This is a genomic window from Pseudoalteromonas prydzensis, from assembly GCF_001661495.1.
Classification (GTDB): Bacteria; Pseudomonadota; Gammaproteobacteria; order Enterobacterales; family Alteromonadaceae; genus Pseudoalteromonas; species Pseudoalteromonas prydzensis.
In genome coordinates this window covers 461,372-519,042 of sequence record NZ_BDDT01000002.1, presented here as the reverse complement: position 1 = coordinate 519,042, position 57,671 = coordinate 461,372, and the positions used below count along the sequence as shown (strand labels likewise).

The window sequence follows — 57,671 nt, the reverse complement described above, 5'->3', positions numbered from 1 at the left end:
TTTTCTTTTTTTAATTATTTAAGAAACAGAAATGTACACATAATAGAGTCAAATGTAATCAAAATTTTTTAATATTGCTTTAAAATTGACTCATCGTAATCATCAGCATTTAGCGTAACATTAAATTGCGCCGCCACACTATCAAGCTCCGCTTGTTTAACTGCTAATTCATCCATGGTGATGGTGTTATCGTCTAGCTGCCACAATAATCGCGAACCTGCATAACTGTAATGAATAGCCAGTAATGCTTGTGGGTCGCCCTCGCGCCCTGCGGCTTTTAGCTTAGCCATTTTCCGGGTGATTTTATTAAGCGCTTGTTTAAGCTCCCACACATACACCACCTCTGTCATGTAATCATGCGTGCGGTATTTATTCAGCGCCCAGCCGATGCTGATACTAGTGACTATTACCCCCAACAAATTCCAATGAAAATGGCTGCCACTTTCATCAGGGAACAGCGCAATTAAGGTTTGCGAAATAGCTAAACTGCCCGCTGCTAATGCTAAACCACAGCCGATAATAACGCGGTTTAAATGCTTACGATAACGAGCTTTATCAATTTGAATAAGTTGCATAACTGCCTAATAAAATAAAAACCAAAATTCACAGCCGCCATTGTAACCAATGCCCATAAGCAAACACGAAACTTTTTAAAAATATTTCACCCCTTTTTAATTTACCGCACGTTTTAGTGATAAATACACCATAAATGACAGAGGATTTGCTTATGCAAACAATAGATTTACCACCCACTAATCATACTTTAAAAACATCAACAGCCATTGTTGGCGGTGCCGTTATGACTTTTGCTGCATTTGCATTTATGCAGTATTTAATTAATGGCGAGCAGCGCGCGCCAAGCTTCAATGGTGACAACATCGTTGTAGAGATATTCCAAGCACCTGAAGACTCGAAAGTGCAACAAAAGCAAACGCTGCCGCCGCCACCTAAAATGCAAACGCCACCCAAAGTGCCACCGCGTACCCCGCCAAGCACTGATACCAATATAGTCACAACCGCAGTAACGCCTGATATAAGCATTGATAAAATAGGTAGCGATATACAAACTAATTTACAGCGGCCTACGGGGGATGCGACCCCAATTGTTCGCATTAATCCTAAATATCCACCGATTGCCGCACGAGATGGTATTGAAGGCTGGGTACAATTAAGCTTTAATGTATCTCAAACTGGCGAAGTAATTGATGCCCAAGTTACTGACGCAGAACCAAAACGCATATTTGACCGTGAAGCACTACGGGCAATAAAACGCTGGAAATACCGCCCAAAAGTGATTGATGGCGTAGCACAAATACAAACGGGGCAAAGTGTACAACTTGATTTTAAGTTAGACCAAACGCAATAAGGGTGCCTATGCTTACAAGCTTAAAGTCATGGTTTATTAGTCAGCCATGTGACGATCACTTAGCTGACTACGCAAAAAGTGGCGACAACCGCCACTTAACTAAACTCGTCGCCTTATTTGGTAACGATCTGTATCATTACTTAGTTACGCAAAGTAATGAACAGCTCGCCTTTGATATCAGCCAGCAAACCTGGTTAAAAGTAATTGAAAAACGCCATTATTACCAAAGCCAAGACAACCCAAAAGCCTGGCTGTTTCGCCTAGCGCGCAATGCCCTAATTGATGAGTTTCGTAAACAACAGCGTTTTGTAGAATTAGAAGACGATACTGCAATTGCAGCACCTAATACACAACAAGACTTTGATTACGACGCCTTTAACCACGCCCTAATGCAGCTAAGCTTTGTACAACGCGAAGCCCTCAGCTTACAGCAAGAAGGCTTTTCGCTTGAAGACATACAGCAGATCACGCAAAGCAATCATGAAACCGTAAAAACGCGGCTACGTTATGCAAAACAAAACTTAAAAACACTATTAGGAGCCCACAATGAACAAGCATAACGAACAGTTTGAGCAGCAACTTAACCAGCACTTTAGCGAACGCAAAAAACGCCACACACTTTCGCCTGAGCAACAGGCAATGTTAACTAAAATGCCAAGTGAAAAGCCTATAAAAAAACCAACCCGCTTTTTATTACCCCTACAAATGACCGGCCTCGCCTGCGCTTTAGTGGTACTGGGCTTTACCGTGTTTAACACAACAAATAACACCGCAGAGCAGCACGACACACTGAACAACACCTTTGCCGCACAGCAAAACAATTACCACTTTATTGAAGTTCACCAAGTAGATAATGCGGGCAGTTATACAAGTGAAATCACTAGCCAAAAACAACAACTGGATGACAAACTCGCCGCCGACCTGCGCCTACATCAACAGCGCTACATTGAATACGGCCAATTAGTTAAAGTGGATAACGACTGGTACATCGCCAGCTGCCACAGCGAAGTGCTCATTCAAATAAAAGACTCGCTATTGAATAACTTAAAAACCAAACACGCCGTAGAGAGCGATATTGTAAAAGGCGACATGCTCGCCATGGCCCACAACAGCCAAGGCCAGATTATCGCACTTAAACATGCGGGAGATGGGGTTAAGATGTGTAGGGGGTGATTTTTACCACAGAGAACACAGAGGCGCTGCGCGCTTCACAGAGAAGAGCCTGATGCTCGAGAAGTTTCGCAGCGCAAAAAGGTAAAAGCATGGATGCTGACAAGAATTTCAGCGTCAAGGATGAATTACTTGCAACTGAGTTAATTTAGAAAACAGATCGCTCCTTGGTTAACGCCAGTAATCTGGCAAAAAACTTGAATAAGGTTGCTAATGTAGGTCGCTGATTTATCAAGACAAAAACTGAAATAAAAACTTTCAGCCAAGGTAATCTAGTGTTGTTTTTTATTAAAATAGCCAGGTAGGTTTATCGGTAATGCGCAAAAACTATAAGCAGCGGTAGCTTTAAATAAAGGGGGAGGAATAGCAACAAAGTAAAAATAGCGATAAATACGCAGGTTCAACTGAGCTAAGTTAGCACTAAACGATGACAGACGTAAAGCCAAGGGCTTAATCAATCATTAATGTTGCTTAATTAAACCGCCCTAATTCATATGGCATTCTTAAGCCAAGCCATGGTGCATATTCACACCAATCGACATCATTATTGAATGCATAGCCATATTTAAATTAGGCTTAAAAAATAAGAATATTTGGTATTTTGAATAAAAAACCAAAAAACACAGCTGCCCAATTAACCGGAGCTTTCTAATGGGTGAACCCATTAGCTTCTGAATTTTATTCACTTTTTATTCATAAATGTAATTGAGTTTGTAGAGAGCTTATGTGATATTGATAAAACTACTCTAAAAAATAATATGATGGCTAATCAATTTTGCTTACTTCAAATTTAAAAGGTAGCAACTCGTTAATCATTAACTTAACGTTTTAATTATACAGGGAGTGTAAAACTATGAGTGAAATAATAAGTAATATTCTTAAGCGAAATATGACTATTGAGCTCCATGACTCTAACGAAGCTGAGACCCGAAAAAAAGTTATTGATCGTATAATTGAAGATATCCTCGAGTGGGATGATCTCGATATAGCCTATGAAGAGAGGGTTTCCGAAGATGGGCAAACTACATATGCTGATTATATAATTAGAACTGCTGACACATCGATCCTAATAGAAGCAAAAAGGGTTGGTATTACCTTTCAATCTATTCCAAAGCAGAAAAAAGTTAAGTTAAGCGGGAGTATTATGGAGGGGAAAACTGGGGAGGCAATAAAACAAGCTAGAAATTATTGCAGGAAAAAATCGATTCCTTTTGCAGTAGTTACGAATGGAAATCAATGGATATTATTTCCGGCAGTTAGAACCGACCAAGTCACATTTTCATCTTCATCCGCGATAGTATTTGACTCACTAGAAAGAATTTTAGGAGAAGAACTCGAGTACTTTAAAAGTCTCTTATCAAGAGATGGCGTAATTGACGGGAACCTTGCCATAGAATTATTAGGAAGAAACACTGATCAATTTGAAGAAAGAAGATTAAATAAATTTTTTAGGGGATCTGGCATCAGAACTGCAAACCCTATTTATCCACTGATTGAAAATGAAGTTGTAAGCGCTTTCTCAGACTCAATTATAAACTCAGATAAAGCACTGCTTGAAAAGTGCTATGTAAAAAATGCTGACAGACAGAAATTCGACAATAGAATTCAAATGCATTTGCAAAAACGAGAACCCCTATTCTCATCACAACCCAAAAGACCGATGCGAAAAAGAGAATCATCTTCCTTGTCTGACTCTCTAATATCAGCATCTTCAAATGCGAGACCATTAGCCATACTCATTTTGGGGACTGTTGGCACTGGTAAAACTACCTTCTTACAATATACAAGAAGAGTTGCTTCTTCTGTTTATTTTGAAAAAACAAAAAGTAAACCTTACCCACATTGGATAGATATTGACTTTAGAAACTTTTCAAAGAACGAAAACCCGATAAGTTTTATTTATAACGCTTTGTTTGAATATATAAAAAACGATAGTTTTTTTAAAGATTATAATAGATCTATCAAACATGCTTATAGTCAAGAGATTGAGTCTTTAAAGGCTGGTCCAATGTTTTTAATTTCCAATGATGAAAGTGATTTTAAAAAGAAAATAACGGAATTAATAATGGAGGATTACAATAATATTGAGCCATATGTAGATAAACTAATTACTTACGCAGCGAAAAACAGCCCTATATTTTTAGTAATTGATAATATAGATCAATTTGAGGATGATGATACACAATCTGAGATTTTTGCTGATGCTATTGCTATTGCTGGTAGATTAAATATCAACCTGATCATAGCAATGAGAGAGTCCACTTATGTAGAACATAGAAATTCGCCAACATTTGATGCTTTCGATTTTGATCCAATTCATATTGAACCTCCTGAAATTCCATCAGTTTTATCACGTCGTTTTTTTCTAACTGGTCAAATGCTATCAAATAAAAAAGGTAATTTTACCGCACTCAATGGGGCAGACTTCAAAGTTGATGATCTTTCAATATTTATAGACATTGTTAAAAGTTCGGTATTAGGAACGGAAATTGGCGAGCGAATTGATGTCCTATCAAATCATGATGTCAGACTTGCACTAAGGATGACTCGCGAGTTTTTAGCAAGGGGATATACTGATCCTGCTAAAGCATTACAAACATTTAGAACGACTCAAAGGTACACCCTACCAAAACAAGAAGCTTTTCGTTCAATACTATTAGGCAATCAATCAGTTTACAGCGAAGAATATTCTGTTATTGGCAATCCGCTAGATTCAAGGCTTGGCCGCTCTAACGGCGAGCTACTTAGGTTTTTTGTTTTAAGTGCATTAGTGAAACAAAGTAGTAGCAATGGCTCTGGCTCTATAGAAGGTCCAGTAATTAGGGATAACTTAAAAGCTATTGGCTTTTCTGAAGCTGATACAATGGATGTATTAACAGATCTATGTGAGAAAAGATTCATTCATACAAAGTCGCATGGCAAAGCGGACATTAATAGTAGTTATTTTGCTAGTAGATTAGGGGGACACATAATTAGGAACTTAATATCTGATTTTACATTTATAGAAAATATATTAATGGACACTTTCATAGCAGATAAATCAGTTTGGGATAAATTGAAAGAAATATCACAATTAATAGTAGATGAAAGAGATATTGTAGCTCGGATAAAACTTAGAGCAAAAAGATGCGAAATTTTTTATATTTTTATTCAAGACCAATTTAGACCTTTAATAGATGAAGCTTCTAAAAGAGGACTTGAACCTATTTGGTTAAGTAATCCATTAGAGGAAATGCAGCCAGAATTAAAAAGAAATACCCTAAAAGCTGTAGCATCTGCAAAAAGAAACTATGGTAAAAAATAATTAAAAATCAATAATATTACACCTTAAAAGACAATCAAAACTAGATAATAAGATCTTAACTTTTCTCCGATCTCACGTTTAACACCCTTCCCCCGTCGTCACGCTCTGAAAATAAGTAATTGATGAGTAATATCGCGCATGGATGCTCGGGGGGCGCTGGGAGAGTCCAGAGAGGGGTCAGCGGCAGCCCCTCTTTGGCTGCCGTCGCCAGTGCGACAAAACCTTGAATAAAGTTTTTTGTCTCTTAAAATACGCGGAATTAAGCATTGCATCCTGCCAAGCTAAAACACAAATCTCACGTTTAGTACCCTTCCCCCGTCATCACGCCCTGAAAATATGTAATTGATGAGTAATATCGCGCATGGATGCGCGATGAGGCGAAGCTAGGCCATGGGTGAAAAGCGCAGCTTTGAACGAGAGGCCATGGATGGCCGAACTGGGGAGCGTACAAGGATGTGTAAGTTGGCCTATCTTCGCCGTTTACGTTCACATCAATTACGGTTTGAAGGATTAAGCGTGATGCTCGGGGCGCCGTGGGTGACGAGTGACCGAAACGAAGTTTCGCAGCGCGAGGAAGTGGAAGCATGGATGCTGACAGGAACCCAGCTTCAGGGATGAATTACTTGCAGCAGAATCAATTTGAAAACCGATCGCCCCTTGATTGCTGCCAGCAATCTGGCAAAGAACCTTGAATAAGGTTTTTAATGTAGGTCGCGGATTTATCCCGACAAGAGCTAGCAAGTTAGCAGAAAACCATCAGCCAAGGTGATGCAACTTTTTGGGTTAAAGCCCAACAATCACACGCGCCAGCAAGCTCAGCGCCTACGGTGGTTAACCCTAACATTGGTGTTAAATCATTCGAGGCTGAAGCCAGCTCCTACTTCCAATATTTAACCTCTGTGTAGCGCAGCGCCTCTGTGTTCTCAGTGGTGAAAATTCACTTTTTTCGCCCTAAAGGGCGACCTACAATATAAAGTGGCTAGGTACTAGGATTGTTCCGTAATTCGTCGCCCGCCGCACGAAGCCATCGTTTTTCATTCTTGGCAAAGCAATCAGCTACAACATCCGCGCGACAACCCCGTCATTTACCTTATATTTCACGTAGGTAGTCGCACTTTAATGAAAGTTAATAACAATTTAACCTTGAACACGCTACTCTATTTACATCGTGTTTAAAAAATTGGAGTCACCATGAAAAAGTCCTTTTGTAGCAGCTTAATCATCAGTCTTATTAGTTTAACCAGCTTACAAGCCTGTGCGCAGCAAACTGAGCAAGAAATCCCTGTCGCTAAAAGCGCTGATAAGTATCAGCTTGAATTAATCGCCAAAGGTATCCAAATTCCTTGGGGAATGGCGTGGCTTAACGAGCAAGATTTATTAGTGACTGACCGCGCTGGCGAACTTAGACTTATTCGTGATGGCAAACTGCTAGAGCAAACTATTAAAGGTGTGCCTAAAGTGCATGCTGAGGGTCAAGGCGGCTTATTAGACATTGAGCTTGATCCTAATTTTAAAGACAATGGCTGGATCTACTTTTCTTACTCAGGCTATGAAGGTGATGAAGAGGGTTATAATACCTCAATCATGCGTGCTAAGTTAAAAGACATGACGCTAACCGATACACAGTTGTTGTTTGATGGTGCGCCAAACACTACAACCACCAAACATTACGGCTCACGGATTGAGTTTGATAAAGACGGTTACTTATATTTTTCGATTGGTGATCGCGGCGCGCGTGATGTTCACCCACAAAGCTTAGAATATGACGCTGGTAAAATTCACCGTATTAATAGCGATGGCTCAATCCCTGAATCAAACCCATTTGTAAACCAGTCAAATGCACGTAAGAGCATTTACTCTTACGGCCATAGAAACCCGCAAGGCATGGCTATGCACCCAGAAACGGGCATCATTTGGAGTCATGAACACGGTCCTCGCGGTGGTGATGAAATCAATATTATTAAAGCGGGCGCTAACTACGGCTGGCCAGAAGTAACTCATGGCATCAATTACATTGGTACCAAAATTACCGATGAAACAAGCCGCGAAGGTATGCAACAACCCGATTGGGTATGGGTGCCGTCTATCGCCCCTTCTGGGATGGAGTTTGTTACAAGCAGCAAATACCCGCAGTGGCAAGGTCATGTGCTTGTTGGCGCTATGAAGTTTGCACACTTAGTATTGGTTGAACTTGATGGTAATAAAGTAACGGGTCACAGCAAGCTATTTGAAGGTGCTGGCCGCGTGCGCAGTATTGCCACCCACCCTAATGGCGACTTATACCTAGGCATTGATGGTATGGGAATTTACCGCATCGTGCCTAATAGTAAAATCTAACGATTAATACACGCAATGTGATGAAGCCCTCTAATTGAGGGCTTTTTGCATTTTAAGGTGATTTGGGCGTATTACTGCGGCCCGGTACCGCCATCAACTTGACTTCCTAAGCTACTGGCATTGTCTAAACTGTATGGGTATAACTGGATATCATTAAAGATATTTGCACCGCTATCGCGATACTGATCGGTTGCTGACACACCTGTATACACATTACCTGAGGCACTAAAGTAACCTGAGCCTTGGTTCCAATGTGGTTTTGCACTGTTTTCAAAGTAGTTATTTTCTACCAGTACTTCAGCACCATTACCTGCACTAATTGCGAAGTAAGTAATGTTTTTCCAATAGTTATTAAACATATGCACGCGTGAATTATAACCATCTATTTTAGGGTTACGACCTGCTGCAGTGTCCCAAAAATTGTGATGTGCTGTCACTTGTGAGTTTTGGAATAAATGCGTATACCAATGTTGGTTAGCGCACACTTGTGGGTTATAGCCATAAAAACGGTTCCAGCTTAAGGTGACATTTTGACTGTTACCAATATCAATATAGCCATCACTGATTTTATTAAATGCCATGTGATCAATCCAAATATGGCTACTGTCATCAACAGAAATAGCATCACCAGCTTCAACTAACGCGGGGTTAATGTCTTCAAGTAAAATATTACGAATGATGATATTGCGATCATTGCTGATCACTAAGCTCGCGCCGATAATTTTTGAGTTTGGCCCTAACCCCTCAAGGGTTTTATTTGAGCGAACACGAAGGCGAGAATCATTACGTGTAACGTTAACCGTGTTGTTTGAGCTGCTGCCTAATTCACTACAACTTTGGTTGCCAACCGGTAAGCGATACCAGGTTTTACCGTAATCGCCCCATGTACCACAATCAAGCGGGCACGCTGCAACAGTACGATTGGCCGTATGGCAGTTAATCGTTGTATTGTTAGGCACTTGAATTACTGCCGTTGATGTTGAATTTAATGCGGCTGTTAACGCACTACAGCTAGTGACAACTGTTGGCGATACATTACCGCCACCGGTGGTGGTTGCAAGGCCATCACTGCCTGGTTGTGCTGCAAAACCAATTAAACCAGATGCTGTTTGACCACCACCACTGCTGCTACCACAACTACCTGAAACAGGGTTGATATACCAGCGCTGTGAACTGCCACCCACATCATCATTTTGATAAACATTCGCGCCGTTTTGCGAACCAGCCACAGTTAATGACTTTTGCGTAAGTTTATTTACAATGTTAAAACCACCTGATGAAGACGCCTTCAACTGCCAACGTTGATTGTCACCTTGCCAGTCGTCATACACTACAATGTTTGCGCCGTTAGACTGCGACGAGTTGAGTACATCAAGTACTTGGTTATTATGCTGTGCACGAATTGTCCAATAACCATCACTACCTTTAGTGAAAGCAAACTTCTGGTTTGTACCACCCCAATATTGATAGCTAATTACATCCGGTGCGCCACTAGTATCAGACGTATTTACATCTAATGCCAAGCCAGAGCCACGGTTAATTACAGAGTAAACCCCGCCTGAGCTGGGCATAGTTGTACAGTTTTCTGCCAATGTAGCAAAGCTACAGGTAGATAACAGCAGTAACAATAGACTCTTGTGCCGTTGTATTAATGTTGTCATAACGCTCATTCTTTTGCTCCAATTTATGCCATTCCTTGAATGGTGTTGTGTAAAATGCAAATCCTGCACTTAGGTACAAACAGTTAATAATTATCGTTTGTGAACTCATATTAGGATCATTTATACTACAAATAAAGTTAATTGTTAAATTAAAGTAAACCGGAGTGATTTCGATGTGAGCTTTTTTATAGCTTAAGAACTAAATTAGTATTGATATTCGCTAATTTCAGGGTGAATTAATATATCAGCGACTTATATCGCTTTTATATTGTGTAATAGTATGACAAAAAAAATAGCGCAGTACGACTACACTAAAAACAAATCACAAAGTCGCTTTTTTACAATTCTTTTTATTTATTCGTCACTAAACTAGGTAGCAGTTATTTATCTATTAGGAACGATTATGCAAAGAGCAAATTACTATAAAGTTGAGCCTGAGTTAATGGCGTACTTAATTAATCAAGAGTCGCTGATCAAACAAAAGGTCGAAGCTAGCTTTGGACTGACCATTTGGGAACTGCTAAAACTAAGAGCGTCTCAATTAAATCAATGTGCGTATTGTTTGGCAATGCATAGCAAACAAGCGCTGGAATATGGTGAGAGCATAAACCGTATTATTGCCCTCAATGCTTGGCAAGATACTCCTTTATATAACGACAAAGAGCGCGCTGCATTAGCGCTTTGCGAGAAGTTGACCTTGTCACAACACATTGATGATGATTTTTACCTGACTTTGGCAAAATTATTTGATCAACAAAGTTTAGTGACTCTTACCGTAGCTATTAATGCTATAAATAGTTGGAATCGTATAGTCAAAATGTTTAAACCTACAGTCGAGTTCAATGCTATTTTACAAATAACCCCAGCCAAATATAAAAAGTTAATTCAGCAATAAAAAAGCCTGCTAATTTGCAGGCTTTCTCGCTAACTTTTCTCTCGCTAACTCTCTACAAAACAATAATGCTCGTAACTAGGTAAGCTACGAAGGTTAAGCCACCTGCGAATAATGCATACGGCATTTGCGTTTTAACGTGAGTGAGTAAGTCACAGCCTGAGGCAATGGCTGATACTGCACTGGTATCTGATATTGGCGAGCAATGATCGCCAAATACGCCGCCACCTAAGATAGCTGCAATCACTAATGATGGTGGTAAACCCAGCGCTTGTATAAGCGGCACACCAATTGGGATTAGTATTGCAAATGTGCCCCATGAGGTGCCTGTGGTGAATGAGATCACCGCGCCGGTTACAAACAACACTGGTACGACTAAGTAAATAGGTAAGTAATCACCCACTAAGCCTGCCACAAATACACCTGTGCCTAAGTCTTTTAAGCTGGCACCAAGCGTTAATGAAAGTAATACAATCGCCACTAATGGTAAAAGCTCACCCATGCCTTTAAAGCCGATATCGACCAATTTATGGTGAGTAAATTCACGTGAGGTTACCATTAAAAAGTAGGCGACAACACAGGCTAAAATAGTGGCGTACAATACTGATTTAGAGCCACTGCCGCTGGCGATATCACCATCGCCCGACCAATACATAAAGCCAACCATGCTACCAATTAAAGTAAGTAACGGAACCAGCATATAACGCGCTTTAGTGCCTTTTACTTCTTCTTGTAACTCGGTTTTTTGATGCTCTAACTGCTCTTCGGCTTTTTTAAGCGGGCCGTGGACTTTATCAAATGAGATGGTATAAAACACAATCAGTAAAGTGATGATGGCGTAGAAGTTGTAACCGATACTGCCCCATAACACCGACACTGCCGATTCAGACATTTCATAGTTACCTAATAAGCCAAGTACGTACGCGCCCCAACCGTTAAGTAAAATTAAGATACATACTGGCGCACTGGTACTATCGATAATATAAGCTAAGCGTGCTCGGCTCATTTTAAACTTATCGAATAAACCACGGGATAAAATCCCCGCAGTCAATACACTTAAGTTAGATTCAATAAATACCGCAATGCCAGAGAACATGGTTAAGTAGCCCACTTGGCGTTTACTTTTTGCTACGCCTTTGTTCATCAACATATTAACAGTCGCTGCAACACCGCCAGATTCACGAATGTAGGCAAGCAATGCACCAATCAAGATACTAAAAATAAGGATACGGCTATTTCCCGGAGAGCTTGCAACACTCACTACGCGTTCAATGGTATTTATAAACGTATTAAACAGCGTGTTGCCATCACCTTGCAGTGCTAACAAAAACTCAGAAGAAGCAACCGCGACAAGTAGCGCCATAATTACTTCTTTACGCCAAAATACGATAAGAATCGCTATCAACGGCGGTAAAATTGAATACCAAGACATACAATAACCTTTTTAGTAGCGACTGCGCCGCTGTTATAATTATTTTACCTTCAATACGAAGGTTAGAACAAACCCGTTAGCTTAATCAGTTCAGTAATAAACACAACTTAAATCGATCAGCGCCCCTCTGAGCACTGCCTTTTCAGATCAATGCTTATTTAGTATTGCTTCATAAATCAGAGAAACAATTGAGCCATATTTACCAGTCTCGAATTTTTTACCTACAAACTCATAGTGCTTTTCACTGCCTTCTATAGGTGTGTGGCGCGTATTGGTTAGTAAAACAATGGCTAAATCATAGGCGGGATCAATCACTGTGACGGTGCCAGTCCAACCAGTATGACCATATGCTTGCGGGCTGGCATAAGGACCAAAATGCCATTGTAAGGCACCGTGACCGGCACGACGCCACCCTAAGCCATAGCTTTCATCACTTGCTTGTGGTGCAATAAATTGTTCAAGCACTTGGGGTGTAAATAGTTGCTTATCGCCATAACCACCGCGATTTAATAACAATTGTGCCAGCACACTTAAGTCTTGCCCGGTACTAAATAGCCCAGCATGCCCTGCCACCCCACCTAAAGCATAAAACGCTTTTTCGTCGTGTACTTGGCCTTGTAAAACATCAGTGCGTACGTTATCAAAATTAATTCGTCCACCGCGGGTGTTACCTTGCAGCTCTGTGGCGGCAATTTGATTTTTAGTAAAGCCTTTTTGCAACGGATTATACAGTGTATGGGTTAAACCCAGTGGCTGGTAAATTTGCCCTTCAACGTAACTATCTAATGATTGCCCAGCTAATCGCTCAACTAATACTCCGAGCAGCATGTAGTCAATATCTGAATATAAATGTTTAACGTTACGGCCAGCAACAAACGGTACGCCTGTCAGTAGTAGGTTTTTAGTACGTAGACTATTTTGTGAGAAGAAACGCTCGCCAAATTTATTATCTTTGCGATGAAAATCCACCACCGCTGGATAGCCCGCGCTGTGGGTCAATAAATCTTTCACTAATCGCTGCTCACGCCCTGCCCCTCTAAATTCAGGTAAGTAATAAAATAGTGGTTTTTCCACATCAACTTTACCTTCACTGGCTAATTTCATTAGCGCTAAGTTAGTGGCAAACATTTTTGAATTAGAGGCAATATCAAATAGTGTATCGCTTTTCATCTGCTGCGGATGCGCTAATAATGAGCCATCTGCGTGGTATTTTTTTGCATCACCATAGTGACTTAATTTGAGCAATTGACCGTCTTTTATTACCGCCAGTACGGCACCAGGGAAACCTTCAGCGATTTCTTGGTTAATTAGCTTATCAACCTGTTTAAATGTATTCGAGGCAACTGACTTAGTGGCTAAAGTAGGATACGGGAAACGAATCGTTAAGCTTGCCCCTTGCGGTTGCACATTTTCTACTTTAAAAGTATTTGTGCCATTGTGGGTGCGTTTAGATAAACTATATTCGTACCGTTTATTAGCAATAAGTGGTTGAGCAATATTTATTTTTTCACCATTAATGAAGATATCTGCGCTGCTTGCCGTGCTATTTTCAATAATAATTTCGCCTCGGCCTTTGTAAGCTTTAAACGTACCGCGATCATTCACTAAGGTCCGAGAGCTTGGATTTGGGTTAGGTAGTTCAAGCACAACCTGCGCGTTCGCCAACGGTTTTACCTTTGCCTCAGGTGCAGTTTGCTGTTGTTGGTATTGCTGCATTAACTTTGCGGCTTTTTTAGGAAAGTACTTTTCCATCAAAGCAAACAATACCGCCGCACTGCGCGCATCTGCATTTCCGCTTACATGCCAAGGTAAAAAGTGCATTTGGAAAGCACTCAACGTATCAAGCGTTTGTGGGTCAAGTTGATTAGTCGCTTGCACATCATAACCATAGCCACGTAACGCTTTTTGTATTAAACCAACTGACGGTTTTACTAAGCTAAACTGCTGCCAGTATTTATCAACGGTGTCACTGTCATACCACGCGCCAATACCAGCTTGATATAATTGATACCATGGAAAGCGCGGGCCTGGATCGTTTTTACGCGACGGCGCTATATCTGAGTGGCCAACAACTTGTGTAGGACCAATATCAGGATTCCGCTCTAAAATGCCTTTACTTAGCTCTATCAGTAACGCTATTTGTTTAGCGTCATAATCAGGGAAAATACACAATTTGCTGCTGTCATTTTCCATGTGCACATCGGGTTTTACTTCAGGGTAATGGCATGTTGGTACATTGACTATTTCAATACCAATTGATTGATCGTTTAAATCTTCTCGGCCTTGCCAGTAGCTTCGTCCTGCATGCCACGCTCTGTCGTGTTCATCAACCAGCTGTATGACTTTTAATTGCTCTTCTGGATAGCTGGCATCATTCGATTCAGGTAATAAGTAATGAGCGCTCAAGCCCCCCTTTTCAACCAGCACTCGCATTGATTTTTCATAATCAATAGCGGTGTAATGCATCACTAAGAATTTAACACGGTGACTATAATTTTCAGATTGGGTAAATTCATATGGGGTCGAAGCACAACTAACTAATAGTACTGTTGTTGCAGCTAAACTAAGTTTTTTAAGCCAAGATAAAAGTGTCATAACCTTCTCATTACAGATTGCTTAGCGTAAACACCAACAAGAGGATCACTAAAGTGATAAGTGCATTACATTAAGCAGATAAATATAGTCGTAGTGTTGCCATTTTAGTATGCGCAACAAAATGTAGTTTAAACATTATCATAGTGAAATGGTTTGTAAATAATTTATTTACGATAAAGGAAAGCAAAAGGATATTTTATATCTAACTGGCACATAGCTAATTCACTACCCTAAGACAAATCTATTACTTAGTGGCATTGATTGTTGTAAATTTAGTTAATTAAAATTATATTATTCCAATTATTCTTGAAGAATATTCCAAAACATAATATCGTTCATTACGAATAATTTATTTGTTTTGTACGCATAGGCATAAGAGTATAGCAAAGACAGTTACACTGAACCCAAATTGAGTACAAATTTATTTCGATTAATGCTATAAATACGCCAAATATAAAAATAAGCGAGTAGTATGTCTACATTTGTAAAAATTAAAGCCTTACGTCAGTCTCTATCGAGCAGCGAAGCCAAACTAGCCGATTTCACCTTGAACTCAGCTAACGCTATTCGTAACCTCTCATCAGTAGAACTGGCTAAAGTGGTGGGTGTAAGCCAGTCGAGTGTTGTGAAATTTTCGCAAAAGCTGGGTTATAAAGGTTTTCCTGCTTTTAAGCTGGCTGTTATTGATGCGCTCAATGATGAAACGTCAGAACCAAAGCTACACGGAAAAATTACGTTAAACGATTCTTTAGAGCAAATTGCTGAAAAACTACTCAGTAGTAAGCTGGCCGTGCTGACTGAAACAAAAAATCTCAATGAAGCAGCGGCAATCGAGCAAGCCGTCAGTTTGCTAAAGTCAGCCAAGCGAATTTTGATTTGTGGTTTAGGGGGCTCAGCTCTTGTAGCTAAAGACTTCTCTTATAAACTGCAAAAACTAGGCATGCCTGCGATTGCTGAACCCGATGGTCATGCGCAACTAGCGTATGTATCTACCTTTGCCAAAGGCGATTTAGTCATTGCGATCAGTGAGTCAGGTGTCACCAGAGAAATTGCTGAAGTAGTAAAACAAGCTAAAAAGAACGACAGTTATGTGATCTCTGTTACTAAATTTGGTAGTAGCCCTGTTGCTGATCAAGCCAATGTAAGGCTGTATTCTGTGGCAGAAGAAGAGTCAGTAAGGTTATCATCAATTCTTGCCCGTACCGCGCAAGATTTTGTAATTGACATTCTATTTATCGCCCTAACGCAGTCAAGCCGCCAAGGTCGTAAGTTATTAGAACATTCAAATGATGTGGTTGGAGAGTTCAGAAACCACTAAACGTAAACAACCAAACAGGTATAACTCATCCCTGTTTGGTTTTTCTCTGTAAATATTCCCCCGCTTTCTTTATTATACAAACCAGTCACGCCAAAAATATAAATTATTTTAACAATAAAGATTTCAATGTAATTTATTAGTCCCTATAAAAACACCTACTTTGATTTAAATTCAAACTATTAAAAATACTGTACTCATATATTCCAAAAACCATAAAAAGATAAATTATAACTTTAAAACAACAACTTAAATTAATTCTATTGCACCAAAACGTGATGTATTGAAAATAATAGCGAGCTAAAAGAACATCACCCCAACTGTTTTTATATATTTTATTTCTATAGCAACCAATTGTTAGAAAAAAATATTCTTGACCATTCTCTGCAACAGCTGTTTAATATATTGGCAACAAGTTTATGACTCTAGAGTGGATAATTAGTCCGGAGCGATAGACAAATTATAATAAAAGGACGGGGAAACAATGAAAAAACATGCACCAACCTTCAATATTAGCTCTTTAGCGCAGGCCACACATCGTGCTTTGAGAGTTCCTAAAACTGCAATAACCACAGCGCTTATAGCTGCCTCACTAGCCAGTGCACCCGCATTCGCAAATTTAAACGGGAGTATTAAGGGTAAAGTTGCCACCGAGCAGGCAAATCAATCTCTGGCTGGTATTACTATTACAGCTAGCAGTAACGTAATGCCGAAAGCCCGTACCGTGGTTACTCGCGAAGATGGTAGTTATGATTTACCACAACTAAAGCCTGGCACTTACGAGCTTACTTTCACTGATAATAATGGCGTTACACAAACCATGACAGTGGATGTTTTATTAGAGCAAACATCGAATGTAAATGTCACGCTGAGCGGCAAAAAAGATAATGTTGAAGTGATCACGGTGACAGGTAGTAAACTGTTTCGCCAAGGTAACTCTTCACTAAGTAACTCGCTTGGTAAAAAAGCCATTGAAGGTGTGCCTGTTGGTCAAGATTACCGTGACCTATTAAAGCTAGTACCCGGTGTCGAGCTTTCTCAAAACGCCACACTTGGCCCATCAGCGGGTGGTTCAGGGGTTGATAACTCCTATGGTTTTGATGGTGTGGATGTATCTTTACCGATGTTTGGTAACTTAGCCTCAGAGCCATCAACACACGATGTTGAGTTTGTTACTATGGACCGTGGTGGTGCTAAAGCCGTTGGCTTCAATCGCTCTGGTGGTTTATCGATCAACACAGTGTCAAAGTCAGGTACTGACGAATTCCATGGCAATGTTGAGTACAAAGCACAACCGAAAACATTTGTTGCAACGAAAGAAGGCGAAGAATCATATGAAGAAGATAAAAGTTGGCTAACGGCCAGTTTAAGCGGCCCACTCATTGAAGATGAGCTTTACTTTTATACTTCGTATTATCGCCCTGAGGTAACACGTGAAAATAAAGATACTGCATACGGCGCTGTAAAAAATTACAAAAGTGTTCGTGATGAATACTTTGGTAAATTAACCTGGGCACCTACTGACGATATTTTATTAAATATTTCACAGCGTACATCTGAAAAAGTCATTGAAGGACGCTCAATCGGTGCGTATGAAACCGACAGCGTATCTGTAGGCGATACATCCGATCAAGATATTTTCACATTAGATGGTTCATGGATTTTAGGCTCAGCAACCACACTGTCATTCCAATACAGTAAATTTGAGCTTGAAACGGCGGGTATACCTGACACTCCACTGTCTGTAGTGCCATCACTAACAGGCCAACTTGATTTAGCAAACCTAGATCAAATGGGCTACTTTGCTGTACCGAGCCTACTTGATGCTGATGATAATTATACTGCAGCGCAAATCGCCGCATTTAACGCTGGTGCAACTCCGCTGATAAACCAATACGGTTATACTGAGAACGGCCAAATGAAAGGTGGTGGCGGTGTAGGTGCATATTCGCAATACGATAATATCGACTTCTACCGTGACTCACTTGAAATCAACCTAGATCATGAATTTGATTGGGGTGATACTTACCACACATTGCATATTGGTGCCGAGTGGAAAGAAGGTAAGGAAGTCCTATCGCGCCTATCAAACGGCTGGGGCAGTATCTCGTATGTGGGTGGCCTAGATGAAAGTTTAGAAGAAGGTAGCAGCGCGCCGGTTATTTATCGTGCCAAAGTACAACAAATGAGTTTAGTGGGTGGTAACACTGCGGTTTCCGCTATCAACTCAGAAAGTGAATCAATCAACTTTGAAATCAATGACTCAATTGAAGTCGGTGATTGGACCTACAACATTGGTGTGCTTGTTAGCCGCGATACTTGGTATGGCCAAGGCTTACGCGAAAAATCCGGCACTATTTCAGGTTATGAAACGGCTCCTGGCAATAAGTACAAAATGTACCAAACTGATTGGTCAGATATGATCCAACCGCGCTTAGGTGCAACATGGACGTACTCTGAAGAAGATTCAATCTTTGCAAACTTTTCTATGTATAACCCTGAAGCGAGCTCACTTTCACGTGCGGCATCGTGGGATCGTAATACCCGAGCTGAAATTGAGGTTGAATTCGATGCCGAAGGTAATGTTATTTACGCAGAGCCTCGTCAAGGTTCATCGGGTAAAGTCTTTGCCGATGATTTAACCCCACGTCGTATTACAGAATTTACACTTGGTACAACAAAATACGTTGGTAGTGACTTAGTGTTACGTGCTCACGTTCGTCACCGTAAAGGCAACCATTTTTGGGAAGATATGCCCAATGATGCCCGCCTAACTGATTACTCAGGTGTTGAAGCAGATGGCGTACCACAGAATATTGCTGATCAAGGCTTATATGTAGATAACCTTGCTGATATTCGTGACGAAATTGGCGGTTCATCTTATGTAATTGCTGAAGTTGATGGCGGCGAAACTAAATATTGGGAAGCCAGTATTGAAGCTGAATACTTAGGTGAAAACAGCTATGTAAACGCTTCATATGTGTGGAGCCATTACTATGGTAACTTTGACCAAGATAATACCGCTGCAAGCAATGATGCGAATACTTTTATCGGTTCATCAAACTATGGTGATGGCCGCGGCCGCTATTCATGGGATAATAAGTACGGTACGCTATCTGGTGATAAACCACACCTATTAAAAGTATATGGTTACTATACAGTGCCTTGGCAAGCGAACGTAGGTGCTTATTTCGTATTCCAATCGGGTAAACCGTGGGAAGCATGGGATGGCTCTATCTACGGTTACTCAAGTGGTACGAGTCGTTACGGCGAGCCTGCAGGTAGCCGCCGTAGTGCCAGCCATTGGCAGTTAGATTTAAACTACACGCAAGACTTTAAACTTACGGGTAATTTCGAAATGCAGTTCCGCGCAGATTTATTCAACGTATTTAATCGCCAAACAGGGTATAACAATAACCCGTACGTTAGCGATGAAAACTTTGGTGAAGCACGTAGCTACTACAACCCACGTAGCTTACAGCTATCTGTAAACTTTAAGTTTTAATCTTATGGATTAAAGCAAGTGCTCAATGAGCGCTTACTTTCCCATCTAGGAAGGCCACTTTTGTGGCCTTTTTTATTTAAGAAATGAACATTACTGAATAAATCGCTGCTCGTCACTGATCTCACACTCTGCGATTTCTTTTGACTGGTTACTTCTATCTGCAAGCCAACATTCATCATAAATAGAGCAATAGCAAAGTTCGATAATAACCTGCTTATCAATTTCCAGCATATCAGCTACATAAGCTTTATTCGCTATGTTAACCACACTGACATTCGCTTGGCTTGGTAGAATACGTGTGCCAATGTGGGATTGCACTAAACTAGTCTCAACTATAAAGTCCGACCATTTTTTAACTGGTTTATCTTTGTAAGTAACTTTGGCATATTTAATAATTGCCGGCCCCGTACCGTTATTCATAACGCCATAGCTAAAATACCCTTTTTCGAGCGAATGGCTTCTATAAATTTCCACTCTTGGCCAAACCGACGCTCTTGCATAGGAGCGATCAATCATAGTGGAGTAAAGCCCTATTATTGTTGTCACAACACTTATGAGCAATGCTGACAGTGCAACGATCATTTCAGGCTTTTTATACCATGCTATTTTTGTCATTGTGATATTCCTTTAAGTTTATATAGCTTTTGGTTTATATAACTAAACCATACAGTTAGCTTTTTTTAAAGGCAATAAAAAACGCAGCCTAAGCTGCGTTTTGAAATTCAGTGAATTAACAATAACCTTATTGATATAACAGATATGGCGCGCGTTGCTGTTTAAAACGGGCTAAGTCTGGCTGCCAGCTTTGTTTGATTTGCTGCTCTGTTTGACCTGCTTCAATCGCTAAACGCAGTTTGTCTGTGCCGGCGAGCTTATCCATAAAACCTGCTCGTTCAAAAAACGTTTGCTGATGCTCTGTTAAGGTGTTGTAGGCGCTAATAAATAAGCTTAAATCGAGCCCTTTAATTGTACTATCACGTAAATCTAAACCTTGCACCGCAACCCCTTTAAATTTTGGGTTCATAGATGCACCTTTAATCGCACGAGGGGTGAAACTAAATTCCCCTAGCGGCGTTGGTGAATAGCCGACTACTTGAAATGGAAAGTCTGTGCCACGACCAATGGTTATTGGCGTTGCTTCAAAAAAGCATAATGACGGATAAAGTGCAATTGATTGATCGTTAGGTAAATTTGGACTCGGCTTGACTGGTAAGCTGTATGTCATATCGCGGCTATAATTAGCTACTGGCACAACCGTTAAGCTAAGTGCCTGAGCTTGATCTATCCAACCTTCGCCCTTAATCATTTTAGCCAGCTCGCCCACCGTCATACCATGCAGCACAGGAATTTCATGCATGCCCACAAAAGACTGGAATTTTAAGTCTAATACGGGGCCGTCAACGTAGGCAATATTTGGGTTTGGTCTATCCAGTACGATAAATTCAAGGTTGTTCTGCGCCGCGGCTTCCATCATGTAATGCATTGAGCTGATATAAGTGTAAAAGCGCACGCCAACATCTTGGATATCAAAAATGATCACGTCTAATTCACTTAATACTGCCGCATCCGGCTTTTTATTACTGCCGTAAATAGACACCACATCGATACCCGTTTTTGCATCCACGGTACTTTTTACATGAGCGCCTGCATCATGATCGCCACGAAAGCCATGTTCAGGAGCAAATATTTTAGTTACATTTACGCCTTTATCACGCAATAAATCAACAATGTGAATGCCATCAACTTGTGAAGTTTGATTAACCACTAAGCCAACTCGCTTACCCTCAAGTTGAGGCAAGTACTGCTGGTACTGTACTGCACCAACAGTCATTGTCGCCTCTACTGAAGCACTCTTTTCAGCGCTCTGCTGAGCACAGGCGCTCAACATCAAACACTGTAAAATAACCAATATTCTGATCAACATTTACAGCTCCACCGCTTTGCGTAAAAAGCCATCGGCTTGGTTTAACATTTGCTCAGCTTGCGCTGCATCTTTACCTGTTAAGATAATTAAAATAGCTAATTTGGCACTTTGCTTGGCTTGGGCAAGAGCTTCAACGCCCTGTTGATGGGTGCAATCGGTTGCTTGCATCACAATACGAATAGCACGAGCATGCAACTTTTCATTGCTTGCGTTAACATCAACCATCAAGTTTTTATACACTTTACCTGTACGGATCATGCTGGCAGTACTGAGCATATTAAGTACCAACTTTTGCGCTGTGCCTGATTTCATGCGCGTTGAACCGGTTACCGCTTCTGCACCTACTACCGGGCAAATACCAATATCAGGCTGTTTCATCACCGCTGAGTCTGGGTTGCAAGTCACCCCTACAGTGGTACAACCTACTGATTTAGCGTAATCAATAGCGGCGCGTACATAGGGCGTACGGCCACTGGCGGCTATGCCAACTACAACATCTTTTGCTTGTAGGTTTATTGCCTTAAGATCTTCTACACCGAGTGTTAAGCTATCTTCAGCGCCTTCTACCGCTTTTTTAAACGCTGTTTCACCACCGGCAATAATGCCCATCACTTGTTGATCGCTTACACTATAGGTCGGTGCGCATTCAACCGCATCTAAGATCCCAAGTCGGCCACTGGTACCTGCACCAATATAAATGAGTCGGCCGCCTTGCTTAAACGCGGTCACTATATGATCAACCGCTTTGGCTATTTCCGGGATCACGAGTTTTACAGCTTCTGCAACCTTTTGATCTTCATTATTAATTTTCGTTAATATCTCAGTACTATCAAGTAAATCAATATCTAGGGTATCTAGATTTTGTCCTTCTGAGACAATCCCATTCAGTTCTTCTAAAAGCGCGCGCTGCTGGTTAAAAACATACTCAGGGCTCATCGCGTAATCCTTTTGTGGTCAATTTTTTAACTTGGTCGGTGGCTAAAATCACCGCCCCAACTAACGAATCCCCTCGACGGGGAGATAAATTCTGTTGTATATGCTCATTTAATAACGCTATGGTTACATCTGCTAAGCCACCGATAATAATGACTGGTAGTTGACTGTCGCCACGGCATTTTTCAATCAATCGCTCTACTTGGCGTGCATGTTCGCCCAGTACCGCATCTGCGAGGTGACATTGATTTTTTAAACTAAAAATAAGCGGGCTAAAACGGGCATAGTCCACCGCTTTGGCATTTAGTAGCCAAGCGGAAATATGTTCACGATCACCGCCAATTTGTTCACTTAACTGTTTTGTTAACGGGTTTTGCGGCTGGTCAAAGCGATCTATTTCATCTAACAAGCGTTGTACTGCGCTTAACCCTAAACGCGCTCCACCGCCAAAATCATCGACTGAAAACCCCCAGCCTCCGATTAATTTAGTGTCGCCTTGTACTGTTAATCTTGCCCCTACAGCACCAGTGCCTAAAGCAAGCATTGCGACCGGCTGACCAAGGTTAGCGCCGTATAATGAGGTTATGGCATCACTGAAAATCATCAGCTGTGCAAACTCAATATCGCAGCCTAGCTGTAAAGTAGCTGTGACTCGCTCAACTAAAGCTTTTGATGAACCACCGGCTAACCCCATGACCGCTAATATCTGACTATGTTGTGCACCACTTTGCTCACATACACTGTTGATCACCTGCTGCAAACTGCTTATTGCCGTATTAAAATCATTGTAAATCGACGCCTCACCTGCGTGAGCGATATATTCTTGAGCACTGTGCAAATGAATTAACTTGGCGACTGTTTTGGTGCCGCCACCATCTATTGCGAGAATATAATCTAGGCTCATACTTGCTCTGCTCCAACCGCCGTTTGGCCACGTTGGGCTAGCTGTGCTTTACCCAAACAGCATACTAAGGTCGATAATGCAGTACCAATACACAACTGCCAAGTAAAGCCTAAGTAAAAACGTGATGATTCAGGTAGTAACCAGTCAATCATGTAAGGTTGCATTAATAGCGTTACCATAAAGCCAACGATCAACGCCGCCAGTACTGAGCCCTCACTACCCCGGTTTGTGAATAATGTTGTGAAGTACACACCTAATAAACCACTGTATGAAAATACCATCACACTGAGTGCAAATTTTAATAGTGGCATATCACTGTATTGTTGCCAGAAGTAACAAAGGATCGCCATCATGGCCAATGCAAAACTGACCACAGCCATGCCTACACGCCCTGCCTTAACAAAATGAGTATCGGCAACGTGTTTATTTTTAGTCGCTAAATAAGGACGATATAAATCTTGCACAATAACCGATGACATAGAGCTCAACCCTGAGTTTAAGGTTGAAATAGCCGCAGCTATAATACCCACGCTCACTAAACCTTTAACGCCAGCTGGCGCTTCATTCAATACGTAATACATAAAGATAGTGATTTTTTCACCATTGAACTCTTGCACCACTTGCGCGCCATCACTGTTCATTAATGTCGGCTGTTGGTACACGATGTACAGTAATAAGCCGATAAAGATAAACACCAACATCACGGGAATAACCATAACAATAGAAAGCAGCAATGCCTTACTGCCTTCTTTGTCACTTTTACAGGTGAGTAAGCGTTGTGTCATATCCTGATCAAGGCCAAAAGCCGCAATATTAAGCAGTACAAAACCGGTTAATACCGATGCCATGTTAAATACACCACTTGGGCCAAAGTCTAAATCAAACTTAAAAATAGCCAATTTAGAATCAGCACCTGGAGTTGGCTCATTTAAGGTTGCTAGAATAGTCGAAAAATCGGCAGGAATAAGGGTTAATAAGCACCAAATTACAGCGATGGCAGCACTAACATACACGACACTTTGCAGTACATCAGAATAAATAACACTGCGAATACCACCAAATACAGTGTACAGCAGGCCAGCTAGTGCCAGTAATAAAGTAGCAACAATGACGCTATCTGCATTGATATTGCCATATAAAATCATCGCGACAGCAATGGCTGCCATGTACAAACGAGCGCCACTGGCGAACACCCGGCCAAATAAGTACATAAGGCCACTACGGCGTTTTGCTTTAGGGCCAATGCGCTTTTCGAGCAATTCATAAACCGTATACACTTTTTGCTGATAAAACTTAGGGATCAGAAAAATAGACACTATAAACGCCGCAATAAATGCGCCAATATTAGTCGCTAAATACGACAAGTCACCTTGATAACCTTGGTCGGGCCCACCAATAAAAGTAGCAGCAGATTGTGATGTCGCTAACACTGAAATAGCCACCATCCAGGTCGGCATGCTATTGCCGCCTAAAAAGAAGTCTTTACTTGAATTAGCGCGCTTGCGATTAAACCACCAACCACTGAGTAATAAAATTGCTCCGTAGCTTGCAAACACGAGCCAGTCTAGCAAGGTGTATTGTGCACTCATTTATTATCCCAATCTAAAACCAATTAATGGAATATATTATTCCATTAATTCAGTGAAAAGAAAACAGTTTTATTATTTTTTATAAAGCCAGATAACAAACAGGCTTTATGGTTATTATTTAAGGGTAGGCAAATTCCAAAGCAATTGTTTTTGTTGATATTGTGAAGCAGGTAAACTCACAAGCAAGGGTTTTTTCTGCTCATCTAACCAGGCTAACAAAGTATCCATGTTTTGCTCTGTCATTGCCGTGCAGCCTGCTGTTGGTTTATTTTCTGCACGCCATAGGTGCATAAAAATACAACTGCCTGCACCATCAATGTTTTGACTATTGTGCTTAACGACTAGGCCTTTTTTATACAGGTTATCTTGGCTATAAATATCACGGCGCATCCACTCCGATGAACCTTTAACCGCGGCCTCACCAACGACCGATTTATCAACCATTTGGTTATAAAATGGTGAACCTTTGACATCAATACAATAATCATCAGCAGTCATGCCCTGATAAGTCATATTGGTGGTTAATGAATCTAAATAGCCAAATGCGGTGCCTAGCTCAAAAATTCCGGCAGGTGCTTTACCATCACCTTCTTGTTTTTGTACACCAGCTTGTTCTGGGTGTAAGCCAATTCCCCACGCTAAACCGGTGCGTCCCAATACCACACTGTGCTTTTGCCCTTGCTGCTGCCACTGCCCTGCAACTCGCTCAAATCGATATAACTGCGCATCAATTGCTTGCCAGTCATCGGCAACCACGACTACTAGCTGTTGACTTTGCGCTGGGATCAGAGTCTCGCTTGTAACCACCGAACTTGCACTATTAGCGCAGCCACTGAGCGCAGTTGTGGCAAGTAAAGTTATTATTATTTTCTTCATAAAGGCCAAACTCCATCGTTGATCGGTTGTAATGTATCGATACTTTTAATGCCCAGACCTGGGCCATCACTTAAGGTGATTGCGGGACCATTAAACTCAACACCGCCTTGCACCGGATCATATTGGCCCAGTGCTGGACCATCTAAATCTATTTTACTGATCTGCTGTGCTTTTGCCGACGCTAAATGCGCCGCCCCAGCAACTGCAATACTGCCTTCTAGCATGCAACCAATCATGCACTGAGCTTGATATTGGGCGGTAATATTGGCAATTTCGATGGCACGACTTAAGCCACCGGTTTTCATCACTTTAATATTTATAATATCAACAGCATTTTGTTCTAATAACTGAATGACCTGTTTTGGCGAAAACGCACTTTCATCCGCCATAATGGGTGTGTTGACCCGTTCAGTAATATATTTTAAGCCTTTAAAGTCATCACTTTTTACCGGTTGTTCTACAAGTTCTAATTCAACATTGTGGCTTTCTAGTTTCTGTAATGCAAACACCGTTTGTTTGGCATCCCAACCTTGATTTACATCCAAGCGAATTTGCGTTTGCTGACCAAAGCCCTGATAAATCGCTTTCACTCGTTCGATATCTTGCTGTAGATCATTGCCTATTTTCACTTTCAAAATATCAAAGCCTTGCGACACAGCCAAAGCACAGTCACTGAGCATTTTATCTATATTATCAACACTGATGGTGATGTCGGTACGTAAGGTTTTACTGCCGCCGCCGAGTAATTTATACAGCGGTGCTTGGTATAATTTTCCCCATAAATCATAAACTGCCAACTCAAGCGCAGCTTTTGCACTGTAGTTTGCCACCACACTTGATTGGATCAGCTGGCATATTTGGTTGAGGTTTTCAATTTCCATACCTAGCAATTTGGGTGCTATAAATTGCTTGATCACACTGAGTATACTTTGGTGTGTGTCCCCCGTAATAACTGGGGTTGATGCTGCAGCACCGTAGCCAATTTCACCTTTATCGGTTTCAATGATCACCACTAAGTCTTCAATAAAGCTCACTTCACGCAGTGCGGTCTTAAAGGGTGTGACTAAGGGCACTTTTAGTTTGGCAAAACGTATTGCGGTAATTTTCATGGTTTACTCCTAGCGAATACGTTTAATGTTATAGGTGCGATCTAAATAGCTTTTTGTTTGCGATAAACGCAGTGGCAATAATGGCGTTACTGATACACCATTGAGCGAGCTTGAATAAAAACTGCCATCAGGCTTATTGTAACCTAGGCCTTTTACATCGTGGATGATGTAAGGCTGGCCGTCTTGATCACCTAAATACATCATTACGTGGCCTGGTATATAAATTAGATCGCCGACCTGCATTTTATTTACTATGGCAAGCTTCTGTTGCTCTGAGTTGGTATTATCAAAACGATAATTTATACCGTACTCACCCTTACCTTGCTGGCCCGAGTTTCGTGGCATTAATAAACCAAAGGTTTTATATATTTCCCCTACAAAACCGGTGCAATCACGGCCATTGTAATCATGCCCCCAACCATAACGCTCGCCTAAAAACTTAAATCCTTGTTTGACCAAATTTTGTTGGTTGTAAGGTAAATAGCCAAGGTTGACATCACTACTGCGACTAATCAGTGCCGGTTTTAACACTAACTGACCTTGCTGATCACGGGTTGGCAGTTGTACAACATAGCTTGCGTAAGTATTTTGCCCATGCAGTAAATTTGGTACCTGCTCCGCAGGCACTAAAGGCAGACGCACTCCCATATCTAATTGTACTTGTGATGTACTGCTATCATCTGGCACATAAGCAGTATTAACTTTAGCACCAGTGACCAATAAAAAATCATCGTTATTTTTGAATTCACGTAACTTTGCTTTATTTGAAATCGCAATATCCGCTTTTGGTGCCCAAGCTAAATAATTATATGCACGCACAAGTAACCATTTTTTATCTGCGCTTTCATGCAATACAGCAACGGTATCACCTGGGAACAAGCCGCTTTCTTGGAAACGATCTAGGTCTTTATCTAAACCACTATTTAACACTCTATCCCAAGTTGGAAATGTACGCAGAGCAGTACGTTTTACTACCATGGCGTAACTAACTTGATTGTTATCTGCCAGCGCATCTAGATTCAAGTTAGCTTGATATTTTGCAAAGTGCTTAGCAGTTAACGGGCTACCATTAGGATAAAAGCGCGGACTTTTTGGGACCGCACTAATACTTAAAATATGCGTTTTTAACTGCTCACGAGTTAGCTGTGAGGCAAACTCAAGTGGATCAACTATATGTTCATTTTCTGCAATTAAGTGTTTATTAAACGCCGTAATTTGCGCTGCACTCATCAGCGTTTTATCAGTCACTTGGCTTAACCAGTGCTGTGGTGTTAATTGTGATTGAGTAACCCCAATAACGTCCGACTGCCACGTATTAGCCTCTGCCACTGCGGGTGCCATAATTACAAAACTGGCTAATGAAATACTTAGGGCGATAAGTGTTTGTCGCATTCGGGTAGTCCTCTATTTTCAATTTGCTTTATAAATTGTGTGATACTGCCTTTATTGGCTATTCGGTATCAGTAATTGTTTAAATGCCTGAGTAAAATTAGCCTGCATTTGTAACCCTGTCGCGGCTAAGTTTTCTTCACTTGCACCTGGCACACTATTTTGTGCTGCTAAAGTGAACTCTCGTCCACCTTGGATAAACGGTAAATAAACATGCGCTAACATTACCGTTTCTGTGGTTGCGCGAGTTTCACTCGGCCCCCAACCTATTTTTTGCCATACTCGCCATTGTCCCTGTGTTAATTCATCCAGTACTTGTTTTGCAGGCCGAGTATCATTAGGAGCTAAAGCGTGTGCTAATGACTCAGAGATCATTTGACTGATACCTTGCATCATACCACCCACTTCCGCGGTTTTATCTGTATGCCCCGTACCATTAAAAAGTACATCAACATCTTGTGCGTGCAAAAATGGCTGTTGCGTTAGTGGCTCTCTCGTATGGCTCGCTAAGCGCTTTAACCATTCTGCTTGCGCTAACGTTGTCATTGCTTTATTTCCGGTTAAACCACAGCCATCACAGCGATAACCTAAATAAGCAGGATCATCACCATTAGCAGTAAAATAAGCGATATCACTACTAATAGTGTCACTGTCAATACTTTGCCAACGAGTCGTGCTAGGGGTAAAAACGTCTGTCGCATACGCACCTTTAAACATAATCCGAGAATCATTGAGCTTTAGCCAACTATCTGCAAATAACTTAGTTAAATATTCACGCCCAGCAACGTTAATGAAATAGCTGGCAATAGCATTTGAGTTGCCGTCAGCACTGCCAAAAGATGCATAACTGTTAATGCTAGTGATCAAATCAGCGACATTACTCTTACCGATTATGGCACGTGCCCCCAGCTTTGCGTTAGTTGCTCTTACTTTTGCGATTGCGCCACTAAATGCTTGGATTTTAGATGAACTCCACGGTTCATATAATTCATTCTGACTGCCATTTGCTAAATAACGATAGGCCAACTGACTACCTTGCTGTTGGTAATCAATTACTAATAACTTTCCTTTTGCTGCGGGAATATCAAAATATTGCCAATCAGCAGCAACTCGTTGTTGCCAACCTGCTTTGCTGTAATCAACGTCACTCGCCGTTTTATATCGAAATTGCGCAGCATGGTTTGCAACCGAGTGCTCTCCCATTGCGATATTTGTAAGATCAGCCGGTAAAATGGGCGCAGCTAGCATCACCTGCTGATAAAACTGCTGATGTTGCTCTGCTGGCGTTATAGGTGCCTTTTGCTGTGTTTGGCTTTGGCATGCAACAAGCATAGCGACTAAACTCACACAGGTTAGTTTCAGTGCTACTTTTTTTAGTTTAGCTAGAATCAACTTAAATTCCTTTTAATTATTATTTTTGGAATATTTTATTAAAAATAACATATTTTCCGCCACAAGCAAATATTTGCATCCAATTAACATCACTAAACGTATTAGTAGTAATTATGAAAAATAAACCTAAATTATAAGGACATCAGTATGCGCAGCTTTTTAATCCTTTCGGGCAGTTTATTCTGCTCGAGCCAAGTATTTGCCAATATAGAAGAAATAACAATTTATGGTCATCGAACAGGCCTTATTGGCGATTCAATCAGTGCCTCCAGCGGTGTAATTGGCCAAGGTGAAATAGAAAATCGCCCAATGTTGCGTAGCGCTGAAATGTTGGAGCTTATCCCTGGTATGGCAGTTACTCAACACAGTGGTTCTGGCAAGGCTAATCAATATTTTATTCGTGGGTTTAATCTTGATCACGGCACCGACTTTGCGACCAGTATTGATGGCATGCCTATTAATATGCGCAGCCATGGCCACGGCCAGGGTTATACTGATCTGAATTTTATTATTCCTGAAACGATAGCAACCATCGACTATCAAAAAGGCGCTTACGGGGCGGCGCAAGGTGACTTTTCAACGGCTGGCAGCGCTGAGTTTAATTTAGCCGACAACCCAAAACATCAACAAATTGACATCACACTTGGCGAAGACAACTATCAACGTTTAATGGCATTAGGCACTGTTGGTGTTGCTAACGGTAAAATAATTATTGCCGGTGAATGGCAAGGTTACGACGGCCCCTGGCAAGATATTAATGAAGATGTCGATAAAAAAAATGCCCTGCTTCGTTATGTCGGCAAAGCATGGGATGGTGATTTATCTGTTACAGCAATGGCCTACGACAATAGCTGGAACTCAGCGGATCAAATTCCGCAGCGCGCTGTAGATCAAGGTATTATCAGCGAACTGGGTTCACTCGATACTACGGTAGGCGGCAGCTCTAGTCGTTATAGTTTATCGGCAAATTGGCAAGGTCAGCATATTAAAGCCAATGCCTATGTGATCAATTATGATATGGACTTGTTTTCTAACTTCTCTTACTTTTTAAATGATCCGGTTAATGGCGATCAGTTCCAACAAATCGATAGCCGCACAATTAGTGGTGGCGCACTGAGTTATCAATTCTCTGACACCCTCGCACAAATGCCGATCCAACATACCGTAGGAGTTGAATATCGCCGCGATGATATTGATCAAGTGGGCTTATACAATACCAAACAGCGTCAACGTTTAAGTACTGTGCGTGAAGATGCCGTAGACGAAGCCAGTTACTCAGCTTATTGGCAGTCAAAAATGAACCTAAGCCAAGCGCTCGAAGCCTCGTTTGGGGTGCGTTATGATTACTTTGACGCAGATGTTGATAGTAATAACAGTGTTAATTCAGGCAGTGCCGATGATGATTTAATTAGCTTTAAAGCCAGCCTAAATTATCTGTTTAATGACAACCTTGCCGGTTATGCCAACTGGGGGCAATCGTATCATTCAAATGATGCTCGCGGAGCCACGATTGTCCAAGATCCTGTTACCTTAGATGCCGCAGAAAAAGTAGACTTACTGGTTCAAAGTAATGGGGCTGAGCTGGGTCTGCGCTACTTTGATCAGCAACAGTTTAATTTATCTGCCGCCTTGTGGTGGCTAAGCCTAGATTCTGAATTACTGTTTGTGGGTGATGCAGGTAATACAGAGGCCAGTGATGCATCAAAACGTTACGGCTTAGAACTCAGTGCTTATTATTGGCTTAATGATGCCTTGAGCTTAGACGCTGAAGCCTCATTCACTCACTCTCGTTTAGATATCGATTCAAGTGACGATAGAATTGAAGGCGCGGTGCCTGTCGTCGCTAGCACTGGCATTAATTGGCATATAACGCAGCAATGGCAGTCTTCAGTACGTGTCCGTCATATTGGTAAGCGCATACTTAGTAGCGATGGTGATAAACGCTCAGAGCCACTTACAGTAGTTAATGGCTTAGTTAGTTATCAACAAACGCACTGGAAAGTGGGACTAGAGCTATTAAATATATTTGATAGTACTGATCACGATATTGACTACTTCTATGCATCACGCTTAGCTGGTGAGCCTGCAGAAGGGGTTGAAGATAATCACTTTCACCCGATTGAGCCGCGTACCATGCGCCTAAACTTCAGCCTGTTATTTTAATTTGCTGAAGTTTAACAAGTATTGAACTAAAAACGTCTCTGATCCGGTTTATACTTTAATAAGCAAACCGGATCTGGGGTTTTCCTAATTACGTATTTTGAATTTTTACTGCCACTTGCTATGGCATTTATGATTGGTGCGTTAGCTAAGCGCTCTGGTTTATGTATGGTAAAAGGTGTATCAGCCCTTATGGCTGGACGCCCAGCTTTGCTCAGTGCAATTTTAGTTTGCGGCCTAACATTTTGGTTTTTAATACCATTTTCAATTAACCCGCGCAACACGTTTGCACCGCCCCAGTATGGCGCTAGCTTATTGTTTTTTATTGGCGGGTTACTGTTTGGTTTAGGCGCGGGTTTTAATCAAGGTTGCAGTGTATCAACCCTTACCCGCCTTGCGCAACGTGACATTCGCATGCTAGCTACTGTATTCGGTTGGGCTGTAGGCTGGTTAATCTTTTCCAATGTATCGTTGGATTTATCGATTAGTTATCGAGTTACCAACTACTCACCATGTGCAATTTCTCCGTTGATATTCACACTTTGCGTCATTACTTTTATTACGTTTGTTATTCACCCGCAGCGACGAATTTTTCTGACTATTTTATTATTTGGTGCGATCAGCACCCTGCTGACTCAAATGAGTCCCGAGTGGTCACCTAGCCACTACTTGCAAGCACTTACATACACTATCAGTAACCCTAAACTTAGCTCATGGCCTACACTCAGTGAGCACTTAATCATTGTCTTGTTATTAACTGGTATGAGCTTTGGTAATAAACATTCTTTTATTGCCATCACTACAAAGCAATTTATCTATCATTGCAGCGCAGGAATATTAATGGGAATTGGCGCATCACTGGCGTTAGGAGGTAACGATGCACAAGTGCTATTTGCCATGCCAGCGCTTTCAAGCGGCGGCGTACTCGCCTGTTTAGGTATGATTGGCGGTATTATGCTCGCATTGAAACTGATGGCACTGCATCAACAGCGCCAGCGACAAGTAGCTAAATAATACCTTTAGCGTAACTTTGCAAATCAGTTAAATATTGCTGATATAAGCCACTACTGCTACTTTTTATTTTTTCAAACACAAAGTTATCAGCAAGATTAGCCATAGCCTGTTGTTTTTGCGTTGTTGATAAACTGCTTTGTGCGATGACTTTAAGCTCAGCCAATTTTGCACGCTCATACTGCGTTAAACTTGGGTCTGTGAGTAACACCTGCAACATATCAACAGCATTAAAAAATGAGCCGTTAAAGGCAAATGTTACGGCTTTGGCCACCGACGGTAACCACGGTTTATCAATGTACTCACCAATAATAGTAAACATCTCATTCGCTGTAGTTAGATCGCCGTTATGCACTGCGCTGCTACCTAAAATCAAATAAGCAATTAATTGATCTTTTGGGTAGCTGCTCTTCACTACGCTGAACATAGGATCATGTTTAATAATATCAGCCCGCTGTTTTGCTAAATCACGCCACCCTTGACTATAAAATGCCAGCGACTGCGCCGAGTACGCTAAATATTTAGCTCTGGCATTATCAGCTTTTTTATAAGCCAAATCGCTTTCTGCAACCGCGAAGTCAGCACTGACCCCCAAGCCAATAAGGAAACTTAAAGTAGCATGAGTTATTGCAGGATCAATACTTTCAAGCAGTTCATTATCGCTTTCCTGCAACTCCTGCACAGTGTTGTACGTGTAAGCTAGAGTATCGACGCTGGCAGTAGAGACACCATAATAAGCACCGTAAAAGATACCATCTTGAAGATCATGGTACTGCTGTTGTTCTGTTTTGGTTGAGCGACAGCCAATTAAAGTAATGCTTAAACCTGCAAATACAACAACTTTAGTGAGATTGTTGAAGGTAATCATCTACGTTCCTATCTTGAAGTTCAAAGGCTTGATGAACATTGCCTTGAAAGTGGGCACTGGTAATTTTACTTAATGAAAAAATGATATTACTCTTCGTTTTTACCATCATTGCCGATGCAGTTGCGTTTATCTCCACACCAGCGCCATCAAAACGGGCTCCATCAAGCTTTACGCCATTTCGCGCATTAATAGTCACATTGGTTGCCTCAACAACGGAATCAACAATTTCTAATCCAAGGTCGCTATCAGTAATAGTTATGTTTTCCAAACGCACCAATGAATCAGTGATCGCTATTGATTGTGCGGTCATATCTTTGAGTAAAATATTATTACAGCCTGAAATAAACACTTTTTTATAGTGCCCAGAGAACGTTTGGCTGTGTCGCTCTTTACAGTTTAATTGTGATTGCATCACCACTTCATGTGATGGTTGTTTGCCAGCCTCTATCGGCTTTTCGAGTGCATGGTTAAGTAACGCTAAAAACTCATCTGTTGCGCTTTTCATTGGTACGTGACCGGCTTGCGCTATTGTCATCAGCTCACTGTTGGCTAGTCGGTGCTGCAACACCTTCGCTGTTCTAAGCGGCGCTATATTGTCTCGCTCACCCCAAATGATGTACGTTTGCGTGTTTAAGTTTGCAACAATATTGCTATAGTCTTGCTCTACTAAACTCAGTGCTGCATTCATGTTTGGTTGCTCGCCCATTAATGCATTCCAAGTACTATCGCTGCGCTGCAGTAAATCGCTAAAATAAGAGTCAATTGCCCCAAGTTCAATTAAGCCTGTAGTGAAATCATTGAGTTGCGCGAGCTTAGTACGTACAAATTTTGGCAACCACGAATCTTCGATCTTGATATTTGTGATCGGCTTTAAAAAAGCAACCTTTTGCAATACACCAGCCGCATCAACAAGTACTAACTTATCAATTTGTTGCGGATATAAACCTGCAAACGACAAACTTACCGCGCCGCCCATCGAATGGCCAATCACAGTAACAGGTCGCGCGCTATAAAGCTCAGCTACCTGAGCCACAACCGCAGCATAATTATGAGGTGAATAACGCCCTTGCGGTGACTCTGAATTACCAAAGCCTGGTAGATCTACAGCAATTACATAATAATTATCGGCAAGTGTCGGGATCACCGAGAACCAATCTTGCATCGCAAGCTCACCGAGACCATGCACTAACAGTAATGGCGGATTAGCTTTGTTACCGGCTTCTAACACTACCATCTTTGAATTAAATACGGTTTCATTAAAATAGCTAAAACGCCAGTTTTGTGCTGGTTCGAACTTAAATTTAAGCAATTGCCGTTGCTTGTCACTCAAAGGTTGTATAAGAACAGATTTAACTGCTGAGAGCTGATCACTCTGTGATGAATCTTGAGCCGATACCGATAGTGGCAATATGTAGCTCAACAATAAGAACAAATATATATAGCGCAAGAGGTCAATAATTTTATAAATAACAATAAGTAAAGTGTATCGTTTTCGCTAACATAGGTAAATTAATAGTTGAGCGACAAACCTAATGATTTAAATTGTTCAGTAAGTTCTTACCACCGTTCGATTGGTAATTTTATAGTTAAAAGCGCGGGATAAACCCGAGCCTACGGTAAATTTCAGGCATAAAAAAACCGACTGTCGTCGGTTGATACTTTCTTACATCGTTCTGTAAATGTATAGAAAGTGGTGGGCGCAGGACGTATCTTCTAAGAGTGAACCTTCGACCGCTAGGTTGGTGGTCCCATTTTAACAATCGCGGGATAAACCCGAGCCTACAGCAAATTTTAGGCATAAAAAAACCGACTGTCGTCGGTTGTCTTCTATTAACTTAAATAGTAATAGAAAGTGGTGGGCGCAGGAGGATTCGAACCTCCGACCGCTCGGTTCGTAGCCGAGTACTCTATCCAGCTGAGCTATGCGCCCACATTCTATTTTGATTTTAAAGTCTTACTTTGACTGACGTATTAAGCTAATTAATAACAAAGCTTATTACGGATTTTAAAGATAAAAAAACCGACCATGTGTCGGGCTCTTTATAAATTAACGCTAATAGAAAGTGGTGGGCGCAGGAGGATTCGAACCTCCGACCGCTCGGTTCGTAGCCGAGTACTCTATCCAGCTGAGCTATGCGCCCACATTCTATTTCGATTTTAATGTCTTATCTGACATATTAGTGTGCAATAACTAATTTTTACTGCTTATTCATACCCTAAGTAAGTGTCAAAAGTGGTGGGCGCAGGAGGATTCGAACCTCCGACCGCTCGGTTCGTAGCCGAGTACTCTATCCAGCTGAGCTATGCGCCCACTTTTGATTTACTTATTTAAACTCTAAGCAGAGTTTGTAAAGATGGTGGGCGCAGGACGTATCTTCAAAGAGTGAACCTCCGACCGCATGGCTTTTGCTTTTAATACCAACCAATTTTACTTGTTTATTTATACTCTAAACAAAGTGTGTAAAGATGGTGGGCGCAGGACGTATCTTCAAAGAGTGAACCTCCGACCGCATGGCTTTTGCTTTTAATACCAACCAATTTTACTTGTTTATTTATACTCTAAACAGAGTGTGTAAAGATGGTGGGCGCAGGACGTATCTTCAAAGAGTGAACCTCCGACCGCATGGCTTTTGCTTTTAATACCAACCAATTTTACTTGTTTATTTATACTCTAAACAGAGTGTGTAAAGATGGTGGGCGCAGGACGTATCTTCAAAGAGTGAACCTCCGACCGCATGGCTTTTAATACCAACCAATTTTACTTGTTTATTTATACTCTAAACAGAGTGTGTAAAGGTGGTGGGCGCAGGAGGATTCGAACCTCCGACCGCTCGGTTCGTAGCCGAGTACTCTATCCAGCTGAGCTATGCGCCCATTCTTTACGTTACAAGATAACCATTTATAAAATAAATGGCGGAGAAGGAGGGATTCGAACCCTCGATAGAGCTACAAACCCTATACTCCCTTAGCAGGGGAGCGCCTTCGGCCACTCGGCCACCTCTCCGTCTTGTGGGGCGTATAATAAAGATTTCAGAAAATATGTCAAACACTTTTCTTGTTTAAAGTGACTGTATGGTTAGAGAACGCCCATAAGCGCTAAAAAAGAATCAGTCTTGCTTGATAATTAATCATATTATGGAATTTTAACATCAGTAGAAACACCTAATACAGGTACCAATTCATCGCTTAATTGTTCGAGGTATTGATCTTGATAACCTAATTGCTGAAACTCGGCAATGCATGCTCGATAATAGGCTTCTCTTTGTTGCTCTGTGCTAAATGTGTTATTGGGTAACTCAGGTTTTTTATCTTTCATATAAAATCCGTTTATATAAGTCCTTTAGATTGGCATTTTATGAAAAAACAATGCTTTATTCTACTTTTTAACTCCCCTAGTTTAGCTAAACTTAAAAATAATGCTTGTTGATTTTTTACTTTTTTAGAATTAATTATTTATTACTAGTTAATTCAATACCTTAAATTAAAACTTCCGGATAACGATAATCCGTAATGTTGACATTGTTTATTGCAGATACAAAAACGCCGCTAAAAAAGAGCGGCGTTTTAAAAACAATTTTGTAGCGATAGACTTAGTCAGCTTGTGGACGCATATGCGGGAACAAGATAACATCTTTAATCGTTGATGAATCAGTAAACAACATAACCAGACGATCGATACCGATACCCTCACCCGCTGTTGGCGGTAAGCCATATTCTAAGGCGCGAATGTAATCTTCGTCGTAATGCATTGCTTCATCATCCCCTGCATCTTTCTCTTCAACTTGACGAGTAAAGCGCTCAGCTTGATCTTGTGCATCATTAAGCTCAGAGAAACCATTTGCAAGTTCACGACCACCAACAAAAAACTCAAAACGGTCAGTAACAAATGGGTTTTCGTCGTTACGACGAGCAAGTGGTGACACTTCCCACGGGTAACCAGTAATGAAAGTCGGTTGAATTAGCATGTGTTCTGCGGTTTCTTCAAAGATTTCACATAAAAACTTACCTGGGCCCCATACACAGTTTTCAGGAATTTTAACATGCACTTGTTTAGCGTACGCTTTTAATTCTTCAAAATGGTTTTCTGGGTCGTTGAATACAGCCGCATCAAACTCTGGGTTATATTTTAAGATTGCATCCGCCATGCTCAAACGCGTGAACGGTTGACCAAAGTCATACTCTACTGAGTCAACCACTTCACCGTTTTCATCTTTAGTGGTGTTAACCACAATTGGGCTGCCCAGTACGTTAGTAGCAACTGTACGTAGCATGTCTTCGGTGATATTCATCAAGTCAATGTAATCAGCGTATGCTTGGTAGAACTCAATCATAGTGAATTCTGGGTTGTGACGCGTTGATAACCCTTCGTTACGGAAGTTACGGTTAATTTCAAATACGCGATCGAAGCCACCTACCACTAAACGTTTTAAGTAAAGCTCTGGTGCAATACGTAAGTACATATCAATATCAAGTGCATTGTGATGAGTCACGAATGGACGCGCAGATGCACCACCAGGAATTACCTGTAGCATTGGCGTTTCAACTTCCATAAAGTCACGATCAGCTAAGAAACGACGAATACCTTCAACCACTTGCGAGCGAATACGGAACGTTTCACGGGTTGCTTCGTTAGTGATCAAATCAACATAACGTTGACGATATTTAGTTTCTTGATCCGACAGACCATGGAATTTTTCAGGTAACGGACGTAGTGACTTAGTCAGTAATTGATACTCAGTCATTTCTACGTATAAATCGCCTTTTCCTGATTTATTAAGCGCACCTTTCACACCAATGATATCGCCAGTGTCTAATTGACCGTATTTTTCTTTCAAGTCTTTTTGCGCATCTTTAGACGCATAGGCTTGTACACGGCCTTTCATGTCCTGCACTACAAAGAATGGTCCGCGTTTAGCAAGGATACGACCCGCGATAGACACAACATGGTTAAGCTCTACTAATTCTTCTTTACTCTTATCACCAAACTCGGCCTGTAAGTCTGCCGTGTAATGCTCACGACGGAATTGATTTGGATGACCGTTGGCTGGGCAATTGGCGCGAATAGCGTCTAATTTGCCACGACGCTCAGCGATTAACTTATTTTCGTCTTGGATTTGATCAGTCATTTTTTAGCTCTTTTTTAGCTTGGTGGTTATAGGCCAGATTTTAAGCTGGCTTCAATAAATTTATCTAAGTTACCGTCGAGTACCGATTGCGTATTGCGGTTTTCAACACCAGTTCGTAAATCTTTAATGCGCGAATCATCAAGTACGTATGAACGAATTTGACTACCCCAACCAATATCAGATTTTGCGTCTTCTTGAGTTTGCTTTTCAGCATTTTGCTGTTGTAACTCAAGTTCAAATAACTTCGCTTTTAACTGTTTCATCGCTTGTGCTTTATTTTTATGCTGTGAACGTTCGTTCTGGCATTGCACTACGGTATTGGTTGGCACGTGAGTAATACGTACCGCTGATTCGGTGGTGTTAACGTGCTGACCACCGGCACCTGATGCACGGTATACGTCAATACGTAAATCAGCCGGATTAATATCGATTTCGATATTATCGTCAATTTCAGGGTAAACAAATGCTGAAGCAAACGAGGTATGACGACGACCACTTGAGTCAAACGGGCTTTTGCGTACTAAGCGATGTACGCCTGTTTCTGTGCGTAACCAGCCATAGGCGTATTCGCCAACAAAGCGCACGGTTGCACCTTTAATGCCGGCAACATCACCGTCTGTCGCTTCGACTAGCTCAACTTTAAAGCCTTTGGCTTCACCCCAGCGTAAATACATGCGTAATAACATGTTACACCAGTCTTGCGCTTCAGTGCCGCCAGAGCCTGATTGTAAATCAAGGTACGCATCATTTGCGTCATGTGGGCCTGAAAACATACGGCGAAACTCTAAGCCTTCAAGTTGCCCATTGAGATCTTCAAGTTCACTTTGCGCCTCGATAAAGGTGTCTTCATCTTCAGCTTCGACTGCAAGCTCTAACAACCCTTCAACATCATCAGTACCACTGACTAGGTTGTCGATAGTTTCAACAACGGCCTCTAGTGCTGACTTTTCGCGGCCAAGCGCTTGCGCACGTTCTGGCTCATTCCATACGGCTGAATCTTCAAGTTCGGCGTTAACTTCTTCTAAACGTTCTTGTTTAAGAGCGTAGTCAAAGGTACCCCCGAAGCAATTCAGTACGTTCGCGAATTTCCTTGATTTGATTAATCACAGGATTCACTTCAAACATGTACCTTACTCCAAAATGGCTGATTACGAGCGTCAAATCGCCCATAAAATTCTTTAAATAGTAAAAACGCCCGATTTTAACAAAAAACCGTGCGTTTTATTAGTATTTTATGCACTGATAATAAATATTTTTTATGACACTTTTTGCAGCTCTCTGGCAATCAGCTGCAACGAAAACTTGCCTCGAAACTCATTGATATCGAGTTGGTAAGCTAGCTTGACAAAACGCACCTCAGTATCTGGCCACGCACGCACATCCACACCAAAAGCAATGGCATCGACTAAGCGCCCTGAGCGATGCTTAAGCACTAATTTAAGATGTTTCTCCCCGACAATGCGTTGTTGTACTAGTTCAAAGGTGTGTTCAAAGACAGGTTCAGGAAATTGCTGCCCCCATGGACCTGCTTGTTTGAGTACATTTGCAAACTCCATACTGAAGCAATCATCAGCAAGCTCCCCATCAGTTAAAATAATACAGCGCTTATGTTCTTCGCTTAGCTGCGAACTAACGGCTTGTTCAAACTCACGTTTAAACTCGTTAAAGTGCTGCTCATTAATGCTCAGTCCCGCTGCCATAGCATGTCCGCCAAATTTGCTGATCAAATGCGGGTGCAAGGTATTTAAACGCTCGAGTAAATCCCGCATGTGCAAGCCTTCAATCGAGCGACAAGAGCCTTTAATTTCGCCATTATCACCACCAGCAAAAATTACGGTAGGTCGGTGGTACTTTTCTTTTAAGCGCCCCGCTAAAATACCTATCACCCCTTGGTGCCAATCATCTTGATATAAACAGATAGCATCAGGCGTTTGCTCATCGCTAAAGGCAAGCTTGTCTAATACCGCTTGCGCTTCTACTTGCATGCCCTGCTCTATTTCACGGCGCTCAACATTTAAACTATCTAGTTCACTGGCAATGCGCCTTGCTTGGTTAATATCTGTGGCGAGTAAGCAGGCTATACCTAAACTCATATCGTCTAATCGCCCTGCGGCATTTAGTCGCGGTGCCAATGAAAAACCAAAGTCGCTGGCACTTAAACGAGCGGCATTACGATTAGCCACTTCGATTAACGCGGTAATACCAGGGCGAGTTTTGCCACTGCGAATACGTGCTAAGCCTTGATGCACTAAAGTGCGGTTATTAGCATCTAATGCCACTACATCAGCAACCGTGCCAAGGGCCACAATATCGAGTAATTCAGCTAAGTTTGGCATTGGCTGCGAATTAAAGTAACCCGCATCTCGCAATGCACTTCTTAAAGCTATCAACAAATAAAACGCGACACCAACACCTGCAATTGATTTTGAAGGGAAGTCACAATCATGGCGGTTTGGGTTGACAATGGCATCAGCATTGGGAAGTTGTTCACCTTGCAAGTGGTGGTCAGTGACCAACACTTTAATGCCTGCGGCTTTTACTATCGCGATGCCAGCGATACAAGAAATGCCATTATCTACGGTGATCACGAGATCTGGCGCCATCGTCACTATTTGTTCGGCAAGCGCAGGGCTTAAACCATAGCCAAGGCTAAATCGATCTGGCACTAAATAATCTAAATGAGCAAAGCCAAACATCGCTAAACCTTGCATTAAGGTGGCCGTGCTGGTTGCGCCATCGGCATCAAAATCGCCAACAATCAGTACGTTGCTTTGCGTGTGTAATGCCTCTTGTAGTAAAGCGGTGGCTTTATCTATGTCTTTAAATAATTTGAAGTCGTGTAACGTCGCTGCGCTATTGTCCAGCTCATCAGCATGGTTTACTCGGCGGCTAGCATAAATTTGTTTAATAACTGGGTGTAAATGATTTGGTAGGTGTGAGTCATCACAATGATCACGGGCAACAATTAATTTCTTCATGCAGACGCGGTACTTTTAATTAAAGAATAAAGACAAAAAAAGGCCTTAACGGCCTTTTTATAAAAAACACATCGTTATGATGATTTATTCGCTTCTAATGCAGCGGCTAATGCTGCTGCTGGTTGATAACCAGGGATCAGCGTGCCATCTTCTAAAATAATCGCTGGTGTGCCACTAATACCAAAACTTTGTCCAAGCTGATAATGCTCTGCCACAGGTGCATGGCAGCCAGACATTACTTTAGTATCTGCTCCTGATTTAGCTGCAGTCATCGCTTCTTGCTGATCTTTAGCACACCATACATTCATTAAATCTGCATAGCCCGAGCCCTGTAAGCCACCACGTGGAAACGCTAAATACTTAACTGTAATACCCGCTTCAAGTAAGTCATCAATTTCACGATGTAATTTACGGCAATAACCACAACTAATGTCGGTAAACACGGTGATGCTATGTTTTTCATTTTTAGCTTTGTAGACAATCATTGAATCTTCGTATTTCGCTAAACCTTCTTTACGCACGCCGTTTAGCGCTTGCTCAGTCAAATTATTACGATTATTCAGATCAATCAAGGTGCCTTGCATTAAGTATTGACCATCTGCGCTTGCATAAAGCACCCCTTTATCGGTGATCAATTCTTTTAAACCTGCCACTGGGCTTGGGTTAATTTGCTTAACGGTAACGCCAAGCTCCGCAAATTTAGTGACAATGGGATCATTGGCATCAGGAATGGCTACTACGCCATTGGCAAACGCACTTAAACTGGTGCCTAACATTGCACCGGCTAATACTAACTTTTTCATAATTGTTCTCTTATATCCTGATAATTCTTAACTATTCAGACCGCCGAAGTACGAAAAAATTCTCACTAAGCGCGCGGATGATGTTGCTGATGTACCGATTTTAACCTTTCATTAGCAACATGAGTATAAATTTGTGTGGTTGATAAATCACTATGCCCTAACATCATCTGCACAACCCGGAGATCCGCACCATGATTTAATAAGTGTGTTGCAAACGCATGACGCAACGTATGGGGCGATAAAGGTGATTCAACTGCTGCCAAAATAGCATAGTGTTTAATACGATGCCAAAAAGTTTGTCGTGTCATGCCTACTCCACGCTTTGACGGAAACACAAAATCGGTGGCATGTTTGATCATTTGCGCACGGCCTACTTTTAAAAATTGCTCCAGCCAATACATAGCTTCTTCGCCAAGCGGCACTAAACGCTCTTTGTTGCCTTTACCTTTTACAAACACCACCGATTGGCGCAAATTAATTTGCTCCATACGCAGCCCTACTAATTCACTCACCCGCAATCCTGTGGCGTATAACAATTCGAGCATGGCTTTATCACGTAGCCCCATTGGTTCTTCAACATTCGGGGCTGCAAGTAATGCTTCCACTTCATTTTCAGACAAAGTTTTCGGCAGTGACTGCCCCGCTTTAGGCTGGGCAATATTCACCATTGGCGAATCGGTAATGTGTTTTTCGCGCACAAAGTACTGATAAAAACGCTTTAATGCGCTAATACTACGCGCGGTGCTGCGTGGCTTTAAACCTAAATCAACACGATGAGCTAAGTAACTTTCGATATCTTGAGCGCAGACTGTCAATAGATCTTGGCCTTCTAAAAATTGGCAAAATTTATCTAAATCACTACGATAGGCTGATAGCGTATTATCGCTTACGTGTTGTTCTAAATAGAGGTTATCTAAAAAAGACTCAAGGTAATCACTATTACTGAGTAATTCGTCGTGATCTGTATTGGCTGAGTCTAATGACTTATGATCAGGTAACGTGGTCACAGTTATTCTCATAGTTATCAAGGTATCAATTAATAATACCTTACGGTAAACTTCAGCCTATCATATCAGGCAAATACACAGTGATAAATACGATGCAAATTGGTTTATTTTATGGTTCTACCACATGCTATACAGAAATAGCGGCAGAAAAAATCCGCGATATTATCGGTCAAGACATTGTCAGCCTGCATAACATCAAAGATGAACCATTAAAAAACGCAGAGAATTACGACTTTATCATCTTTGGTATCTCGACATGGGATTTTGGTGAGTTACAGGAAGATTGGGAATCTATTTGGGATGACATTAAAGATGTTGACCTCAATGGCAAAACCATCGCTTTATTTGGCATGGGTGACCAACAAGGTTACGGCCAGTGGTTTCAGGATGCACTTGGCATGTTGCATGACGAAATAAGCGACCAACAATTTACTTTATTAGGCATCTGGCCTAATGACAGTAGCTATGAATTTGAAGCCTCGAAAGCACTCACCGAAGACGGCAAACACTTTGTTGGTTTAGCGCTTGATGAAGACAGCCAATACGAACACAGTGATGAGCGAATAGCCAACTGGGTTGAACAAATCATGACCGAGTACAGCGAGACGCTATAAACCTCGCTGTAACTATAAGGCAACGAATGGCACAATTTACTTTGATCAATGGCGATGTTATCGAGTTCAGTAATAACATAGTAACGCCCCTGAACTGTGTAGGGAGCCAAAGCTGTGACCGACTTGGGCATATATTCTTTATACCTGATACGGTCGTGCCATTTATTAATGCAGGTAAACTCGCTAAAGATTTATTTAACGTATCAAAACTTGCTTTAGCAAAATACGATGATACAAAAACAGTACTACCGGTGCTAATCAAGCATCAACAGCCGCTTAATTTGATTACGGGCATAACCATCAAGCGGCAGTTCAAAATCATTAATTTTAGCAGCGCCAATATTGAAAAATCGCAAGCGGCTAGCGTGTTTAAAAAGTTACTAACCGACCCTGCGGTAGAACACGTCAAACTTGATGAGGTAAAACAGCTTTGCTAATACTAGCTATTTTATAATTTAAGTAAAACATCCAAGGTTATTTCACCAAAGCGGGTCAGTATCAAAGATTCAGCGTCATCAAGTACATCCCCTAAGTGTGCATTAATTGACTTTTCTATCGGGCAACTTGAATGTTCATCCTCCAAAGAAATTGTAAACAATGTCGTCGTACCAAGTGCTTGGTGAATATCTAACAAAGTCATTTCATTTAATGGCCGAGCAAGCACCCACCCCCCACTACGACCATTGCTAGATTGCACATAACCATACTCTCGCAGTAACCCCATAGTGCGGCGAACAACTACAGGGTTGGTTGTTAGCATCTTTGCTATTTCGGTAGAAGTCATTGCATTTTTGCTCACAGCTAAATGAGCCAGAATATGCAATACACGTGACAAGCGACTGTCTTTTCTCATAATTCAGTTTCCAAAAAAACAAATTACATTAAATGTAACTTATATTGTTACATCTAAATAAAATGCATGCTATTCTTTTAAGTGTAACAACAAAGGTTACACTTGATTTAAACTAGTCGGTTTTCATATTAAAGCAGTGAAGGAGTGGTAATGAATAAAGATGAACTGAAAACACTATTTGATCAACAAGCAGTTAATTATGATCAACAATGGCAGAAAATGTCGCCAATCAATACTGGGTTACATTTCTTTTTGAACACAATTTTTGCCAAACTCCCCCAACACGCTCACTTTTTATGTATCGGCGTAGGGACCGGAAAAGAACTGATTTATTTAGCTCAACAGTTTCCCGATTGGCACTTTACAGCCGTCGAACCTTCCTCGCAAATGCTCAATGTTTGTCGTCAAGAGGTTGAAAAAGCTGGATTCAGTACTCGTTGTACGTTTCATGAAGGCTATTTAGAAACCCTTGAACTTGAGCAAAGATACGATGCTGCAAGCTGCTTGTTAGTTTCTCATTTTATTCTTAATGTTGATGAGCGAATTGCATTCTTCAAGCAAATTGCAGATAAGCTAAAACCTCACGGCTTGCTCGTCAGCTCTGATCTTGCTTTTGACAAGCAGTCTGCAAGCTATGATGACAGCCTTAATTTATGGCTAAGCATTATGTCGATGGCTGAGGTTTCCAATGATGAAATAAACAAAATAAAAGCAGCATATAACAATGATGTTGCAGTGCTTGCACCTACTCAAGTGGCAAATATTATTGAAACTGGCGGATTTGATTCCCCTTTACAATTTTATCAAGCTGGAATGATCCATGCATTTTTAGCAAAACGAGCGAACTAAAAAAGCGACCGCAAGGTCGCTTTACTAATCTATTAATTTGCTAATTCACAATCATAAACCAAACACTACTTTTTCACTTTTCAACATTCGCGCGCTTAAAAAGCTAAAGGCTGCACATAATACCAATGTGATTAGTGTTGATAACAATAACTGCGGAACTGGAATAGGATTACCTTTTATAAATTCCATCAGAGCAAATTGCTGCGCTGCTATCGGCAACCACTGCACCTTGTCTGTGGCAATATCATAAGTCGTTATCATGCTTAACGCCATCGGGATAAATAGCACCATAGTGACGTAAGATTGCGCTTCTTTAAATGACTTAGCCATAAACGATACAAACACTTGCAAACTTGCCGACATCAATGCAATCGGTAGACATATTGCAATGCTAAATAACATAAATGCAGGGGTAATAGTGATACTAAAGCCCATTTGCTGCCAAGGTACCATTGCATACGAAAACTTAGAGACCACTAAAATTACTCCCAGTCCTAACATCGAAAACGTCGTGATAGCGCCAACTTTAGCAAGCACAATATGCAAACTATGTAATGGATGACTTAACAATAACGATAGCGAATTACGCTCTCGCTCGCCGGCACTGGTATCAATTGCTAAATTCATCGCCGCATAAAATAACGCTAAAATAAGCGTAAATGCCACAAAGCCTAAAATCATGCCACCTTTAGAATCAGGGGTTGCTTGATCATGCACTTCAATCGCGAGTGCACGCATCAAGTTTGGATCCACACCACGAGAAACTAATCGCAGACTGGCTATTTCAGAGCTATACAACGCCATTGCCTTTTCAACTTGGTTGATATATTTGCGCAACTTATCATCTGACTTATCGGCAATAAGCGTTACCGTTGCTGGGCGACCTTCGCTCATCTTTTGTTGATAGTCTTCACTGATTGATAAGGTAATGGCTTTACGTTCGTCAGCGTCAGTGCTGGCAACAATATCACGGCTACTAAGGTGAGCAATAAGCCCTGGTGCTCGATTAGCATTTTCGATATTAATTTTTAGTGTTTCAGGCGATGCTAATTGTTGTAATAACACACTCATTAATAAGCAGATAGCGATTGGCGTACCTATCGCATAGTACAGCCCCGCCATTACCGAACGTTTATCACGGCTGGCATCCATCAGTTCCTTTTTAAATAACACTGTTAATAAATTAATCATGCTGCAATCCCCTCATCGCTGCCAATTAAAGCGACAAATGCTTCTTCTAATGTCTCTTTACCTGCTTGTTTACATAGCTCATCCACTGACCCTTGAGCAATCACTTGACCATTAGCCATGATCACCACGTGGTCACACAGTGCTGCAACTTCTTGCATAACATGCGATGAAAATAACACGCAGTGTCCTTGCGCTTTCAGTAACAGCAACAGCTCTCTTAATATACGGGTACTCATTACATCAAGGCCGCGAGTTGGTTCATCTAAAATAATGTTTGATGGGTTATGAACCACGGCTTGCGCTAAGGCGGTTTTCATTCGTTGCCCTTGCGAAAAACCTTGGCAGCGGCGATCAGCAATATCATTCATAGCTAATTTATTTATTACATCTATTGTTGCTTGCTTAGCCTCTCTTGCGCTCAGGCCACTTAACTGGGCAAAAAAACTAATGTATTCCCTTGGTGTTAATCGTTCATATAAACCACACGGATCCGGGAACAAGCCAAGCTTTTGTTTTGCTGCCATCGGTTCTTTGGCAACATCAATGCCATCAATTTCAGCATACCCGCTATCTGCCTTTAACAGTCCAAACACGGTGCGCAAACAGGTGGTTTTACCTGCGCCATTAGGCCCTAGAAGGCCGGTGATCTTGCCGTTCTGTGCAGTAAAACTTAAACCATTTAGCGCATTAACGTCGCCAATTTTCTTACTTAGGTTGGTTACTTTAATCATCACTTACTCCTTGCTAGCTGCATCAGTTGAGTGGCTATTGGCAACGGCTACGCCGTTAATATTCATAAAAAACGGTTTGTCATTTGACTCGTTAATACAGCTTGTATCAATGTCTTGCATACTTTGCTGATCGATAAATTTAGCAATGATTTTCGGCGCACAGGTTTGCGAGCCAACGCCATGGGTGGCTGTTGGTGCGACTAAGTGAGTGGCATTGGTCATCTCAACCATCGCAAGCTCAGCCCAACTTGCAGGTGTTGCAGGGTCTCGTCCACCAGAAAGAAGTAACGTTGGCGTGCTGGTTTTTAGCGGCTGATAAAATGCCTCGTCAACGGCTTTTACATTTAGAATTGGGCAGGCTATATCAAACCCTGCAATCATTGCTTTGCCCATATCAGCTTTACTATATTGAACGCGGGTTTGCGTTGTTAAACGTGGCCAATCTTCACCACAAACAATGGCATTATGCATGCCCATTGCTAAAGATTGTGTTAAATCAACATTCGCCATCATGCCAGCCAGTGGTGAATAGTCACCCCTTTGTGCTTTTTCAATAACCATTGGCACAATCGCGCGTTGTGCATGGCTGTATAGCGCAAAGCGTATCGCACTGTAAAACTTCATTTTAGTGATTGTAAAAGCAATAACGTCATTGGTACGTGGGTGTCTAACCTGTGTTTGTACAGGCTGTTGTTCAAGCTGCGTAAGCAATGAATTAAAGTTATTTTCTAAGTTAGGGTATTGCGCTGCGCACAAAGTATCAGCTGCACAACGCTTGAATAATGCAGCCAGTGAACCATCAACTGCTCCACCTATGGCAGCCAAACTTTGCTGCATTGGCACAACACCATCTAAGGTACTCGTTAACACAGCATTAGGAAATTGACGCATATATTCCTGCGCAATACGTGTGCCATACGATACCCCGTATAAATGAAAACCTTTATAACCTAATGCTTTACGTACCGCTTCAAAATCCTTTGCCGCAACAGGCGTAGTAAAATTGCTCAAATCAATATTGAGCTTTGCTTTACACTTTTGCGTATCTTCTGCCCCCATGGCTTGAAGGTCAGCGATCACATCATTAAAAGCAAACTGAGTTTTTAAATCATCACTTTCACATTGCAATTGATGTGAATAACCTGTGCCACGCTGATCAACCAGTACGATATCGCGGGTTTCACGGGCAAACCGTAAGTTATGATTAAACACTGCGGCTAAATCTATTGCGCCTTGCCCTGGGCCACCGGCAAAACCAAGCACCGCTTGATCAGGATGACTAGGCTTGATTGCTGGAATAACAGCAAAATGAATATCAATCTGGCCATCATTAGGATCATCCGATAAAGGTTGAGCAATGCTGCCACACATTAGTTTATCAGCCAGTCCTTCCATATAACATGGCGTCAGTTTTGGTTGGCTATTTTGATTGCTTTCTGCGTATAACGCTGTTGATGCAATTATTAAAATTGGCATCATCACTATATTTATCAGTCTATTAGAACAATTTGATATGCTATTCATCACTTTTCCCTTGTTTGCATTTTACACTTAATGTGATAACTTATTACTTAGTGTATCGGTGTATTAATGTATTAATACAGTAGAGAAAGAGTAATGCTAGAGTTTATTAATGTCAACCCCAATAGTGGCGATCCCATTTACAAGCAACTGCATGAGCAAATTGTGCGTTTAATTGTAGGTGGGCAAATAGCTGCGGGTGAAGAGCTACCATCTGTGAGAAAAATAGCGGATCACTTCGCAGTGAACCCTATGACCGTTTCTAGAGCTATTGGTCAATTAGTCGATCAAGGCTGGCTTGAGCGTCGTCGTGGCCAAGCAACCAGAGTGGCACAAAAAACAGCACAACACACTGATCAGCAAGAAACGTTACTTTTTAAAGCTATTGATCAACTTATTCAACAAGCCAAACAACTCGATGTACCGCAAGCATCGTTAGCCGAACTAATAAAAAAACGGTGGGAATTATAACAATGACACAACCACTTCTTAGCTATAAAAATATCTCTAAAAAATACAATCAACGCTGTGTGTTGAACAACATTAATCTTAATGTTGAGCCTGGTATGGTGATTGGCTTATTAGGTAAAAATGGTGCAGGTAAAACAACCTTATTACGCAGCGCCCTTGGGTTAATAACTCCAGATCAGGGTGAGATTCAGGTGCTAGGTGAATTAAGTAATCAACTCAGTGCCAGCAGTAAACAAAAAATTGGCTATGTGGCTCAGCAAACATTTGGTTATGAAGGTTTTAAAATTGCCGATGCATTGGCATTACACCGCAGCTTTTACCCCGACTGGGATATGCAATTAGAAACAAAATGGCTCGCGCGCTTTGAATTGAATAACAATGATGCCATTAACGACCTTTCCATAGGCCAGCGTCAAACTCTGGCCCTTATTATGGCTATGGCTTATAGGCCGCAACTGCTTATTTTAGATGAGCCGGTGGCAAGTTTAGACCCAATCGCTCGGCGCGAATTTATGAGCGATCTTTTCGACTTAGCATTAGATTCGGGCTCTGGAATTTTATTTTCATCGCATATCACCTCCGACATAGAACGTGTCGCCAGTCATATTGCACTAATAAAACAAGGCGAATTACTGTTACTTGACGAATTAGATGTCATTCGCGACACGGTTAGAAAAGTCAGCTTTAGAGAACCGACTATCGATCTCAGCGCATACAAGGTACTGAACCGACAGCAAAATTGCGCCATCATTTATGGCTATACCGGTGAAGCTATAGTGGATGCTCTAGCAATCAATACACTGTCACTTGAGCAGCTGTTTGTGGAGTTACATGGATGATGCAAGTCAGTAAACGTCCTTGGTATCAGGGAGCTGTCAGTTTTTGGTTAAAAGATGTAGGCTCTGCCAGCTATTTTATCGCTGCAACTATCACCTCTTTTCTGTGCCTTATTGCTACTGGTATTGAAGAACTTATTACGTTAATGATCATGTTTGCAACTATCTGTATGTACAGTGCGATAGCGTGGCAAAGCATTAAAATGCAAGCAACTGAATGGCAGAGTCTAGTTGTAGGATACCGCGAGCATGTAATGTTTCAAGGTAAGGTATTCATTGTATTTAGTAACTTGATTTCTATATTGAGTATCATAATTGCAGGTAATATCAATCTATTAGCAACGCTCACACTTGCCAATCTGGTTGGCATTATTATCTGGTTTTTAAATCGCTCATTCAGCCATTTATTTACTTCTGTGTGCTACCTTAGCTTTTTTATCGCAACGTTAGTGTGTGTGCTTATAGAGCAACTTCCCGTTTGGTTAATACCCGTTAATATCATTGCTTATATCGCTATCGCGTTATTGCATAATAACTTTTCATCTGCCTATGTATGGCGCCCCGACTCACTGAGCAATTATCGTAATGGCCTGCAATCTGGTTGGTCGCCAATTCCTAGTGGCTTTTTATCAAATTACGGCAGCTCAATTAATAAAGGGTTATTCCCTCTTAGCTACTTTGTTGGCTCTGGACTCTCTCAATACCTTATTTTGCTTACACTTTTATGTACTATCGGTGTAGTGATAAACTTATTTTATAACATCACTGAGCATGTCATTTTTGTTTTAACACTCTGCTTATTCGCTATTGTTACATTAAGTTTGTGGAGTAAAATACAAAAGCAAAACTCATGGGAGCTGTTATTTACTCTACCCATTTACAATAGTAGCTTTAGCGCCAAAGTCGCTCTTAGTAATAGTGTGTTAAAACTTGCTATTTTAGTGGCGAGTCTGTGCTTTATAACAGCTTCGGCGCTTAGTTTAGCTAACCCAACATTTTTAATATTCAATATATTAAGTTACTCGTTGGCCTGCTCTGCGGGGGTATTACTTAGTTTTGCTATTGGTAATGTCTGCAAGAATATAAATTTACTCAGTTTTTTTATGTGTATTTCTTTTGGCTTAAATATGGGCTTAGCAAACTATATGTTCGATCACGGTAATAACATAAGTGAACTCATAATAATGGCTACTTATACGCTTGCTATGGCTGCAATAAACCGCTTTACTGTTAGATATTTATAACAAAATAACCTTGTTCTCTAGATAAGGCGTTTACACTTGAGTGTGAACTTCATTTATGGGCTGCAAAGTGGTAATTCGCTTTTCAATATTTGCTGAGGTAATATCAAAACAATTCGTTAACAATTTAAGCCATAAGCCAAGGGGTACGAAATGTTTAATACTAGAGTAATAGTGCCATTATGCTTTACTTGGTTGTTACTCTGCAGCATAACCAGTGCATTCGCCGTACCAATGAAGTCAAACCCCAATCAAACAACCATAAATATAAGTGTAGGTGAATGGCCGCCATTTTTAAGTGAATCTCTCCCCTATCAAGGTGTTGCGGCCCACCTTATAAAGGATATTTTTAACGAGGCGGGGATCCAAGCTAACTTCACCTTTTTACCATGGGGTCGTGCTTATCATGATACGTACAATGGTAAATATGCAGCAACTGCGGTTTGGATGCATAGTAAAGAAAGGGTTAAAAATTATTATTACAGCGATGCCGTGCTTAGTGAAAAATTCGTGTTTTTTTATAAAAAGGATAACCATTTTGAATGGCACAATTTTAATGATTTACGTGGTCTGATAATAGGTGGCGGGTTGAGTTATAGCTATGGGCCAAAATTTGATAAAGCAGCTGCAGAAGGCATATTCGATTTATCACAAGTAAGTAGTACAGAGCAAAATTTTCGTCGCTTATCAGCAGGTCGTATTGATGCGTTTGCTGAGGAGATAAATATTGGCTATCACACCCTTTACAATCAACACCCTGAACTTGCTGACACGATCACTCACCACCCACACCCCATACTGCTCAATAACAGTTTTTTATTGTTTCCCAAAAATGCAGAGCAAAGTGAAGAGCTACTGCAAATATTTAATGTACACTTAGCACAATTTAAGCAAGATGGTCGTTACCAAGCTTACTTTAAAGGCTTAGAGCAAGGTGATTACCGGCCTAGCAAAACTAGCATGCAGTAATATAAATAAAAAAACGGCCTAATTGGCCGCTTTGGTGCTTAAACAAACTTTTATAAATTACAGTGAGAAAGTACGACCAACAGATAACACAATACGCTCATCGGCAGTATCGATATCTAAGCTAGTGTTCTCGCCTGCTACTTCAATATCGAAACCAGCTAGGCTTGTTTGATACGCTAAGCGATAGTGGTTATACGATTTACCATCGGTATCCCATGCAAACTTGTCACCATCGAGTGAGTTCGAAATATCAAAACTAGCGCGTAATGCGTGATTTGGCGCAAGTTCAATCGTATGCGCAACCATAGAGATCACATGCCCTGCGCCAGTACCAAAGTAATCCCAGCTGTACCAAAAGTTCAGCTCGGTTTGGCCCAATTCACTGGCATAACCAAATTTTGTGTAGGCTTCAAAATAATTACCATCGCTTGAATTACTTTGCCCATGATAGCTGTAATACGCTAAACCATAATCAACGCTAAGTGCATCGTTTAACTGCGCGTAACGGCCAAAATAAGCATCCCATTCAATATTAGTATCATCACCAAAATCCACATTTGATGCCCACGTGCCGGCGTACATACCCGACTCACCAAATGAATAATCAAGGCTACCTTGAATTGCAGGATCATTGTTGGTTTGACTCACACCGTTAAAGGTATAGTCAGATACCCCCGTGATGGTCGTTGACCAGTCAGCTAATGCAGATGCTGAAAAAAGTGCGAACGGCAGTACTACTGCAAGTAATGTTTTTTGTGTTGTCATGTTAATTCCTTAGCTTACTGATTCGATTTTTGTATAGTCAATTTTGTTATCTTTTGGCGAGCTATCAATGTTGCTCACAGTTTTGAATTTGCTATATGCAATAAACGCAGCGCAACCAAAAAACAGCCCAATTACCAGCGCCCCAACCCATTGTATTTGTAAAAAGTTTAGTTTAAATAACAAAGTTAACAATGAAAGAGCCACTATATTTAGGGCAATATAGTTAAATTTACCTAATCGCTTAACGGTGATATTCATATTGTCAGTGTATAAACGGATCAAAGAATCAAGTGAATTGATCACAAAGACCACCCCAACAAATACCATGGCGATATTTTTAATACCTTGCGTTGGTAAACCCGCTTCGTGATATTGATAAAGCACGCTAAACCAAATCGCAATTGGGATTGACGGGAAAATAAGCATCGCGCCCAATACCTGATAAGTTTTTAAGCCACCCACAAAACGAGAGGTAAACTGACCAATCATAATGCTCCACGCAAACCACCAAAATAAGTAAAACTCATGGTAATCATTAAGCGGTAAAACAAACTCATTAATGTTGCCAAAGTAATTACCAATAGATGCAAGGTTATTAGTAAAGTCAGACACTTGCCCGCTTTCCCCCATAAACGCACCAACCCACATAAAGCCAATTAAGGCAATGAATAGCCAAGTCGTTGCGATACTTAAAAAGCGTACATATTTAATATCCGTGCTGGAATACACAGCAAAGCAAATCGCTGCAAAGACGATTAAATAAAACGAAGGAATGAGCGATTCGCCATCGCCGAAACTCGGCAAGTACCAAGGTAAGTTAGACAGCAATAAAAAAGCAGTAAATGCACAAGTACCAATAATAACAACGTTATTGATTAATTTAACCCAAGGAATTTCGAAGAATTTCACTTTAGGTTCTATTACACAGAAATAAAAGCACGTAAGGAAGTAAAATCCCCAGATAAGAAAGCCCCAGTAACCAAACTCAATGGCCAATGGATTGGCAAACGCATATTCTGGGCTTGCTTTTATGTCTGCATAACCTGCAAACTCTGTTAGTGGAAACATGATCAAGCCAACGTCTAAGCCTGATGTAAATAAGATTGCGATAAAGGTAAATGTTCTAACCGGTGTGACGCCTACACACTTTACGTTTCCCCATTTTACTAAAATTGCGATAATTGCCAGTAGGGTAAAAATAATGCCAGCACTAAGCCATAAGGTCATAATTTGCCCCCCCAAAATAAATGATAATAAGTCATTTTTTCTCCGTGTATTTTATCTCGCATTAACGCACCACAAACTACTTATGATGCGCGCCACTGCAAGCCCTGAGACACAATATGTGTCTCAGGTGACTTTATTAGATCTCCGAGCTACGCTGCTTTGTTTGCCATTGTGAATCAATGACAACCTTTGCTTGCGATTTACTAAGTGGTGGCTTACCTAAAATTAAGTCAGCCGCTTTTTCTGCCACCATAATGGTTGGCGCATTTAAATTACCGTTTGGTATCGTTGGGAAGATTGACGAATCAACCACTCGCAGCCCTTCAATACCATGAACTTGCGTATTTGAGTTCACGACTGCCAGTTCATCTTCACCCATTTTGCATGAACAAGATGGATGGTAAGCACTCTCAACCGCTTGGCGAACAAAAGCATCAATTTGCTCATCAGTTTGAATCGCCTTACCCGGTTGAATTTCATCATCGCGGTAGTCATCAAACGCATTTTGCTCAATGATTTCACGAGTTAAGCGCACACACGCTCTAAACCCTTCAATATCATCTTGATGCTGCAAATAATTAAATTGAATATTTGGTGCAACCGTAGGATCCGCTGACTTTATCGTCACCGCACCACGGCTTTTCGGTTTGTTATGACCCACATGTACTTGGAAACCATGGCCAGCAAAGGCACTTTTACCATCATAACGAATAGCAGCCGGTAAAAAGTGGTACTGAATATCTGGCCATTCAACACCTGGTTTTGAGCGAATAAACGCACACGACTCAAAGTGATTGGTCGCACCTAGGCCACTTCGGTTTAATAACCAACGTGCGCCAATAAGACCTTTCGAAATAAGCCCCAGCTTGCCATTTAAAGTAATTGGCTGCTTACACTTATATTGAAAATAAAACTCTAAGTGGTCTTGCAGGTTTTGACCCACACCCGGTAAATGGTGTTTAACCTCAACACCCGCTGCCGCTAGGGTTTCACTATCACCAATGCCTGAAAGCTGTAATAAATGGGGTGAACCGATAGGTCCTGCACTCAATATAACGTCTTTATTTGCAAATACTTGCTGTTTTTGACCATTAATACTGTACTCAATACCTGTGGCTTTTTTGCCTTCGAGTAATACTTTTTCAGCAAGCGCACCAGTGACTACAGTAAGGTTACTGCGAGATTTTATGGGGTCTAAATATTCACGACTTGCAGAGCTGCGCACACCGTCTTTAACAGTCATATGCATTGGCCCAAAGCCTTCTTGCTGCGCTGCATTGTAATCGTCAGTCGCTGCATATCCGGCTTGCTGGCCCGCTTTGATAAAGGCTTTATAAAGCGGGTTCGCCATTTCGTTACCGTTGTTCACACCTAAAGGGCCGCTATCACCACGATAGTCGTTTTTACCTAAATAGAATGATTCTGCTTTTTGAAAATACGGCAAGCACGACTGATAATCCCAACCGTTTGCACCGTGTTGTTGCCATTCGTCAAAATCTTTAGCATGGCCACGTACATAAACCATGCCATTGATAGATGATGAACCACCTAATACCTTACCGCGTGGGCAATGCATTTTACGGTTATCTAAAAACGGTTCTGCTTGGGTATGAAACTGCCATGCGTATTTATCAGTATTCATTGGAATAGACAGCGCCGTGGGCATTTTAATAAAAATGCTTTTATCACTGCCGCCCGTTTCTAACAATAAAACACGATTGTTGCTGTCTTCAGATAGACGATTAGCCAATACACACCCAGCTGAGCCTGCACCGACTATGATGTAATCATATGTTTGTGCAGTCATTAAAATGGGCTCTCTATATCAGTCATACCTACATAAATTGATTTAGTTTGGGTGTAATGATCTAAGGTTTCGATACCGTTTTCACGACCGATACCTGACTGCTTATAACCGCCTACAGGCATTTCGGCTGGTGAGTTACCATAGCTGTTGATCCAACAGATACCAGCTTGTAACTGATGAATAACACGGTGTGCGCGCTTAATGTCTTTAGTAAATACACCAGCGGCTAAGCCTAGGTGAGTATCATTAGCGCGGCGAATTGCGTCATCTTCATCCTCAAATACCAGCACGCTCATCACCGGGCCAAAAATCTCCTCTTTGACGATAGTCATATCATCGCTGCAATCAGTAAAGACCGTAGGCGCGACAAAGTAGCCATTTGGTGCAGATTCAGGACTAAGCGCTTTACCGCCTGTAAGTAAGGTGGCGCCTTCACTAATGCCTTTGTCGATGTAACCCATCACTAAATCGTGATGATTTTTTGAAATAAGCGCACCAAAGTTCACCTCAGGATCCATTGGGTCGCCAGCAATAATATTTTGTTCAGTGCGCGCTTTAAGCTCATCAATAAATTGCTGATAGACATTTTTATGTACATAAATACGTGTGCAGTTAGTGCAAATTTCGCCTTGCGTATAAAAGTTACCCAGCATTGCCGCACTCACCGCTTGTGAAATATCGGCATCATCAAACACTAATAACGGCGATTTGCCACCAAGTTCCATGGTCACGTCTTTAAGTGAACCTGCGGCACTGGCCACTACTTTTTTGCCTGTGCCTACTTCACCGGTAAACGATACTTTCTTGATATCAGCGCTTTGCGTTAACCATTGGCCAACTTCAGCCGCGCCTTGAACAACATTGAACACGCCAGCAGGTACACCCGCTTCAATAAATATTTCTGCCAGTTTAATTGCGCCAAGCGGCGTCTCTTCTGAAGGCTTAAAAAT

Annotated in this window: 46 protein-coding genes and 5 tRNA genes (1 of these 51 cut by a window edge); 17 read left to right on the top strand and 34 right to left on the bottom strand. The window is 41.3% G+C overall.

Annotated elements, in window-relative coordinates; translation table 11 throughout:
- Positions 1-68 precede the first annotated feature (68 nt).
- Positions 69-575 carry a DUF3087 domain-containing protein gene (locus tag A7968_RS06685; protein ID WP_064665784.1) on the bottom strand — a complete coding sequence of 169 codons (507 nt, stop codon included), beginning with the start codon at positions 573-575 and terminating at the stop codon, positions 69-71.
- Positions 576-727: 152 nt separating this feature from the next.
- Here A7968_RS06685 and A7968_RS06680 point away from each other — a divergent pair, with 152 nt between their 5' ends.
- From A7968_RS06680 to A7968_RS06650, 5 genes are all read left to right on the top strand, one after another.
- Complete coding sequence (locus A7968_RS06680; RefSeq protein ID WP_064665783.1) at positions 728-1,366, top strand: energy transducer TonB; 639 nt, start codon at positions 728-730, stop codon at positions 1,364-1,366.
- An 8-nt stretch (positions 1,367-1,374) separates the two neighbouring features.
- Positions 1,375-1,926, top strand: a complete 552-nt coding sequence (locus A7968_RS06675) for an RNA polymerase sigma factor (protein ID WP_064665782.1) — start codon at positions 1,375-1,377, stop codon at positions 1,924-1,926.
- Positions 1,913-2,539 (top strand): hypothetical protein, encoded by a 627-nt coding sequence (locus A7968_RS06670; RefSeq protein WP_064665781.1) that lies wholly within the window; start codon positions 1,913-1,915, stop codon positions 2,537-2,539. Before A7968_RS06675 ends, A7968_RS06670 begins: the two co-directional genes overlap by 14 nt.
- 850 nt (positions 2,540-3,389) lie before the next feature.
- Positions 3,390-5,840: a P-loop NTPase fold protein gene (locus A7968_RS06660; protein ID WP_064665779.1), complete on the top strand. Its 2,451-nt coding sequence runs from the start codon at positions 3,390-3,392 to the stop codon at positions 5,838-5,840.
- A gap of 1,191 nt (positions 5,841-7,031) precedes the next feature.
- The gene (locus tag A7968_RS06650; protein ID WP_064665777.1) at positions 7,032-8,177 is read left to right on the top strand and encodes a PQQ-dependent sugar dehydrogenase; all 1,146 of its coding nucleotides are present in this window, start codon (positions 7,032-7,034) and stop codon (positions 8,175-8,177) included.
- A 71-nt stretch (positions 8,178-8,248) separates the two neighbouring features.
- Here A7968_RS06650 and A7968_RS06645 read toward each other — a convergent pair whose 3' ends face one another.
- Positions 8,249-9,838 (bottom strand): RICIN domain-containing protein, encoded by a 1,590-nt coding sequence (locus tag A7968_RS06645; protein ID WP_227008892.1) that lies wholly within the window; start codon positions 9,836-9,838, stop codon positions 8,249-8,251.
- Positions 9,839-10,241: 403 nt separating this feature from the next.
- On the opposite strand from A7968_RS06645, the gene A7968_RS06640 reads away from it, so the two are divergent.
- Positions 10,242-10,733: a carboxymuconolactone decarboxylase family protein gene (locus A7968_RS06640; protein WP_064665775.1), complete on the top strand. Its 492-nt coding sequence runs from the start codon at positions 10,242-10,244 to the stop codon at positions 10,731-10,733.
- Between the two features lie 52 nt (positions 10,734-10,785).
- Here A7968_RS06640 and A7968_RS06635 read toward each other — a convergent pair whose 3' ends face one another.
- Positions 10,786-12,162, bottom strand: a complete 1,377-nt coding sequence (locus A7968_RS06635) for a Na+/H+ antiporter NhaC family protein (protein WP_064665774.1) — start codon at positions 12,160-12,162, stop codon at positions 10,786-10,788.
- Positions 12,163-12,309: 147 nt separating this feature from the next.
- Positions 12,310-14,757 (bottom strand): penicillin binding protein PBP4B, encoded by a 2,448-nt coding sequence (gene pbp4b, locus A7968_RS06630; protein ID WP_064665773.1) that lies wholly within the window; start codon positions 14,755-14,757, stop codon positions 12,310-12,312.
- A gap of 472 nt (positions 14,758-15,229) precedes the next feature.
- On the opposite strand from pbp4b, the gene A7968_RS06625 reads away from it, so the two are divergent.
- Positions 15,230-16,075 (top strand): MurR/RpiR family transcriptional regulator, encoded by an 846-nt coding sequence (locus A7968_RS06625; RefSeq protein ID WP_064665772.1) that lies wholly within the window; start codon positions 15,230-15,232, stop codon positions 16,073-16,075.
- Positions 16,076-16,556: 481 nt separating this feature from the next.
- On the top strand, positions 16,557-19,577 hold the full coding sequence (locus A7968_RS06620; RefSeq protein ID WP_064665771.1) for a carboxypeptidase regulatory-like domain-containing protein: 3,021 nt from the start codon (positions 16,557-16,559) through the stop codon (positions 19,575-19,577).
- Between the two features lie 90 nt (positions 19,578-19,667).
- On the opposite strand, the gene A7968_RS06615 is transcribed toward A7968_RS06620, so the two are convergent.
- The 9 genes from A7968_RS06615 to A7968_RS06575 all read right to left on the bottom strand — a co-directional run bounded on the left by A7968_RS06615 (position 19,668) and on the right by A7968_RS06575 (position 29,693).
- The gene (locus A7968_RS06615; RefSeq protein ID WP_064665770.1) at positions 19,668-20,192 is read right to left on the bottom strand and encodes a hypothetical protein; all 525 of its coding nucleotides are present in this window, start codon (positions 20,190-20,192) and stop codon (positions 19,668-19,670) included.
- A 127-nt stretch (positions 20,193-20,319) separates the two neighbouring features.
- Entirely contained in the window at positions 20,320-21,465 is a 1,146-nt protein-coding gene (locus A7968_RS06610) for an exo-beta-N-acetylmuramidase NamZ family protein (RefSeq protein WP_064665933.1), read from the bottom strand.
- Positions 21,466-21,501: 36 nt separating this feature from the next.
- On the bottom strand, positions 21,502-22,437 hold the full coding sequence (murQ, locus tag A7968_RS06605) for an N-acetylmuramic acid 6-phosphate etherase (RefSeq protein ID WP_064665769.1): 936 nt from the start codon (positions 22,435-22,437) through the stop codon (positions 21,502-21,504).
- A complete protein-coding gene (locus A7968_RS06600) occupies positions 22,427-23,338 on the bottom strand; it encodes a glucosamine kinase nucleotide-binding domain-containing protein (RefSeq protein ID WP_064665768.1) in 912 nt (303 codons plus the stop codon). Before A7968_RS06600 ends, murQ begins: the two co-directional genes overlap by 11 nt.
- Positions 23,335-24,927: a sodium:solute symporter gene (locus A7968_RS06595; RefSeq protein ID WP_064665767.1), complete on the bottom strand. Its 1,593-nt coding sequence runs from the start codon at positions 24,925-24,927 to the stop codon at positions 23,335-23,337. Before A7968_RS06595 ends, A7968_RS06600 begins: the two co-directional genes overlap by 4 nt.
- Positions 24,928-25,041: 114 nt before the next feature.
- The gene (locus A7968_RS06590) at positions 25,042-25,803 is read right to left on the bottom strand and encodes a L,D-transpeptidase family protein (protein ID WP_084448065.1); all 762 of its coding nucleotides are present in this window, start codon (positions 25,801-25,803) and stop codon (positions 25,042-25,044) included.
- Positions 25,800-26,912, bottom strand: a complete 1,113-nt coding sequence (locus tag A7968_RS06585) for a mandelate racemase/muconate lactonizing enzyme family protein (protein WP_064665765.1) — start codon at positions 26,910-26,912, stop codon at positions 25,800-25,802. Before A7968_RS06585 ends, A7968_RS06590 begins: the two co-directional genes overlap by 4 nt.
- 9 nt (positions 26,913-26,921) lie before the next feature.
- Positions 26,922-28,304: an NlpC/P60 family protein gene (locus tag A7968_RS06580; RefSeq protein ID WP_064665764.1), complete on the bottom strand. Its 1,383-nt coding sequence runs from the start codon at positions 28,302-28,304 to the stop codon at positions 26,922-26,924.
- A gap of 51 nt (positions 28,305-28,355) precedes the next feature.
- On the bottom strand, positions 28,356-29,693 hold the full coding sequence (locus A7968_RS06575; protein ID WP_064665763.1) for a hypothetical protein: 1,338 nt from the start codon (positions 29,691-29,693) through the stop codon (positions 28,356-28,358).
- Positions 29,694-29,840: 147 nt separating this feature from the next.
- Here A7968_RS06575 and A7968_RS06570 point away from each other — a divergent pair, with 147 nt between their 5' ends.
- Both A7968_RS06570 and A7968_RS06565 read left to right on the top strand, forming a co-directional pair.
- Complete coding sequence (locus A7968_RS06570) at positions 29,841-31,856, top strand: TonB-dependent receptor (protein ID WP_064665762.1); 2,016 nt, start codon at positions 29,841-29,843, stop codon at positions 31,854-31,856.
- A gap of 120 nt (positions 31,857-31,976) precedes the next feature.
- Positions 31,977-32,867: a YeeE/YedE thiosulfate transporter family protein gene (locus tag A7968_RS06565; protein WP_084448063.1), complete on the top strand. Its 891-nt coding sequence runs from the start codon at positions 31,977-31,979 to the stop codon at positions 32,865-32,867.
- Here the strand turns inward: A7968_RS06565 and A7968_RS06560 are convergent.
- The 13 genes from A7968_RS06560 to xerD all read right to left on the bottom strand — a co-directional run bounded on the left by A7968_RS06560 (position 32,860) and on the right by xerD (position 43,658).
- Entirely contained in the window at positions 32,860-33,732 is an 873-nt protein-coding gene (locus A7968_RS06560; RefSeq protein ID WP_064665761.1) for a hypothetical protein, read from the bottom strand. The two genes, A7968_RS06565 and A7968_RS06560, sit on opposite strands and share 8 nt — an antisense overlap.
- Positions 33,707-35,041, bottom strand: a complete 1,335-nt coding sequence (locus A7968_RS06555; protein WP_157586659.1) for an alpha/beta fold hydrolase — start codon at positions 35,039-35,041, stop codon at positions 33,707-33,709. The genes A7968_RS06560 and A7968_RS06555 overlap by 26 nt, the downstream gene beginning before the upstream one ends.
- Before the next feature lie 544 nt (positions 35,042-35,585).
- Positions 35,586-35,662 (bottom strand) — tRNA-Arg (locus A7968_RS06550).
- 134 nt (positions 35,663-35,796) lie between these two features.
- Positions 35,797-35,873, bottom strand: a tRNA-Arg gene (locus A7968_RS06545).
- Positions 35,874-35,966: 93 nt separating this feature from the next.
- Positions 35,967-36,043: transfer RNA gene (locus A7968_RS06540), tRNA-Arg, on the bottom strand.
- 486 nt (positions 36,044-36,529) lie between these two features.
- Positions 36,530-36,606: transfer RNA gene (locus A7968_RS06535), tRNA-Arg, on the bottom strand.
- A 37-nt stretch (positions 36,607-36,643) separates the two neighbouring features.
- Positions 36,644-36,736, bottom strand: a tRNA-Ser gene (locus tag A7968_RS06530).
- 129 nt (positions 36,737-36,865) lie between these two features.
- The gene (locus A7968_RS06525; protein WP_064665759.1) at positions 36,866-37,048 is read right to left on the bottom strand and encodes a hypothetical protein; all 183 of its coding nucleotides are present in this window, start codon (positions 37,046-37,048) and stop codon (positions 36,866-36,868) included.
- Between the two features lie 274 nt (positions 37,049-37,322).
- The gene (lysS, locus tag A7968_RS06520) at positions 37,323-38,858 is read right to left on the bottom strand and encodes a lysine--tRNA ligase (RefSeq protein ID WP_064665758.1); all 1,536 of its coding nucleotides are present in this window, start codon (positions 38,856-38,858) and stop codon (positions 37,323-37,325) included.
- Positions 38,859-38,884: 26 nt separating this feature from the next.
- A protein-coding gene (gene prfB, locus A7968_RS06515; protein WP_167542958.1) for a peptide chain release factor 2 occupies positions 38,885-39,983 on the bottom strand; the annotation gives its coding sequence in 2 pieces (ribosomal slippage) (positions 38,885-39,907 and positions 39,909-39,983; 1,098 coding nt in all).
- A 131-nt stretch (positions 39,984-40,114) separates the two neighbouring features.
- Entirely contained in the window at positions 40,115-41,836 is a 1,722-nt protein-coding gene (gene recJ, locus A7968_RS06510) for a single-stranded-DNA-specific exonuclease RecJ (protein ID WP_064665756.1), read from the bottom strand.
- Between the two features lie 74 nt (positions 41,837-41,910).
- The gene (gene dsbC / locus A7968_RS06505; RefSeq protein ID WP_064665755.1) at positions 41,911-42,639 is read right to left on the bottom strand and encodes a bifunctional protein-disulfide isomerase/oxidoreductase DsbC; all 729 of its coding nucleotides are present in this window, start codon (positions 42,637-42,639) and stop codon (positions 41,911-41,913) included.
- Positions 42,640-42,704: 65 nt separating this feature from the next.
- Positions 42,705-43,658 (bottom strand): site-specific tyrosine recombinase XerD, encoded by a 954-nt coding sequence (xerD, locus tag A7968_RS06500; protein WP_227008891.1) that lies wholly within the window; start codon positions 43,656-43,658, stop codon positions 42,705-42,707.
- 80 nt (positions 43,659-43,738) lie between these two features.
- Between xerD and fldB the strand changes: the two genes are divergently transcribed.
- Positions 43,739-44,260, top strand: coding sequence for a flavodoxin FldB (gene fldB, locus A7968_RS06495; protein WP_064665754.1), 522 nt, complete (start codon positions 43,739-43,741; stop codon positions 44,258-44,260).
- A 26-nt stretch (positions 44,261-44,286) separates the two neighbouring features.
- Positions 44,287-44,697 (top strand): hypothetical protein, encoded by a 411-nt coding sequence (locus A7968_RS06490; RefSeq protein ID WP_064665753.1) that lies wholly within the window; start codon positions 44,287-44,289, stop codon positions 44,695-44,697.
- 11 nt (positions 44,698-44,708) lie between these two features.
- Here A7968_RS06490 and A7968_RS06485 read toward each other — a convergent pair whose 3' ends face one another.
- The gene (locus tag A7968_RS06485) at positions 44,709-45,113 is read right to left on the bottom strand and encodes an Rrf2 family transcriptional regulator (RefSeq protein ID WP_064665752.1); all 405 of its coding nucleotides are present in this window, start codon (positions 45,111-45,113) and stop codon (positions 44,709-44,711) included.
- Positions 45,114-45,263: 150 nt separating this feature from the next.
- Here A7968_RS06485 and A7968_RS06480 point away from each other — a divergent pair, with 150 nt between their 5' ends.
- Positions 45,264-45,962 carry a class I SAM-dependent methyltransferase gene (locus A7968_RS06480; RefSeq protein ID WP_064665751.1) on the top strand — a complete coding sequence of 233 codons (699 nt, stop codon included), beginning with the start codon at positions 45,264-45,266 and terminating at the stop codon, positions 45,960-45,962.
- A gap of 51 nt (positions 45,963-46,013) precedes the next feature.
- Here A7968_RS06480 and A7968_RS06475 read toward each other — a convergent pair whose 3' ends face one another.
- The 3 genes from A7968_RS06475 to A7968_RS06465 are packed head-to-tail and all read right to left on the bottom strand — an operon-like array spanning position 46,014 to position 49,408.
- Entirely contained in the window at positions 46,014-47,153 is a 1,140-nt protein-coding gene (locus A7968_RS06475) for an ABC transporter permease (protein WP_064665750.1), read from the bottom strand.
- Positions 47,150-47,884 (bottom strand): ABC transporter ATP-binding protein, encoded by a 735-nt coding sequence (locus tag A7968_RS06470; protein ID WP_064665749.1) that lies wholly within the window; start codon positions 47,882-47,884, stop codon positions 47,150-47,152. Before A7968_RS06470 ends, A7968_RS06475 begins: the two co-directional genes overlap by 4 nt.
- A 3-nt stretch (positions 47,885-47,887) precedes the next feature.
- On the bottom strand, positions 47,888-49,408 hold the full coding sequence (locus A7968_RS06465; protein ID WP_064665748.1) for an alpha/beta fold hydrolase: 1,521 nt from the start codon (positions 49,406-49,408) through the stop codon (positions 47,888-47,890).
- Positions 49,409-49,501: 93 nt separating this feature from the next.
- Between A7968_RS06465 and A7968_RS06460 the strand changes: the two genes are divergently transcribed.
- The 4 genes from A7968_RS06460 to A7968_RS06445 all read left to right on the top strand — a co-directional run bounded on the left by A7968_RS06460 (position 49,502) and on the right by A7968_RS06445 (position 52,922).
- Positions 49,502-49,876: a GntR family transcriptional regulator gene (locus A7968_RS06460; protein ID WP_064665747.1), complete on the top strand. Its 375-nt coding sequence runs from the start codon at positions 49,502-49,504 to the stop codon at positions 49,874-49,876.
- 2 nt (positions 49,877-49,878) lie between these two features.
- The gene (locus tag A7968_RS06455; RefSeq protein WP_064665746.1) at positions 49,879-50,715 is read left to right on the top strand and encodes an ABC transporter ATP-binding protein; all 837 of its coding nucleotides are present in this window, start codon (positions 49,879-49,881) and stop codon (positions 50,713-50,715) included.
- Positions 50,712-51,956 (top strand): hypothetical protein, encoded by a 1,245-nt coding sequence (locus tag A7968_RS06450; protein ID WP_064665745.1) that lies wholly within the window; start codon positions 50,712-50,714, stop codon positions 51,954-51,956. Before A7968_RS06455 ends, A7968_RS06450 begins: the two co-directional genes overlap by 4 nt.
- Before the next feature lie 150 nt (positions 51,957-52,106).
- On the top strand, positions 52,107-52,922 hold the full coding sequence (locus A7968_RS06445; RefSeq protein ID WP_064665744.1) for a substrate-binding periplasmic protein: 816 nt from the start codon (positions 52,107-52,109) through the stop codon (positions 52,920-52,922).
- Positions 52,923-52,979: 57 nt separating this feature from the next.
- On the opposite strand, the gene A7968_RS06440 is transcribed toward A7968_RS06445, so the two are convergent.
- The 4 genes from A7968_RS06440 to betB all read right to left on the bottom strand — a co-directional run.
- Positions 52,980-53,687, bottom strand: a complete 708-nt coding sequence (locus tag A7968_RS06440) for a TorF family putative porin (protein WP_064665743.1) — start codon at positions 53,685-53,687, stop codon at positions 52,980-52,982.
- Positions 53,688-53,696: 9 nt separating this feature from the next.
- On the bottom strand, positions 53,697-54,914 hold the full coding sequence (locus A7968_RS06435; RefSeq protein ID WP_064665742.1) for a BCCT family transporter: 1,218 nt from the start codon (positions 54,912-54,914) through the stop codon (positions 53,697-53,699).
- 136 nt (positions 54,915-55,050) lie between these two features.
- Positions 55,051-56,721: a choline dehydrogenase gene (betA, locus tag A7968_RS06430; RefSeq protein WP_064665741.1), complete on the bottom strand. Its 1,671-nt coding sequence runs from the start codon at positions 56,719-56,721 to the stop codon at positions 55,051-55,053.
- Positions 56,721-57,671: the 3' portion of a betaine-aldehyde dehydrogenase gene (betB, locus tag A7968_RS06425; protein WP_064665930.1), read on the bottom strand. Its footprint extends 513 nt past the window's final position; the window shows 951 of its 1,464 coding nt (coding positions 514-1,464); its start codon lies beyond the right edge, outside the window; the stop codon is at positions 56,721-56,723. The genes betA and betB overlap by 1 nt, the downstream gene beginning before the upstream one ends.

What these genes read in the sequence shown, in the direction of transcription:
- A7968_RS06460 (WP_064665747.1), top strand. Translation starts at nt 49,502, where the DNA reads ATGCTAGAGTTTATTAATGTCAACCCCAATAGTGGCGATCCCATTTAC.
- A7968_RS06595 (WP_064665767.1), bottom strand. Translation starts at nt 24,927, where the DNA reads ATGAGTGCACAATACACCTTGCTAGACTGGCTCGTGTTTGCAAGCTAC.
- A7968_RS06435 (WP_064665742.1), bottom strand. Translation starts at nt 54,914, where the DNA reads ATGACCTTATGGCTTAGTGCTGGCATTATTTTTACCCTACTGGCAATT.
- lysS (WP_064665758.1), bottom strand. Translation starts at nt 38,858, where the DNA reads ATGACTGATCAAATCCAAGACGAAAATAAGTTAATCGCTGAGCGTCGT.
- fldB (WP_064665754.1), top strand. Translation starts at nt 43,739, where the DNA reads ATGCAAATTGGTTTATTTTATGGTTCTACCACATGCTATACAGAAATA.
- A7968_RS06445 (WP_064665744.1), top strand. Translation starts at nt 52,107, where the DNA reads ATGTTTAATACTAGAGTAATAGTGCCATTATGCTTTACTTGGTTGTTA.
- A7968_RS06590 (WP_084448065.1), bottom strand. Translation starts at nt 25,803, where the DNA reads ATGAAGAAAATAATAATAACTTTACTTGCCACAACTGCGCTCAGTGGC.
- dsbC (WP_064665755.1), bottom strand. Translation starts at nt 42,639, where the DNA reads ATGAAAAAGTTAGTATTAGCCGGTGCAATGTTAGGCACCAGTTTAAGT.
- xerD (WP_227008891.1), bottom strand. Translation starts at nt 43,658, where the DNA reads ATGAGAATAACTGTGACCACGTTACCTGATCATAAGTCATTAGACTCA.
- A7968_RS06450 (WP_064665745.1), top strand. Translation starts at nt 50,712, where the DNA reads ATGATGCAAGTCAGTAAACGTCCTTGGTATCAGGGAGCTGTCAGTTTT.
- A7968_RS06620 (WP_064665771.1), top strand. Translation starts at nt 16,557, where the DNA reads ATGAAAAAACATGCACCAACCTTCAATATTAGCTCTTTAGCGCAGGCC.
- A7968_RS06580 (WP_064665764.1), bottom strand. Translation starts at nt 28,304, where the DNA reads ATGCGACAAACACTTATCGCCCTAAGTATTTCATTAGCCAGTTTTGTA.
- A7968_RS06670 (WP_064665781.1), top strand. Translation starts at nt 1,913, where the DNA reads ATGAACAAGCATAACGAACAGTTTGAGCAGCAACTTAACCAGCACTTT.
- A7968_RS06525 (WP_064665759.1), bottom strand. Translation starts at nt 37,048, where the DNA reads ATGAAAGATAAAAAACCTGAGTTACCCAATAACACATTTAGCACAGAG.
- A7968_RS06615 (WP_064665770.1), bottom strand. Translation starts at nt 20,192, where the DNA reads ATGACAAAAATAGCATGGTATAAAAAGCCTGAAATGATCGTTGCACTG.
- A7968_RS06675 (WP_064665782.1), top strand. Translation starts at nt 1,375, where the DNA reads ATGCTTACAAGCTTAAAGTCATGGTTTATTAGTCAGCCATGTGACGAT.
- A7968_RS06685 (WP_064665784.1), bottom strand. Translation starts at nt 575, where the DNA reads ATGCAACTTATTCAAATTGATAAAGCTCGTTATCGTAAGCATTTAAAC.
- A7968_RS06560 (WP_064665761.1), bottom strand. Translation starts at nt 33,732, where the DNA reads ATGATTACCTTCAACAATCTCACTAAAGTTGTTGTATTTGCAGGTTTA.
- murQ (WP_064665769.1), bottom strand. Translation starts at nt 22,437, where the DNA reads ATGAGCCCTGAGTATGTTTTTAACCAGCAGCGCGCGCTTTTAGAAGAA.
- A7968_RS06490 (WP_064665753.1), top strand. Translation starts at nt 44,287, where the DNA reads ATGGCACAATTTACTTTGATCAATGGCGATGTTATCGAGTTCAGTAAT.
- A7968_RS06660 (WP_064665779.1), top strand. Translation starts at nt 3,390, where the DNA reads ATGAGTGAAATAATAAGTAATATTCTTAAGCGAAATATGACTATTGAG.
- A7968_RS06610 (WP_064665933.1), bottom strand. Translation starts at nt 21,465, where the DNA reads ATGTTGAGCGCCTGTGCTCAGCAGAGCGCTGAAAAGAGTGCTTCAGTA.
- A7968_RS06640 (WP_064665775.1), top strand. Translation starts at nt 10,242, where the DNA reads ATGCAAAGAGCAAATTACTATAAAGTTGAGCCTGAGTTAATGGCGTAC.
- A7968_RS06485 (WP_064665752.1), bottom strand. Translation starts at nt 45,113, where the DNA reads ATGAGAAAAGACAGTCGCTTGTCACGTGTATTGCATATTCTGGCTCAT.
- A7968_RS06650 (WP_064665777.1), top strand. Translation starts at nt 7,032, where the DNA reads ATGAAAAAGTCCTTTTGTAGCAGCTTAATCATCAGTCTTATTAGTTTA.
- A7968_RS06465 (WP_064665748.1), bottom strand. Translation starts at nt 49,408, where the DNA reads ATGAATAGCATATCAAATTGTTCTAATAGACTGATAAATATAGTGATG.
- A7968_RS06600 (WP_064665768.1), bottom strand. Translation starts at nt 23,338, where the DNA reads ATGAGCCTAGATTATATTCTCGCAATAGATGGTGGCGGCACCAAAACA.
- recJ (WP_064665756.1), bottom strand. Translation starts at nt 41,836, where the DNA reads ATGAAGAAATTAATTGTTGCCCGTGATCATTGTGATGACTCACACCTA.
- A7968_RS06565 (WP_084448063.1), top strand. Translation starts at nt 31,977, where the DNA reads ATGGCATTTATGATTGGTGCGTTAGCTAAGCGCTCTGGTTTATGTATG.
- betA (WP_064665741.1), bottom strand. Translation starts at nt 56,721, where the DNA reads ATGACTGCACAAACATATGATTACATCATAGTCGGTGCAGGCTCAGCT.
- pbp4b (WP_064665773.1), bottom strand. Translation starts at nt 14,757, where the DNA reads ATGACACTTTTATCTTGGCTTAAAAAACTTAGTTTAGCTGCAACAACA.
- A7968_RS06440 (WP_064665743.1), bottom strand. Translation starts at nt 53,687, where the DNA reads ATGACAACACAAAAAACATTACTTGCAGTAGTACTGCCGTTCGCACTT.
- A7968_RS06635 (WP_064665774.1), bottom strand. Translation starts at nt 12,162, where the DNA reads ATGTCTTGGTATTCAATTTTACCGCCGTTGATAGCGATTCTTATCGTA.
- A7968_RS06625 (WP_064665772.1), top strand. Translation starts at nt 15,230, where the DNA reads ATGTCTACATTTGTAAAAATTAAAGCCTTACGTCAGTCTCTATCGAGC.
- A7968_RS06480 (WP_064665751.1), top strand. Translation starts at nt 45,264, where the DNA reads ATGAATAAAGATGAACTGAAAACACTATTTGATCAACAAGCAGTTAAT.
- A7968_RS06680 (WP_064665783.1), top strand. Translation starts at nt 728, where the DNA reads ATGCAAACAATAGATTTACCACCCACTAATCATACTTTAAAAACATCA.
- A7968_RS06475 (WP_064665750.1), bottom strand. Translation starts at nt 47,153, where the DNA reads ATGATTAATTTATTAACAGTGTTATTTAAAAAGGAACTGATGGATGCC.
- A7968_RS06585 (WP_064665765.1), bottom strand. Translation starts at nt 26,912, where the DNA reads ATGAAAATTACCGCAATACGTTTTGCCAAACTAAAAGTGCCCTTAGTC.
- A7968_RS06455 (WP_064665746.1), top strand. Translation starts at nt 49,879, where the DNA reads ATGACACAACCACTTCTTAGCTATAAAAATATCTCTAAAAAATACAAT.
- A7968_RS06470 (WP_064665749.1), bottom strand. Translation starts at nt 47,884, where the DNA reads ATGATTAAAGTAACCAACCTAAGTAAGAAAATTGGCGACGTTAATGCG.
- A7968_RS06645 (WP_227008892.1), bottom strand. Translation starts at nt 9,838, where the DNA reads ATGACAACATTAATACAACGGCACAAGAGTCTATTGTTACTGCTGTTA.
- A7968_RS06570 (WP_064665762.1), top strand. Translation starts at nt 29,841, where the DNA reads ATGCGCAGCTTTTTAATCCTTTCGGGCAGTTTATTCTGCTCGAGCCAA.